This is a genomic window from Streptomyces sp. NPDC030840 (genome assembly GCF_055572015.1).
Genome location: NZ_JBVIEE010000030.1, coordinates 55,761 through 111,059 on the forward strand (window position 1 = coordinate 55,761; position 55,299 = coordinate 111,059).

The following is a 55,299-nucleotide window of genomic DNA, read 5'->3' on the forward strand; positions in this document are numbered from 1 at the left end:
CGACACGTTTCGCTGACGTCCCCTCGTCAGCCCTGTACCAGGGGATCGCTCGACCACTCTGGCCAATGGCTGCTACTCGTGGGTAACATCCGCGGGTATGAGCGCAGACCAGATGTCGATCGGCGAGATGCTCGCCGCCACGGTGCCGATGGCCAGGACGCTGAACCTGGAGTTCCTGGAGACGACGCCGGAGAAGGCCGTGGTGGTCCTGCCGGACCAGAGCGAGTACCACAACCACGTCGGGGGGCCGCACGCCGGCGCGATGTTCACGCTGGGTGAGACGGCCAGCGGCACGATCGTGCTCGCCGCCTTCGGGGAGCAGCTCTCGCGTGCCGTACCGCTCGCGGTCAGCGCCGAGATCGCCTACAAGAAGCTCGCCATGGGCCCGGTCACGGCCACGGCGACGCTGGGCCGCCCCGCCGCCGAGGTCGTCGCCGAGCTCGACGCGGGGGAGCGCCCCGAGTTCCCCGTGTCCATCGTCATCCGGCGTGGCGACGGTGCCGTGACCGGCGAGATGACGGTTGTCTGGACGCTCCGCCCCAACGGCTGAACGGGCCGCGGGTCTGCGACCGATGCCGCGCGAGGCTGCCGGGAGGACCGTCCCGGCAGCCTCGCGCGTGCTGCCGCCGGGGCGCACCGCCGGGCTCGTCCGCCCCTTCGGTTCCTGGTGTGGCGCCAGCCATTCCTGTTCACTTCATTGACACGAGTCATCTCCCGTCCTAGTTTTCGCGCCGGAAAACCTTGGTTTCTGACGGCATGTCAACAACCTGTGTCGCATGAGGTGTTCAAGAGACGAACACCGAAGGGGCGGCACACTGTGGAGGTGACCGAGTGTTACGTCGGCTGATCACCGGGCTCACGGCCCTCGCGGCCGCCCTCGTGGCCCCGCTGCCGGCCCAGGCCGCCCAGGACCCCGTGGTCGTGCGTACCGACGCCGGCTGGGTCCGGGGCGAGACGACCGCCGAGGGACGGCAGTTCCTCGGGATCCCCTACGCGCAGCCGCCCGTGGGGAAGCTCCGCTGGAAGGACCCGCGTCCGGTCCGGCCGTGGCAGGGAGTGCGCGCAGCCAAGGACTTCGGCAACAGATGTGTGCAAGGCGCGAGTTGGGACCCTGGTTACGAGCAGCCCACCCACACCGAGGACTGCCTCGACCTCAACGTGTACGTCCCCGAGGGCTCCGTGCGCCGGCCGGTCATGGTCTGGCTGCACGGCGGCGGGCTCACCGCGGGCGCGGGCGAGGACGTCGTGCCGGACACCTTCGCCCGGCGCACCGGCAGCATCGTCGTGACCATCAACTACCGCCTGGGTGCCATGGGGTACCTCGCCACGGCCGGACTCGACGACGAGGCCCGCGACGGCGTCTCGGGCAACTTCGGGATGCTCGACCAGCAGGCCGCGCTGCGCTGGGTGCGCGCCAACATCGGCCGCTTCGGCGGTGACCCGGGCCGCGTCACCATCGCGGGCGAGTCGGCGGGCGGACGCTCGGTCTGCACCCAGCTGGCCTCCCCGACCGGCAGGGGCCTGTTCCGCGCGGGCATCGTCCAGAGCGGCGCCTATGGCGACTGCGCGGCCCGCACCCACGACACCGCGGTCGACCAGGGCGCGGCCTTCATGGACAAGCTCGGGTGCGCGGACCTGGCGTGCCTGCGCGGCAAGTCCGCCGAGGAGGTCCTGGCCGCCCAGGCGGGCTTCGACTGGGGTCCCGTGACCGGCGGCGCCTTCCTGCCCGTCCAGCCCGCCGAGGCGTTCGGGAAGGGCGCGGCCGCCCGTGTCCCCGTCCTCAACGGCGCCAACTCGGACGAGGGGCGGATGTTCGCCTTCGCGCAGTTCGACAACAACGGCACCCCGCTCACCGCCGAGCAGTACCCGCGCGTCATGCGGGCGGTCTTCGGCGAGCGTGCCCTGGAGCGCTACCCGCTGTCGGCGTACCCCTCGCCGAGCATCGCCTACGGCACCGCGATGGGTGACGCGCGGTTCGCCTGCCCCGCACTGCGCCTCGACGACGTGCTCGCCGCCCGCGGGCCGGTCTACGCGTACGAGTTCGCCGACCGCACCTCGCCGCCGTTCGCCTCGCTGCGGAACCTCGGCAAGGACTTCGACTTCGGGGCGACCCACGTCAACGAGGTCCAGTACCTCTTCAAGCACTTCGGCCTCGACAGCCCGCTGAACGCCGAGCAGCGGGTGCTGGCCCGGCAGATGATCCAGTACTGGGGCTCGTTCATCCGCGACGGCGTGCCGCGTGCCGCGGGGCAGCCCGCGCTGCCGGACGGGCGCGACGCCGTGCTCTCCCTGCGGACGGCCTCGGCGGGTGGCAATGTGGTGAGCACCACTGTGTCCGACGAGCACCAGTGCAACCTCTGGGACGCATCCCCCGTCACAGTCAGCAGGTAGGCTGCTCCGGCGTGCGCCCAGGCCGGGTGCACGCCGGAACGCAGGGTCCAGTGACAGGGGAGGAGCGGCGTTGCACGTCCAGGAATGGCTCGAGACGGTGCCCGCGGTCAGCATCTATCTGCTGGTGGGGCTGGTCATCGGCCTGGAAAGCCTGGGCATCCCGCTGCCCGGCGAGATCATCCTGGTCTCCTCGGCGCTGCTCGCCTCGCAGCACGGCGAGATCGACCCGTTCGTCCTCGGCGCCTGCGCCAGCGCGGGCGCGATCATCGGTGACTCCATCGGCTACGCCATCGGCCGCAGGGGTGGGCGCCCGCTGCTGGCCTGGCTCGGCGGCAAGTTCCCCAAGCACTTCAGCGAGGGCCACATCGCGACCGCCGAGCGGTCCTTCGAGAAGTGGGGCATGTGGGCCGTCTTCTTCGGGCGCTTCGTGGCCCTGCTGCGCATCTTCGCCGGTCCGCTCGCGGGCGTGCTCCGGATGCCGTACTGGAAGTTCCTGACCGCCAACGTCCTCGGCGGCATCCTGTGGGCGGGCGGCACGACCGCGGTCATCTACTACGTGGGTGTCGTCGCCGAGGCCTGGCTCAAGCGCTTCTCGTGGCTGGGGCTGGTGGCGGCCGTGCTGTTCGGGGTGGGGTCGATGCTGATCCTGAAGCGCAAGGCCAAGAAGGCGCAGGCGCAGGCGCCCGCGGCGGCCGAGCCCGAGGCGGTCCCGGCCGCCGACTGACCTGCCGGTCGTTCGTGGCCGGTCGCGCCCCCGCGGCGGAGCCGCATCAGGTGACGGCCCCGTGTCCCTTACCGGGCGCCTGCCTGCCGGTGCGTCTCAGCCAGCTCCACGTACACGGCCGCGTTGAGCGCGATCCCCTCCCGCTCCTCGCTCGTCAACTCCCGCTTGACCTTCGCCGGCACCCCCGCGACGAGCGATCCCGGCGGCACCCGCATCCCCTGCGGCACCAGGGCCTGCGCGGCCACGAGGGACCCCGCACCGATCACCGCTCCGTTCAGCACGGTCGCCCCCATCCCGATCAGGCAGTCGTCCTCGACGGTCGCCCCGTGCACCACCGCGTTGTGCCCGATCGAGACGCGCTCGCCGATGGAGATCGGGAACCCGGGGTCGACGTGGAGCGTGCAGTTGTCCTGCACGTTGCTCCCGGCCCCCACCACGATCGGCTCGAACTCGGCGCGCAGGACCGCGCCGTACCAGACGCTCGCCCCCTGGTGCAGCGTCACGTCGCCGAGCACCACGGACGTCCGCGCGGCGAACGCCCCCTGGTCCACCTTCGGGTCCTTGCCGCCCACGCCCGCGATCAGGGCCTCGTGCGTCATCGCTCACTCACTCCTCGTTCAGACGGCTCGTCGGTAGGGGCACCGTAAGGCATCGGCGTGCCTGCCGTGGGGCGAAGATCACAGCCGTACGGGCTCATGAGGACGGCCTCCGCTGAGTACGGTGAGCGGGTGCCCGAGCGCAAGAACACGTTCTCATCCTGGCGTCGCCGCCTGACCCAGCGCGCCGTCCACGCGGGCTGGGCCTGGGTGCAGCGCACGGGTTCCGTGACCGCCGACCACCCAGGGCGCTTCCGCTTCGGTGCGATAGGAACCGGTACCAGACTGGCCTTCCCGCTCGGCACGGTCTTCGGCGAGCCCTGGATCCACCTCGGCTCGCACTGCATCGTCGGCGAGCAGGTCACGCTGACCGCCGGGCTGATGCCGGACCTCGACCTCGGCCCCGAGCCGATCCTGCGCGTCGGCGACGGCGTCGTCCTCGGCCGAGGCAGCCACGTCATCGCCGACACCACGGTCACCATCGGCAGCGACTGCTACTTCGGTCCGTACGTCTACGTCACGTCCACGAACCACTCGTACGACGACCCGCACGAGCCCATCGGCAAGCAGTGGCCGCGTATGGAGCCGGTGTCGATCGGCGCCGGCTGCTGGATCGGGACGGGGGCGGTGATCCTTCCGGGAGCGCGGATCGGGCGGAACGTGGTCGTGGCCGCGGGGGCGGTCGTGCGAGGCGTCGTGCCCGATCGCTCGGTGGTGGCAGGGGCGCCCGCCAGGGTCGTACGGAGCTGGGACCCGGTGGCGGGCTGGCAGCCGCCGCTGCGGACTCCGCCGCCGGTGCCGATCCCGGACGGGGTGACCCCCGAGCAGTTGCTGGCGCTGGCGGAGCTGGGCGAGGACACCGTGAACGCGCTCGCGGAGCGGACCTCGAAGGGCGAGTCGTAGCCCGGCGGCGTTCAGCCCGTGGCCAGCAGGACGGTGCCCACGAGGGCGAGGCCCGCGCCCGCCGCCTGGACGCCGCGCAGCCGTTCCCCGAGGACACCGCGTGCGGCCAGGGCCGTCACCACGGGGTAGAGCGAGGCGAGGACGGCGGCGACCGTGACCGGGCCCTGCTGTGCGGCCACCGAGTAGGTGCCGTTGGCGCCGACGTCCGCGAGGCCCACGAAGGCGAGCGCCGGGAGCGAGCGCCAGGGGAAGCCTTCCGCGGGGAGGGCCGGGGTGCCGCGCCGCACCGAGACGTACAGGGCGGCGCCGCCGGCGACGACGTTCGTGACGCGCTGCACGAACAGCGCGAGGAACAGGCCGGTGAGCGTCGTCGAGGCCTCGGCGATCAGGGCCATGACCCCACCGAAGCCGAACGCCGCGAGCAGGGTCAGCAGGACGGCCTGCCGCTCGACCGGGGCGCCCCGGAGCTGGGGCCCGCCCGCGAGCACCACACCGGCGACGGCCACGACGATGCCCGCGAGGTGCAGCAGCCCGGGACGCTCACCGAGGGCCAGCCCCACGCCGATGGGCACCGCCACTCCCAGGGAGCCCAGCGGGGAGACGACACCCATGGGGCCCAGGGCGAGCGCCTTGTAGAAGGCGAGCATCGCGATCGGCCCGACGAGGCCCGCGGCCACCGCGAACCACAGCTGGGGGCCGGCCTCGCGCCAGCCGCCGGTCGCGGCCACGATCGCGCCGAGCACGACGACGGCGATGGTCTGCGAGACGACCACCACCGTGAGCGCGGGCGTCCGCCGTGTCAGCATTCCGCCGCCGAAGTCGGCCAGGCCCCACAGGAGGCTGGTGGCCAGGGCGAACAGTGCTGTCATGGGGCCTCGCAGTACAGTGCGGTGAACGAAGGGTGCACCACACCGTAGTTCATTGCATTGGACTATGTCATTCAGAATATTGGACGGAATGTGTCGGACCTCGACCTGCTGACCCAGTCCCTGGCGCGGAACGTCAAGCGCTGGCGCACCGAGCGCGGCTTCACGCTGGACGCGCTCGCCGCCCGGGCCGGAGTCAGCCGCGGCATGCTCATCCAGATCGAGCAGGCCCGCACCAACCCCAGCCTCGGCACCGTCGTCAAGATCGGCGACGCCCTCGGCATCAGCATCACCACGCTGCTCGACTACGAGCAGGGACCCAAGGTCCGCGTCGTGCCGGCCGACCAGGTGGTACGGCTGTGGCACACCGACGCGGGCAGCTACAGCAGGCTCCTCGCCGGTACGGAGGCGCCGGGCCCGCTGGAGATGTGGGACTGGCGGCTGATGCCCGGCGAGAGCAGCCGGTCGGACCCGCACCCCGCCGGCACGGTCGAGATCGTCCATGTCACGGCGGGCGAACTCACGCTCACCGTCGAGGGCGTGGAGTACCGCGTCCCGGCCGGCGACAGCGCCACCTTCGAGGCCAACGCCACGCACACGTACGGCAATCAGGGCGACGTCCCGACGGAGATGGTGCTCACGGTGTCGGTGCCGCCCGTGCGCTGAGACACCGACTCACCTGCTCCCGCGGCCTGTTAACGTGCGGCCATGCAGGCACCCATCGGACACTTCGACCACGCCAGACCGGCCCCCGACAGCCTCGACGACCTCACCGCCCCGGTCGCCGACGCCGTACGGAACTGGAGCGGCAGCGTCCCCGCCGGCCAGATCGTGTACGTCGACACGGACCCGGAGTGGGCCGACACCGCGGTGTTCGTCCAGCACTACGGGCAGGAGCTGCTTCAACAGTCCGCGAACTGCGTGGTCGTCGCCGGCAAGCGGGGCGGTGGGACGACGCTGGCCGCGTGTGTCGTCCTGTCCACGACGCGGGTCGACGTCAACGGCGTGGTCCGGCGCCAACTGGGCGCCCGCAAGGCCTCGTTCGCCGCGATGGACACGGCGACCGGCGAGACCGGCATGGAGTACGGGGGCATCACGCCGATCGGGCTGCCCGGCCAGTGGCCCGTGCTGGTGGACTCCGCGGTCGTCGATCTGCCGTACGTGCTCGTGGGCAGCGGACGGCGGCGCGGGAAGCTGCTGGTGCCCGGCAAGGCGTTCGCGGAGCTGCCGGGCGCGGTGGTGCTGGAGGGGCTCGGGGTCGCCTGACCGCGGTCGTCGCCGGTCTACGCCGCCGTGTGGTGGGCCAGGGCGAGGTGCGGGTCCGCCTCGCCCGGCGCCGGTGCCGGGTCCGCGTGCACCAGGGCCGCGGTGAGCCTCGGGACCGCGTGGAGCAGGGCGTGCTCGGCCTCGACGGCCGTGCGGTGCGCCTGACGTACGGTCAGGTCCCCGTCGACGACGACCGCGACCTCCGCCCGCAGCCGATGCCCGATCCAGCGCAGCCTCAGCTCGCCCACCTCCCGCACGCCCGGCACGTCCCGCAGGGCCCGTTCGGCGTGGTCCACCAGGGCCGGGTCGACGGCGTCCAGGACGCGCCCGAACACCTCCCGCGCGGCGTCGCGCAGCACGAGCAGGATGGCGGCCGTGATCGCCAGCCCGACCAGTGGGTCGGCGAGCCGCCAGCCGATCGCGGCGCCGCCCGCTCCCACCAGCACCGCCAGTGACGTGTAGCCGTCCGTCCGCGCGTGCAGTCCGTCCGCGACCAGCGCCGCCGAGCCGATCGCGCGGCCGACGCGGATGCGGTAGCGGGCCACCCACTCGTTGCCCAGGAAGCCGATGACCGCGGCCGCGGCGACGACCGGGACGTGGTGGACGGGGCGCGGGTCGATCAGCCGGTCGATGGCCGTCCAGGCCGCGAAGGCCGCGGAGGCGGCGATGGTCAGCACGATCGCGATGCCCGCCAGGTCCTCGGCGCGCCCGTAGCCGTACGTGAAGCGGCGTGTCGCCGCGCGGCGGCCCAGCACGAAGGCGATGCCCAGCGGAACGGCGGTCAGGGCGTCGGCCGCGTTGTGCACGGTGTCGCCGAGGAGCGCGACCGAGCCCGACAGCACGACCACGACCGCCTGCGCCGCCGCCGTCACGCCGAGCACGGCCAGCGAGACCCACAGCGCTCTCACGCCGCGCGCGGAGGACTCCAGCGCGGGGTCGAGCTTGTCGGCGGTCTCGTGGGAGTGAGGGGTGAGGAGGTGGCGCAGGCGGGACAGCGGTGCGGGACGGGGGCGGTCGTGGTAGTGCCCGTGCTCGTGGGTGTGGTCATGGGGGTGGCGATGGTGGCCGTGGTGGGGGCCGTTCCCGTGCTCGTGGTGGCGGTCGCTCACGTCGTTCCCCTTCCGGTGCGCGGAGTGGACGTGCTCGCGCCCACAGGGACATTATGTGCGTATGAGCGCACGCATGCACCTGTCACCTGCGCATGATGCGCAGCCGCACACCGGCAGCGCGTCGGGCGGCCACCCGGGCGAGCCTGGTGAGGAGCAGTTCGCGCTGGCCGCGGAGCTCCTCGGGCTGCTCGGCGACCGTACGCGGCTCGCCCTGCTGCACGCGCTGTCCAAGGGCGAGTCCGACGTCACGACGCTCACGGAGGCGTGTGGCGCGGCGCGTCCGGCGGTCAGCCAGCATCTGGCGCGGCTCCGGCTCGCGGGCCTGGTGGGCACGCGGAAGGAGGGGCGGCGGGTGATCTACTCGCTCCGCGACGGGCATCTGCGGCGCGTGGTGGACGAGGCGCTGAGCCTGGCCGACCACCGGCTCACGGACCGGCCCGCGCACGACTGAGCGCAGGGGCGGGTGCGGAGAGTCGGGTACGAAGAGGCGGGCACGAAGAACGGCTCCGGGCGGTGGCCGTGTGCCTCCGCCCGGAGCCGTGGGGGTGCTGTGTGCCGCAGGAATCAGGCGGCGGCCGCGCCCGCGGAAGCGGTGAGCTGCTCCAGGACCTGGGTCAGGCCGGTGACGACCTCGGCGTCGTCGGCCGGGTGGGTCTCGGCGAAGCGGACCACGGAGCCGGGGATGGAGAGCTTGGCGTCCTCGAGGACCGTGGAGCCCGCGACGCCGAGGGACTTGCGGGTCTCGTCCTGGGCCCACACGCCACCGAACTGGCCGAACGCGGTGCCCACCACGGCGGCGGGCTTGCCGGACAGCGCGCCCGCGCCGTACGGGCGGGAGAGCCAGTCGATCGCGTTCTTCAGGACGGCGGGGATCGTGCCGTTGTACTCGGGGGAGAAGAGCAGGAGGCCGTCGGCCCGTCCGGTGGCCTCGCGCAGGCGGACCGCGGCGGGCGGCACGCTGCCCTCGACGTCGATGTCCTCGTTGTAGAACGGCACCTCGGCGAGGCCCTCGAACAGCTCGATCTCGACGCCCTCGGGGGCGTGCTTGACGGCGGCCTCGGCGAGCTGGCGGTTGTGCGAACCGGCGCGGAGGCTACCGACGAGCGCGAGGATGCGAACGGACATGAGCTGACTCCTAGCAAAGAGCGATGAGAACTGGGCGGACCGGGACTGGTTAACCGGACCGGGGTCCGTTGAAATGTGTACCACTTATCCGGACCGTGGTCCACTTGTCTGTGGTGAGCGTTACTCTCGTTGCCATGACCGAGCCGCTGCCTCTTGTCCCCGTGTCCCAGGAGCACGACCCCCTCGAGGGACTGATGGACCTCATGCCGACCCCCGCTGACCAGCCGCGACTGCGGGCGGACGCGGCGCGCAACCGCACCAGGCTGCTGGAGGTCGCCGCCCGGCTGGCGGGGGAGTGCGGGGCCGCCAACCTGACCATGGAGGCCGTCGCCACTGCCGCGCAGGTCGGCAAGGGCACCGTGTTCCGCCGGTTCGGCGACCGCACCGGGCTGCTGATGGCCCTGCTCGACCACCACGAGCGGGAACTGCAGAGCGCGTTCCTGACCGGCCCCCCGCCTCTGGGCCCGGACGCGCCCCCGGTCGAGCGGCTGAAGGCCTTCGGCTCGGCTGTGATCCGGCACGAGTACGCCCATCGAGACCTGTACCTGGCCTCCCGCGCGGACGTCTCCCGCCGTCACACCAGCGGGGCGTCCCTCCTCCGGCTGAGCCACATCTGTCTGCTCCTGCGCCAGGCCGGGGTCAAGGGCGACACCGAGCTCCTGGCGCAGACCCTGCTGGGCTATCTGGACATCACCCTGGTCGACCACCTGATATCGCGCCGCCGGATGACGCTGGAACGGCTGGAGGCCGGGTGGGGCGACCTCGTCGGTCGTCTCGTGGCGGGGGAGTCACCGCTGCAGTGACCGCTTTCCAGCCGGCGGGAGCGCGCGCGAAGCGACCGCTTGGTAACTTGCCTGGGTACCGTACGCAGGGCTGGACGACGCGCCGCGCGCCGGGGCGAGGGGGAGTTGTGGACATGGCCGAGCAGCAGGACTGTCCCAGGGCCGACGGGACCGGGTTCTTCTCCACCGTGGACGACGTCGTCGTGCGCCTGGCGGAGGCGGGGTACCTCGCCTCGACCGCCGTCGCCACCACGGTGTTCCTGGCCGACCGGCTCGGCAAGCCCCTGCTCGTCGAGGGCCCGGCGGGCGTCGGCAAGACCGAGCTGGCCAAGGCGGTCGCCCGCGTCGGCGGCGCCCGGCTGGTCCGGCTCCAGTGCTACGAGGGCATCGACGAGTCCCGCGCCCTGTACGAGTGGAACCACGCCAAGCAGCTCCTGCGCATCACCGCCGGCCGCGACGAGACCTGGGACGAGACCCGCACCGACATCTTCAGCGACGAGTTCCTGCTCACCAGGCCGCTGCTGTCCGCCATCCGCGGGGACGAGCCGACCGTGCTGCTCATCGACGAGACCGACAAGGCGGACGTCGAGGTGGAGGGCCTGCTCCTGGAGGTGCTCAGCGACTTCCAGGTCACCGTCCCCGAGCTGGGGACGATCACCGCGACCCAGCGGCCCTTCACGGTTCTCACCTCGAACGCCACCCGCGAACTCTCCGAGGCCCTGCGCCGCCGCTGTCTGTTCCTCCACCTCGACTTCCCCGACGCCGAGCTGGAGCAGCGGATCGTGCGGCTGAAGGTGCCCGGCCTGGACCAGGTGCTCGCCGACTCGCTGGTCCGGGTGATCGGCGCCCTGCGCGCCATGGAGCTGCGCAAGGCGCCCTCGGTCGCCGAGACGATCGACTGGGCGCGCACCCTGCTGGCGCTCGGCGCGGACACCCTCGACGAGTCGGTCGTACGCGACAGCCTGGGCGTCGTCCTCAAGCACCAGGACGACATCGCCAAGGCCACCCAGGGGCTGACCCTGGTATGAGCGCGCGTGACGTGCCGGTGAGCACGGTGCTGCCCGAGCGGCTCACCGCCTTCGTACGGGCGCTGCGCGGCCACGGGATACGGGTCGGTCCGGCCGAGACCGTGGACGCGGCAGCCGTCCTCCAGGTGCTGGGCCTGACCGACCGGGAGCGGATCCGTGAGGGCCTCGCGGCGGCGCTGCTGCGGGCCGACCGGCAGCGCGCCGTGTTCGACGCCACCTTCGATCTGTACTTCCCGCTCGGCGTCGGCGAGCTGGCGGCCACCCGCGCCGCACCCGCCGCCGACGTGGCCGAGCTGCGCGACCGCCTCGCCGAAGCCCTCGCCGCGAACGACACGTCCGGCCTGACCCAGCTCGCCGGCGAGGCCGTGGACATGCTCGGCGCCTACGGCTCGGCCGGCACGGGCGGCTCGACGGGCACGGGCGGCTGGTCGGCCCACCAGACCCTCGACCGGCTCCGGCCCCAGACGCTGCTGGCCCGCATCCTGGCGGCGGGCCGCGCCGGTGGCTCCGGTGGCTCCCGTGGCTCCGGTGGATCCGCCGACTTCACGGAGCGGCTCGAAGCGGACGAGATCCGGCGCCGCATCGAGGACTTCCGCCGCCGGGTGGGCGCCGAGGCGCGCCGGCGGGTCGCCGAACGCCGGGGCACCGACGAGATCGCCCGGCGAGCTGTCCGCCCCAGCGCGGACCAGGTCGACTTCCTCATCGCGAACCGCGAACAGCTCACCGAACTGCGCCGCACTCTCCAGCCGCTGGCCCGCAAGCTCGCCACGCGGCTCGCCGCCCGCCGGCGCAGGGCGGCTCGCGGCCAGATCGACATACGCCGTACGCTGCGCCGCTCCCTGTCCACCGGGGGAGTGCCCCTGCGCCCCGCTTACCGCAGGCACCGGCCCGCACGCCCGGACATCGTGCTCCTGTGCGATGTGTCCGGCTCGGTCGCCGGATTCGCGAACTTCACGATGCTGCTCGTCCAGGCCATGCGCGACCAGTTCAGCCGGGTCCGCGTGTACGCGTTCGTCAACCGCGTCGACGAGGTCACCCACCTCATCACCACGGGTGCCGCCGACCCGGCCGCCCTGGGCCGGAGGATCGCCACCGAGGCCGCCGTGACCGGCTGGCACGGCAGCAGCGACTACGGCTCCGCGCTGGGCGAGTTCGCCGAGCGCCACCTCGACGCGGTCGGCCCGCGCACCTCCGTGATCGTCCTGGGCGACGCCCGCACCAACGGCTTCGATCCGAACGTACCCGCGCTCCGGCGCATCGCCGCCCGAGCCCGCCGCGTCCACTGGTTCAACCCCGAGGCTCCCGCCTACTGGTCGACCGGCGACTCGGCGGCCCACGCCTACGCCGAGGTCGTCGACATGCACGCGTGCCGCAACGCCCGGCGTCTCGGGGAACTGGTGACCCGTTTGCTGCCGGTCTGACCGAGGGCGGAGCGGGCTTCGCGGCCCCTGCGGTCTCCCCGGTCTCCGCGGCCTCCGTGGCCTTCGCGGTCAGTAGGCCTCGGGGGTGCGGTGCGGGCCCGTCAGATCGCACTCGACGTCCACCACGCCCTCGACCGCGCGGACCATCCGGGCCGCGACCGGGATCAGCGCCACATCCCTGACGCGGCCCGAGACCTTGACGACGCCGTCGTGGACGGCCACGTGGACCGGCGACAGCGGGGCGGGGAAGAGGTACGAGACCACCTCGTGCCGCACCTCCTCGGCGATGTCCTCGTCATCCCGGAGGAACACCTTGAGCAGGTCCGCACGGCTGACGATGCCCTGCAGCATGCCGTGGTCGTCGACGACGGGAAGCCGTTTGATCCTGGCGTGCGCCATGGTGCGGGCCGCCGTCGCGAGTGTGGCGTCCGCGTGGACGGTGACAGCCGGGCTGGTCATCAGCTCCCCGGCCGTGACCGCCCGGGCCTTGGCCAGGTCCGTGAGCCGTCCGAACCGCACGGGCCGGTCCGGCTCACTGGCGCGGAACTCCTCCTTGGGCAGCAGGTCCGCCTCGGAGACGACTCCGACGACGCGGCCCTCGCCCTCCAGGACGGGCAGCGCGCTGACCCCCCACTGCTCCAGCAGCCGGACGATCTCCTTGAAGCCCGCCCCACGGCCGACGGCCGCGACCGTGGTGGTCATCACGTCGCTCACGATGCGGGGTGTGCTGTGCACGGTGACTCCAAGTCCGCGTTCGTGGTGGAAGCTGTCGGGGTCAGCGGCCGCCGCTGCCGTACGGGGCGTAAAGGTCCAGCAGCCGGGTCCGTGCCGACCGCAGCCGGTGGGCGAGGATGCCGCCGATCCACTCGGCGATGGCAAGTCCGAACTCGGGATCCTCCTGGCACAGGGCGCGCACGTTCACAGCGTCGAACTCGTACGCCCGGACCGGGCTCGTCGCCTCGGCGCCCAGATGCCAGGTGTGCGGGGCGAACAGCCAGGACCAGCCGACCAGGTCGTTGATGCCCAGGGTCTCGATCACCACCGCGCGACGGCCCGGCACCCGCATGTCGAGGTCGACCGTGCCGGTGCGGATGACCCAGAACCGGTCCGCGCGGCCCTCCTCCTCGAAGAGCCGGGTGCCCTGCGGGAACGACACCTGATGGGCCATGCCGATCAGGCGTTGGCGGTGCTCGGCGGCGAGCGCGCGGAACAGGGGGGTGGCGGGGGGAGCGTTCATGGCGGTGCCTCCACGAGGGCGTACGGACCTGCCATCTCCAGCGTCGCTCCGTGCGTCTGTGCTCGCCATGGGCGATCCGGCCCTTTCAGGGGTAAATGCGGTTGTTCGTTGACTGCAGGTGACTCGTGGCTTGTCGCGCCCACGCGGCGGAGCCGCACATTGATACAGCCCCGCGCCCCTTTCGGGGCGCACCCCGGCACCGCGGGTACTCGGCCCACGCCCATGCTCGACCCCTCCGACCCAGGAGGTGCCCACCATGTCCCGCACTGTCACCGTCGGGCTCGACGGGTCGCCCGAGAGTCTGGCCGCTGCCGAGTGGGCGGCGCGCGAGGCCGGGCTAAGGGGGCTGCCGCTGCGGCTGGTCAACGTCTGGGAGCCGGTTCCGGAGGTCATGGGGCAGGCTCCGTTGCTGGGCGCGGACGTCGAGCACGAGTGGCGGGAAGGAGCCCCTCGCAAGGCGGCGGACGGCATCCGGCTGCGTCACCCCGGTGTCGAGGTGATCGCCGGGCAGCTCTCCGGCGCCGCCGCCGAGGTGCTGACCCAGGAGACGGAGGACGCCGAGCTGCTCGTCCTCGGCTCCCGCGGGCTGAGCGGCATCGGCGGCTTCCTGGTCGGTTCGGTCGGTCAGTCCGTCGTGGCGCACGCGAAGGTGCCCGTCGTGCTCGTACGGGCCGGGGAGCAGGCGTCCGACGAACACCTGACGGACCCGGCGGGCGTCCCGTCCGCCACGACCCCGTACAAGCCCGTCGTCCTCGGACTCGACACCGACCGGCCGAACGACACCCTGATCTCCTTCGCCTTCGACGCGGCGGCCCGGCGCGGGACGGCCCTGAGGGTCGTCCACGGCTGGAGGCCGCCGCCCCACTTCGCACACGGCATCCCCGAGCACCGGGAGCTGGAGGCCGAGCTGGGCCGGTGGGACGGTGCCGTGCTGGCCGAGGTGCTGGGCCCCTGGAAGCGGAAGGTGCCCTCCGTCGAGGTCGTCGAGGAGGCCCGGCCCGGCAAACCGGCCCACCACCTGGTGGACGTGTCCCCGGAGGCGTCTCTCGTGGTCGTGGGCCGTCGCATCCGGCGTGTCCCGTTCGGCCCTCACATCGGACCCGTCACCCACGCCGTCCTGCACCACGCCACCGCCCCCGTCGCCGTGGTCGCACACGACTGACCCGTCCGGCCCGGTGACGGGCTGCGTGTCACCCGCGCCAGCTGTACCGCCGCTCCGGGCGGCCGGCCGCGCCGTAGCGCAGGGACACGTCGGCGCTGCCGGCCGAGTGGAAGTACTCCAGGTAGCGGCGGGCGCTGACACGGGAGATGCCCGTGGCGGTCGCGCACTCGGTAGCGGAGAGGGTGCCGTCGGCGGTGCGGAGGGCGCGCTCGATGAGGTCGGCCGTCTCCACGCTGAGGCCCTTGGGCAGGGTGTTGCCGGAGCCGGAAACGAGGGACCCCGCGAGGACGCGGTCCACGTCGGCCTGGCCCCGGACCACCGCGGTGAGCAGCCGGCCGCGCTGCGCGGCGTACCGTTCGAGGCGGACGCGCAGGTCGTCGAACTCGAACGGCTTGAGGAGGTAGTCCACGACGCCGTGCCGGACGGCGCCGCGCACCGCTTCGGCCTCGCGGGCGGCGCTGATGACCATGACGTCGCAGTCGTGCCCGGCGGTGCGCAGCCGGGGGATGACGTCAAGGCCGAAGATGTCCGGCAGGTACAGGTCGAGCAGGACCAGGTCGGGCCGGAGGTCGTCGACCGCGGCGATCGCCTGCTCACCGGTGCCGGCCGTGCCGACCACGCGGAACGGCTCGACACGTTCGACGAAGGTGCGGTGGACCCGGGTCACCATGAAGTCGTCGTCGACGACCAGCACGTCGATGGCGTCGTTCATCGGGGCGCTCCTTCCGCCACCGCGCCGGCGGGGTGGCTCACGGACATGCGGGCGGTGAACATGGCACCGTCGGGAGTGTTGGCCACGGCGATCTCCCCGCCCCGGCGTTCGCAGACGAGCCGTGTGAGGGCCAGGCCGATACCGCGCTCGCCCTCCTCGGCGGCCTTGGTGGTGAAACCGTGGGCGAAGACCTCGTGGGCGAGTTCGGGCGCGATGCCCGGGCCGGAGTCGCGTACGACGATCTCCACACTGGAGGCGTCCTGCCGCAGTTCGACCTCCACCCAGGCCGGCTCCCCCTCGGCTCTCTCGCCGGCGGTGGCCGCGTCGATGGCGTTGTCGACGAGGTTGCCGACCACGGTCGCCACGTCGGCGGCGTCCTCCGGCGGAAGCCTGTCCAGGGCGGTGTCGTCCGAGATGCGCAGGGTGACCTTCCGCTCGGCCGCGAGCGACGTCTTCGCCATCAGCAGGGCGGCGACCGCGGTGTCCCGCACCCGGCGGGTCAGCGTCATGTCGAGGGACTGGCGGCGCTGGTTCAGCGCGCGGATGTAGCGCACCACCTCGTCCTGCTCACCGATCTGGATCAGCCCGGAGATGGTGTGCAGCTGGTTGGCGAACTCGTGGGCCTGGGCGCGCAGCAGTTCCGAGGAGCTGCGGAAGGAGCCGATCTCGCGTTCCAGGCGGGCCAGTTCGGTGCGGTCCCGCAGCGTGGTGACCGAGCCGAGCGAGCGGCCGTCCTTGGTGACCGTCATCCGGTTCATCACGAGCACCCGCCCGTGCCGTATGACGACGGCGTCCCGCGGATCCGCCGACTTCCGGTGGGCGCCGACCAGGACGTCCCGCAGACGCCCGTCGATACCGAGGTCGGACAGGCTCTTGCCCACGCAGTCCTCGGGCAGCTCCAGCAGCCGTCGGCCCATGTCGTTCACCAGGGTGAGCCGGTGCTGCGGGTCCAGCGCGATCACGCCCTCCGCGATGCCGTACAGCATCGCTTCCCGGTGCTCGGCAAGCCCGGCGATCTCGCGCGGTTCCAGGCCCAGGGTCTGCCGCTTGACCCGCCGTGACAGCAGCCAGGAGCCGGCGAGGCCCAGACCGCTGGCGATGCCGAGGTAGGCCAGCAGGTACGAGGACGCCCCGCTGAGCCGCTGCCACACCGTCGGGGACGCCTCGCCGATCATGACGGTGCCGAGGTTCTGCCCCAGGTCGTCCTTCGTCGCGCCGAGCACCGGCACCTGCGCCACCAGTTCGTGGCTGCCGTCCCAGGTGAGCGAGCCGGACCAGCCCCGGCCACCGGAGACTCCCGCACCCAGCGGAAGCCGGTCGCCGACCACGGTGGGGTTCGTCGAGCTGACGATCCGGCCGTCGGCGACGGCAACGGTGACGGAGGTGACCCCGGACTGCACCCGGGTGGACTGCACCAGCGCGGCCAGCGCCTCCCGCGGCCCCGGCTGGGTGAGCTGGCTCCGCACGAGAGGGTTGGCGGCCAGTTGCTCGGCCAGGGCGCCGACCCGGCGGCCCTCGACCCGGTTGAAGGTGGCCTCCGACTGCGCGAGCGAGACAGCGGCGATGGCCAGCAGCACCACCACGACGATGGCGAGCTGGAGCACCAGCATCTGACCCGCGAGGGTATGGCGACGGAACGTGGCGACCACGGTTGACTCAATCTCCACCACTGACACGACCCGGGCGGCTCCTGTGCCGAGTCGCCCCATCATGGCGCCCGCCTGCGGCGGAGGAAAGAGACCAGGAGGGACTGTTCCGGCAGGTACGGTCCCGGTTAGCCTGCCCGCCGGCCGCCGCGCGGGCCGACCACAAAGACCACAACCTCCGTTGGTTCCACAAGAGAGACAGGTGGCCGGCCGACAGGCAGCATGTGACGCACATCACCCTCCCCCCATGGGGTTCCCCACGCCCGCGACGACTTTTCAGACAGGTGGTGGCATTCGTGCGCCTGCGCGCCCCCCTCGCCCTGGCCGGGGCCGCCGTGCTCGTGCTCGTGGGCCCGCCGCTGCTGACCACCGGCAGCGGCGCCGAGACCGGCACACAGATCCCCGGCCTGCGCTTCATGGTCCCCAACACGCCCGGCGGCGGATACGACATCACCGCCCGTACGGCCGCGAAGAACGCCGAGGACGCCGGGCTCACCCACAACATCGAGGTGTTCAACCTGCCCGGCGCAGGTGGAACCGTGGGGCTGAGCCGGCTGGTCAGCGAGCACGGCAACGGCAAGCTCGCCATGTCCATGGGCCTCGGGGTCGTCGGCGCCGTTCGCTCCAACGACGCGCCGAAGACCCTCGCCGACACCACCCCGATCGCCCGGCTCACCGAGGAGCAGGACGTCGTCGTGGTCGCCAAGGACTCGCCGTACAAGACCATCGACGACCTCATCGGCGCCTGGAAGGAGAACCCCGGCAAGCTCCCGGTCGGCGGCGGCTCCTCGCCCGGCGGCCCCGACCACCTCGCCCCGATGCTGATGGCGAGGGCCGCCGGCATCGCGCCGAAGAAGGTCAACTACATCCCCTTCGACGGCGGCGGCGAACTCCTCGCCTCCATCCTCGGCAACAAGGTCGCCTTCGGCGTCTCGGGCGTCGGCGAGTACCTCGACCAGATCAAGGCGGGCGAGCTGCGCCTCCTCGCGGTCACCGGCCCCGAACGCGTCGGCGGCCTCGACGCGCCCACCCTCCAAGAGGCGGGCTACGACGTGGACTTCACCAACTGGCGCGGCATCGTCGCCCCGCCCGGCCTCACCGACGGCGAGCGCGACAAGCTCACCCGGCTGATCGAGGAACTCCACGACTCGCCCGAGTGGCAGAAGTCCATGAAGCAGAACGGCTGGGACGACGCGTTCCTCACCGGCGACAGGTTCGGCGACTTCCTGGACGCCGAGGACAGGCGCGTGGTTTCGGTGCTGAAGGAGCTGGGGCTGTGACGACGCGGACGACCGACACCACCACCGCGCCCACGACGGGGCGCCGTTCCTGGCTGCGCGACCACTCCGAACTCGGCGTCTGCGTCCTGCTGGCGGTCCTCGGCGTGCTCGTCCTCACCGACGCGCTCACCATGGACGTCGAGATCACCCAGCGCGGACCGGTCGGCCCGCGGACCGTGCCCCTCGTGGTCGGTGCCGGGCTCCTGCTCATCGCCGCCCTGCTCGCCGTGGACGTGCTGCGCGGCGGCCACGGCCAGGCCGAGACCGGCGAGGACATCGACCTGTCCGAACCCGCCGACTGGCGCACCGTGGCGCTGCTCGCCGGGGTCTTCCTCGGCGCGGCCGTCCTCATCGACCCCCTCGGCTTCCCCATAGCGGGCGCGCTCCTGTTCTGGGGAGCGGCCTTCGCTCTCGGCAGCCGCCGCTTCGACCGCGACCCGCTGATCGCGGCCGTCCTCTCCGTGGCCACCTACGCCGTCTTCAACAACCTGCTCGGAGTGCCGCTGCCCGGCGGTCCCCTGATGGGAGTGCTGTGACATGGACGCCCTGAGCTCCCTCCTGGACGGCTTCGGCACGGCGCTCACCCCGGTCAACCTGCTGTGGGCGGCCCTCGGTGTGCTGCTCGGCACCGCGATCGGCGTCCTGCCCGGCATCGGCCCCGCCATGGCGGTCGCGCTGCTGCTGCCGGTGACCTACGGGCTGAATCCGGTCGCCGCGTTCATCATGTTCGCGGGCATCTATTACGGCGCGATGTTCGGCGGCTCGACCACGTCCATCCTCCTCAACACCCCCGGCGAGAGCGCGGCCGTGGTCGCGGCCATGGAGGGCAACCCGATGGCCAGGTCGGGGCGCGGCGCACAGGCGCTCGCGGCCGCCGCCATCGGCCACTTCGCCGGCGGCATGGTCGGCACGATCCTGCTGGTCGCGCTCGCCCCCACGGTCGCCGAGCTGGCGGTGGACATCGGCGCGCCCGACTACTTCGCCATCATGGTGCTGGCGTTCATCGCCGTGACGTCCGTGCTCGGCTCCTCCCGTGTCCGGGGACTGGCCTCGCTGCTGATCGGCCTGACCATCGGCCTCGTGGGCCTGGACCAGATGACCGGCCAGCAGCGCCTGACCTTCGGCTCGCTCCAACTCGCCGACGGCATCGACGTGGTGATCGTCGCGGTCGGTCTCTTCGCGATCGGCGAGGCCCTGTGGGTGGCCGCCCACCTGCGGCGCACATCGGGCGAGCCGATCCCGGTGGGCCGCCCGTGGCTCGGGCGCGGCGATGTGAGGCGGACCTGGAAGTCATGGGTGCGCGGCCCGTTCATCGGCTTCCCGTTCGGCGCGATCCCGGCCGGTGGCGCGGAGATCCCCACGTTCCTCTCCTACGTCACGGAGAAGCGCCTGTCCAAGCACAAGGACGAGTGGGGCAAGGGCGCCATCGAGGGCGTGGCGGGACCGGAGTCCGCGGCGTCGGCCTCGGCGGCGGGCACGCTCGTGTCCATGCTGACCCTGGGCCTGCCCACCACGGCGGTCGCGGCCGTCATGCTGGCCGCCTTCCAGCAGTACGGCATCCAGCCGGGCCCGCTCCTCTTCGAGCGCGAACCCGAGCTGGTGTGGGGCCTGATCGCCTCCCTGTTCGTCGGCATGGTGCTGCTGCTCGCGCTCAACCTGCCGCTGGCGCCGCTGTGGGCGAAGCTGCTGCGCATCCCGCGGCCGTACCTGTACGCCGGAATCCTGTTCTTCGCGGCTGTCGGCGCGTACGCGGTCGGCGGCGAGGTGATCGACCTGGTCATCCTGCTGGTCATCGGCCTGATCGGCTTCGGCATGCGGCGCTACGGGCTGCCCGTCCTGCCCGCCGTCATCGGTGTGATCCTCGGCCCCGGCGCCGAGCAGCAGCTGCGGCGCGCCCTGCAGATCAGCGACGGCAGCGTCACCGGACTGGTCAACACGCCCTTCGCGGTGACCGTGTACGCGGTGATCGTGGTGCTGCTGGCCTGGCCCCTGCTGAGGAAGCTGGTGACCCGGAACCGCGTCGCCGGTCCCTGAGGCCCGTGTGGTGCTTCACCCGCCCTCGCGGTGCGCGGCCCGGAAGTCCCCCGGTGTCGTGCCCGCGAGACGGGTGAAGAACTTCCCGAAGTTGGTGGGCTCCTTGAAGCCCAGCCGGCGGCCGATGACGGCCACGGGCTCGTCGGTGTGGGCGAGCAGGCGCTGCGCCTCCAGGGCCACCCGGGTGTCGATGACGTGCTTCGCCGACTGCCCGGTGGCCGCGAGACAGGCCCTGGTCAGGGTCTTGACGGTGTAGCCGAGGCGGCGGGCGTAGTCCTCGGCCCGGCGTGTGGTGGCGTAACCGCGTTCCAGCTCCGCGATGAGGCGGGCGTACACCTCGCTGCCGCCCGCGCCGGACTCCGCCCCCGGGTGCGGCAGCCGGTCGATCTGCAGCAGCGCGGCCGCCAGCAGGAACCGCAGGATCTCGGCGGAGACCGTGCCGGCCGGGTGGGAGTACTCGGCGGTCAGCTGGGCCAGCAGCGAGGAGATCGCGGCGTACTCGCGGCCCGCTCCGAGTTGCCGGCACGTCGGCCCGTGCCAGCTGGTGAGCAGGCGGTCGGCGCCCGTGAAGCGGGGCGGGAAGGCGGGGGTGAAGAGCAGGTGGACGCCGTTCACCGCGCCGACGGGGCCGAAGCGCTGCACCTGGCCCGGCCGCACCCACAGCAGCGTGCCGGGCCGGCAGGGATGGGCCACGAAGTCGACGACGTGCTCGCCGCTGCCCTCGGTGATCAGGGTCAGCGTGTGGAAATCCACCCGGTGGAAGCGCTCCAGCACACCCTCGCCCGCCCGGCGGCGCAGCGTGGCCAGTTCCACTATCTCGAAGCCGGTGACGGGCGCCTCCGGCGGGGCGAAGCCGAACCCGGGGATCGGCCCGTCGTGTCCGAGGCCGGTGTCGGCGGGCTCGCGCACGATCTCCATGGGCACCTCGATGATGTCCGCGTTGACCGTCACAGGCTACGCCGACGACACCGTGGGCCACGCCCGGGGGCCCGGGCGCGGGGCTCAACTCCCGTACCGGGCAATCAGACCAGGCGAACCGGGTGTCAGCCCAGCCGCGGGATCTCGATGGCGGGGCAGCGGTCCATGACCATCTCCAGGCCGGCCGCGCGGGTGCGCTCGTACGCGGCTTCGTCGATGACGCCCAGCTGGAACCAGACGGCCCGGGCGCCCTTGGCGACCGCTTCGTCGGCGACGGGGCCCGCGAGTTCGCTGTTGACGAACACGTCGACGACGTCGACGTCGAAGGGGATCGCCTCCAGGGAGGGGTAACCCCGCTCCCCGTGGACCGTCTCCGCCTTCGGGTGCACAGGCACGACGCGCTTGCCGAATCGCTGGAGGACGTCGGCGACGCCGTAGGCCGCACGCCGTTGGTTCGTCGACAGGCCCACGATCGCCCAGGTGTCGCCGAGTTCGGTGAGGATCTTGCGGACTGTCGCCGGGTCGCCGTACACGCTCGGCCTCCTTGGTTTCGTGCAAGGGCTGCTGTTCCTGCGACAACAGTGGACCGAGCGTGGTGATTCCTCCAGGTGGTCGCAGGGGGTGCTGTCGCGTGGGTGCTGCCGGGCACCCACCCGCGCCCGTGGATTGTCCTGTACATTTTCAGATGGACTGTCGTCGCGCTCCACGGGGGAAGCGCGCACGGGCAGCCGAGGAGGCAGCATGAGCGAGCCCGTTGATCCGAGGGCGGCGTACGCGATGACCGCGGAGCCTTCGCCGGGCCCCACCACCGGTCCCACTCCCGGCCCGACCCCGAGCCCGTCGCCGCCCGGACAGGGGACGGACGACAGGGACCCGGGCCCTGAACCATCGCCCTCGCCGAACCCCAGCCCCACCCCTCCGGCGCCGTGGGGCACCGATCCGGACGTCGGCGTCACCTCGTCGTTCCTGCGCAGGCGGGCCGATCACTGCGAGACGGCGTCCGAGATCATCCGCAAGACGCTGGGCGTGGCCGAGGACGCGAGCACGGGTCTGGCCCGAGCGGCCGACGGCTGGGAGTTCGTCAGCAGTCTCGACGAGCTCCAGGGACGCTGGGAGGCGCTGAACAAGTTCGTCGTGCAGCGGCTCGACCAGGCGGCGGACAACTTCCGCCTCAGCGCGGACGCGTACGACGCCAACGAGGTCCGCACCGCCTCCCAGTTCTCCTGAGGACCGATCCACCGCACCGGCACACGGGGACAGGACATGCCCGGCTTCACCGCACTGCTGCGACTCGACGTCGCGGGACTGGAGACCTTCGCCGACGAGTGGGTGACAGTCCACCGGAAGCTCAAGGAGGCCCGGACGGGGTTCCACGACGACGTGGTGAAACCCCTCCATGACGATCACTGGCGCGGCAAGGGCGGCCGCGCCGCGCAGGACTACTGCGACCGGGTCCAGATGGACATCGACGCGCTGGACAAGGAGGTCAGAGCGCTGCGGAAGTTCCTGGACACGGAGGCCGACGGCGCCACCGGCCGCGGCGGCGTGAAGGGCCTCGCGGGGCTGAAGCTGCGCGCGGAGAACCTCCAGCGCGAGGCACTGGGCGAAGGAATGACGATCACCGATTCCGGCTCGGTCGAGTGGTCGGTGATGTACGACCTGAACGACCCGGACTCCGCGAAGATGCTCGACGAGCGCAGGGCGACCGCCAACTCCCTCGAGGTGCGCGTGCGGAAGCTGCTCGACGACGCCGCCGAGGACGACGACTGGCTGACGAAGAGCCTCAAGGTGATCTTCGGCACGGTCGGCAACTTCGAGTCCGAGAACCGGAAGTTCAACATCGTGGAGCCCACCGCCAAGGACCGCCAGGTCCACAACCAGCTCAACAACGTCGCCGCCTACTTCGCCACCGTGAAGGGCTGGCCGACGGCCGCCGGCCTGGTCCAGCACTATCTGGACGGCAGCGGGAAGCCCGTCGAGGTCGAACCGCAGCAGATGATGGACGAGATCCCCGCCTTCCGGAAGGACGTCGACGGCACCCTGGAGAACGACGTCCGCACACGCGGGGACGGGCCGTTCACCACCGAGTGGTCGTCCACCGCGCCCGATCCCGCGGACGGTGACCGCAGTATGGAGTGGTACTACGCGCTCAACCACTTCCAGTACCGTCTCGTCGGGGAGAAGGAGGGCGGCGAGATCACCTACCACGTCGAGGTCAGGAAGCGTTACGACTGGGGCATCCCCAGTGAGCACCGCGCCACGGTGTCCGGCGGCGGGCCGGGGCCGTTCGGCATGGACCTGGAGCAGGCCGACATCGCCCACCTCCACAGCTCCGGAATGGCCCAGGACTTCGACGTGTCCGGCTCCTCCGACCAGATGACGGCCCGCTCGTGAAGGGCCGGCACATGGCGACCGGAGGCCCGCGGCCGAAGCCGTCCGCGACCACCCCTGCGGCGCACCCGGACGACGTGCGCGACGGGGACGGCGGGGACGGGCCCCGTACTCCGGAGGACGCCGCGGGGCACGGCGGCGTGCTGAAGAAGCTGGCCCTGTGGGCCGGACTCGCCCTCTGCCTCGCCTTCATCGCCTGGGTGGCCTGGGGACTCCTCCAGTTCGACCACGACATCGACCATCCCCGCGAAGGCGGCTTCTCCGGCTGGCAGTGCGACGCCGGCCGCGACTGCGGTTCCTGACGACGCCCCCATCGCGTGAGGGACGCCTGGCCGACCGGGTGCCTCCGGAGCCTCCGCGTGCGGGCTCCCGCGGGGCCTCCGGGTGCCCCGGGGCGCCCTTCAGGCCTACGCTCACCCCGTGCTGCGCATCACCGACGCCCGCACCGGCGCACTCACCGAGGTCCGCCGGACCCTCACCCGTGTCCAGGTCCACGTGACCGGGGCCGACGCCTCGGCCCTGCGTGTGCTGCTGGTCGCCGACGTGCTCGCCCGGGTCCTGGAACTGAACCGTGTCCCCGCACTCACGATCGCCGACCCACCACCTGACCTGCGGCAGCGAGCCGACGCCCTCGGTATCCGCCCGGCCGGGACCACCGCCCCCGCCACCGGCCGCACCGTGCACGTGGCGGGACCGGACACCCCCGTGCCGGAGGACGGCATCCACGTCCAGGTCGCCCCGGTGGCGGGCACGGCGGACGACGCCGTCCTGCGCCTCGCCCTGCTGTCGGTCCCCCGGACCGTGCCCGCCGACCCCGGCGCCACCGCCGACGAGGCCCGTACGACCCTCACGCGCTGGCGCAAGGCCGTCGCCACCTGGGCCACCCGCCCGTCGCGCCCCGTCCCCGAGGCCGTACGTCAGGACCTGCGCACCGCATGGGAGGACGACCTGGACGTACCCGCCGTCCTCGACGTCCTGCGGCGCGTCGAGCAGGACGCGGACCTGCCCGACGGCGCCCGCTTCGAGACGTACGCCTACGCCGACCGCCTCCTCGGCCTCGACCTCACCCGCGACATCGGAGCCGCGCCATGACCGACACGACCGGACCGCACACCGGAGGGGGCACACCCCGCAGACTCGTCGTCCTGCGGCACGCCAAGTCCGCCTGGCCCGTGGGCGTGCCCGACCACGACCGCCCCCTCGGGCCGCGCGGCCACCGCGACGCCCCCGCCGCCGGGCGCGCCCTCGCCGCGGCGGACTGCCTGCCCGACCTGGCCCTGTGCTCCACCGCCCTGCGCGCCCGCGAGACCTGGGAGCTCGCCGCGGCGCAGTGGGCAGCCCCACCGCCCGTACGACACGAGCCGCGGCTGTACGCGGCCGACGTACGGGACCTGCTGGAGGTCGTGCGCGAAGCACCCGACGAGGTGGGGACGCTGCTGCTCATCGGGCACAACCCGGGCCTGGAGGAACTCGTCCTCGAACTGGCCGGCGAGGGCCTCGACGACGCGCTGAACGCCGTCCACACCAAGTTCCCGACCTCCGCCATCGCGGTCCTCGACTGGCACGGCCACTCCTGGAAGGACCTCGCGCCCCGCGCGGCACTGCTGACGGCGATGACCGTGCCGAGGGGACACAAGGCACCCTGACGCGTGCGCATAGGCTGGCCGGATGCAGGACGAGTACCGCACCGTCGCCCGCGCGGGCGTGCACGAGACCGGAGTCAACCGCTCCCGCTTCCTGTGCGCGCTCGGCCCGGCCGCCACCGAGCAGGAGGCCCAGGACTTCGTCGCGCGCGTCCGCAAGGAGCACGCCGACGCCACGCACAACTGCTACGCGTACGTCATCGGCGCGGACGCGGCCGTCCAGAAGGCGAGTGACGACGGGGAACCCGGCGGCACCGCGGGCGTCCCCATGCTCCAGATGCTGCTGCGGCGGGACATGCGGTACGTCGTCGCCGTCGTCACCCGCTACTACGGTGGCGTCAAACTGGGCGCGGGCGGACTCATCAGGGCCTACGGGGGCGCGGTGGGCGAGGCCCTGGACACCGTCGGGACCATCACCCGCAGACGGTTCCGCCTGGCTACCGTCACCGTGGACCACCAGCGCGCCGGCAAGGTGCAGAACGATCTGCGGGCGACCGGGCGCGAGGTACGGGACGTGCGCTACGGAGAGGCCGTCACCATCGAGATCGGTCTGCCCGACGCCGACGTAGATTCCTTCCGAGCGTGGCTCGCCGACGCCACGGCGGGCACGGCGGCGTTCGAGCTCGGGGGAGAGGCGTACGGGGACGGTTGACGCGCCGTCAGCGAGATGACCAGGACCAGGACCAGGACAGACCGTTCACCGCCGCCTCACCGGGACGGCCACAGAAGAGGGCGATACGGGAGTAGCCGCCCGTGGTGTCCGACCCGGTCGTTAGTCTCGGGGATCATGAGGCTGCTGCACACATCCGACTGGCATCTCGGCCGATCGTTCCACCGAGTGAACATGCTCGGTGCCCAGGCCGAGTTCATCGGCCACCTCGTCACGACCGTCCGTGAGCACGAGGTGGACGCGGTGGTGGTGTCGGGGGACGTGTACGACCGGGCGGTGCCGCCGCTGGCCGCGGTCGAGTTGTTCGACGACGCCCTGCACCGGCTGGCCGGACTGGGCGTGCCCACCGTGATGATCTCCGGGAACCACGACTCGGCACGCCGGCTGGGTGTCGGCGCCGGACTCATCGGTCGCGCCGGCATCCACCTGCGGACCGACGCCTCGGCGTGCGGCACGCCCGTGGTGCTCGCCGACCCCCACGGCGACGTGGCGTTCTACGGGCTGCCGTATCTGGAGCCGGCGCTGGTGAAGGACGAGTTCGGGGTCGACAAGGCGGGCCACGAGGCCGTGCTCGCCGCCGCCATGGACCGGGTCCGCGCCGATCTCGCCACCCGTGCGCCGGGCACGCGTTCCGTGGTCCTCGCCCACGCCTTCGTCACCGGCGGCGAGGCCAGCGACAGCGAACGCGACATCTCCGTGGGCGGAGTCGCCTCGGTGCCCGCCGGGGTCTTCGACGGCGTGGACTACGTGGCACTGGGCCACCTGCACGGCAGCCAGGTCATCAGCGAGCGCGTGCGGTACTCGGGCTCCCCGCTGGCGTACTCGTTCTCGGAGACCGACCACCGCAAGAGCATGTGGCTCGTCGACCTGGGCGCCGACGGCTCGGTCCGGGCCGAGCGGATCGACTGCCCGGTGCCGCGCCCGCTCGCCCGGATCCGGGGAGAGCTGCAGGACCTGCTCGCCGACCCTCAGCTCGCGCGGTACGAGGACGCGTGGATCGAGGCCACCCTCACCGACCCCGTACGTCCCTCGGACCCCATGGCGCGGCTCAGCGAGCGGTTCCCGCACACACTCAGCCTCGTCTTCGCCCCCGAGCGGTCCCCCGAGGACCCGGGCGTCTCCTACGCGAGCCGTCTCGCCGGACGCGGCGACCGGCAGATCGCGGAGGACTTCGTGGCCCATGTGCGCGGCGCCGGACCCGACGAGCACGAACAGGCCGTGCTGCAGGACGCGTTCGACGCGGTGCGTGCCGACGAGGCCGTGCGGGAGGTCGCCCGGTGAGGCTGCACCAGCTGGACATCACGGCCTTCGGGCCCTTCGGCGGCACGCAGAGGGTCGACTTCGACGACCTGTCCGCCGCCGGGCTCTTCCTGCTGCACGGCCCCACCGGCGCGGGCAAGACCTCCGTCCTCGACGCCGTCTGCTACGCCCTGTACGGCTCGGTCCCGGGCGCCCGGCAGAGCGGCCAGGGCCTGACCCTGCGCAGCGACCACGCGGCACCCGCCACCCGCACCGAGGTCCGGCTCGAACTCACCGTCGCCGGACGCCGATTGGAGATCACCCGCCAGCCGCCCTGGGAGCGCCCCAAGAAGCGCGGCACGGGCACGACCCTCGACAAGGCACAGACCTGGCTGCGCGAGTACGACGCGGGGGCGGGCACCTGGAAGGACCTCAGCCGCTCCCACCAGGAGATCGGCGAGGAGATCACCCAGCTCCTGGGCATGAGCCGCGAGCAGTTCTGCCAGGTCGTGCTGCTGCCGCAGGGGGACTTCGCGCGCTTCCTGCGGGCCGGCGCCGTGGAGCGGGGCGAACTGCTCGGGCGCCTCTTCGACACGCACCGCTTCGCCGAGGTCGAGAAGCGCCTCGCCGAGCGCAGGCGCGCCACGGAGGCCGAAGTCCGTGCGGGCGACGCAGAGTTGCTCGCCGACGCGCACCGGATGCAGCAGGCCGCGGGGGACGCGGCACCGCTGCCCGAGCTGAACCCCGGCGATCCCGGGCTCGCCGAGGAGGTCCTGGGCTGGGCGGCTGTCGCCCGCAGCACCGCGCGCGAGCGGCTCACCATCGCGCACTGCGCGCGGGCCGCCGCCGAGGAGGCACGGGCCGCCGCCGAGCGCACCCTCGACGAGGTGCGTGAACGGGCGCGGCTGCAGCGGCGGTTCGCCGAGGCCAGGCAGCGGGCCGCCCTCCTGGAGGACGGGGCGAACGCCCACCGGGAGGCACGGGCGCGGATGGAGCGCGCCCGCAAGGCCGAGGCCGTCGCGTCCGCGCTGGACCTGCGGGACGCGGCCGGGACCGAGCACCGCCGTGCGGCGGCGGACGAGACACGCGCGCGTGCCCTGCTCCCACGGGAGTACGCCGACGCCGGAGCGGCCGGGCTCGCCGCGGCCGCGCGCGACGCCGCCGAGGAACTGGGCGGCCTCGAGTCGGCCCGGCGCGCCGAGCAGCGGCTGGCCTCTCTCGTCGCCGAGCGCGCCGATCTGGACCGCCAGGAGCGAGCCGACGAGGACGCGCTGCACGAGGCCGAGAGCTGGCTCTCCGGCTGGGACACGGCCCGCGCCGGCCTGCAGAGTCGTATCGACTCCGCGCGGGAGGCCGCCACCAGGGCCGAACAACTCGACGTGCAGCGCGCCCCCGCGCGAGGGCGGCTGGACGCCGCCCGGCTGCGCGACCAGCTGGCCGGCGACACGGACGAGGCCCACCGGCGCGCACTCGCCTCCCGCGAACGGGCCGCGGACGCCCGCACCCACTGGCTCGACCTCAAGGAACAGCGCCTGCGGGGCATCGCCGCCGAGCTCGCCGTCCATCTCACGGACGGCGAGCCGTGCGCCGTCTGCGGCGCCACCGAACACCCCGAGCCCGCCCGCAAGGTGGCCGGCCACGTCGACCGCGAGGCCGAGGAGCAGGCCCTGGCGGCCTACCAACGGGCCGACGACGAGCGCGCCGAGGACGAACGGCGCCTCGGGGTCGTACGCGAGGCGCTGGCCGCCGCCACCGCCGAGGCCGGAGACACGCCCACCGAGCAACTCGTCCAGCGGTCGGCGGAGTTGGAGGAGGCGTACGCGGAGGCCCGGCGAGCCGCCTCCGGGCTGCACGCCGCGCAGGAGGAACTGCGCAGGGCCGAGCACGAGCGGGAGCTGCGACTGGCCGCCGGGCAGGAGGCGGCGGTCAGGTCCGCGTCCAGGAGCGCCCGCCGGGACACACTGGACCGCGAGAAGGCCTCCCTGGAAGCCGAGCTGGCCCAGGCCCGCGGCACCGCCGGCTCCGTGGCCGCGCGCACCGCGCAACTTCAGCGGCGGGCGGCCCTGCTCACCGACGCGGCCGAGGCGGCACGCACGGCGGAAGAGTCGGCCCGGCGGCTCAAGGACGCCGACGCCCGGCTCGCCGACGCCGCCTTCCGTGCCGGGTTCGACACCCCGCAGGCCGCGGCGGCCGCCCTCCTCGACGACGCGGCCCACCGCGAGCTGCAACGGCAACTCGACGCCTGGCAGTCGGAGGAGGCCGCCGTGCGCGCCGTCCTCGCGGAGGCCGACACCGCCGCGGCCGCCCAGCAACCGCCCGCCGACCTCCACACGGCCGAGCGGGACGCCGAAGCCGCCGTGCGGCGACTCCAGGACGCCGTCTCCGCCTGGGACGCGGCCGAGCGCCGCTGCGCCGAACTCGACCGGCTGACCACCCGCGTCGCCGCCTCCGTCCGGCGTCTCGAGCCCCTGCGCGAGGAGTACGACCGCGTGGCCCGCATGGCCGGCCTCACGGCGGGCACCTCGGCGGACAACGAGCGCAGGATGCGCCTGGAGGCGTACGTGCTCGCCGCCCGCCTGGAACAGGTGGCCGCGGCCGCGACCGTACGGCTGAGCCGCATGTCCGCCGGGCGCTACACCCTCGTCCACTCCGACGACCGCGCCGGACGCGGCCGCAGCGGACTCGGACTGCACGTCGTGGACGCCTGGACGGGCCGGGAGCGGGACACCGCGACGCTCTCCGGGGGCGAGACGTTCTTCGCGTCGCTCGCGCTGGCCCTCGGCCTCGCGGACGTCGTCACCGACGAGGCGGGCGGCGTACGCCTCGACACGCTCTTCATCGACGAGGGGTTCGGCAGCCTCGACGACCAGACCCTCGACGAGGTCCTCGACGTCCTCGACTCCCTCCGGGAGCGGGACCGCAGCGTGGGCATCGTCAGCCACGTCGCGGACCTCCGGCGGCGCGTCCACGCGCAGCTGGAGATCGTGAAGGGCAGGTCGGGGTCGGTCGTACGGCAGCGGGGTTCCACGATCCGCTGACCGCCGGTGGGTGCCAGGACCGCGGCCGCGGAAGACGCGGATGTGGACGCAGATGAAGAGGACATGGAAGATGCAGGGGACATTGATCTTCGTCCGGCGCCCCCCGTGTAGCTTCTGTCGCATGGCTCGATACGCGGATCCAGGTGTGACGGAGTGGGTGGAGTCGGGCGGGGGACCGCTCATCGCGGTACCGGAAGCGGTGCTGCCGTTCTGGACGGGAGCGGACGGCGACGACCTGTCGTCCGACTACGACCGGGCCTGCGACATCAACGGCTCCATCGGGTTGCTTCCCGTCGGTGACACCCGCGCGCTCGTCCTGGGCGACGAACCCGCCTCCACGGCCTTCCTCCCCGGCCACGGCACCTTCGTCCGCTGGTACGCGGCGAACTCCGAGGACGAACTCCTCGCGCAGGTCCCCACGGCCCTCGAGACCGCCCTGTGGGAGCCCGAGGTGGAGTGGTCGGTGCCGGGCCCGGTGGTCGTCTTCGACGCCGCCTGGCCGGGAGACGGTACGCAGCGCACGGACCACCTGCGCGTCGAACTGGAGCCGGGACGCTACGGGGTCCGCGCCGCGTACGTTTCGGCAGGGCCGGAGACCTGGCTGGGGCTCGTCCGCCTGCGACGCATCGCCTCCTGACACGCGCGCACCGTGCGGGCCGTACGAAATTGGCGTGCGCCCCACGCACCGACCCCCCACCATGGTCGACGATGCCTCGATTCCCGCACCCCACACCGGAAGAACTGCGTCGCGACCCGCTGCCCCTGCGCGGTCGCACGGCCCTCGTGACCGGAGCGAGCAGACGTGGCGGCATCGGCTACGCCGTGGCCCGCCGTCTCGCCGCGTACGGGGCGAGCGTGTACCTGCACCACCACGTTCCCCACGACGCCGCCATGCCCTGGGGCGCCGACCGCCCCGAGGAGGTGGCCGCGGGCGTGCGCGCGGCACTCGGCGACCCGGACGCGTCCGTGGCCGACGGGCCGGGCGACCTGTCCGACCCGGCCGTGCCCGCCGAACTGATCGAACGGGCCGCGGGCGCGCTCGGCGGCCGCCTCGACATCCTCGTCGCCAACCACGCCCTCTCCGGCCATGACGGCACCCTCGACACCATCGACACGGCGATGCTCGACGCCCACTGGGCGGTCGACACCCGCTCGGTGCTCCTGCTCGTCCAGGCCTACGCGAGGCTCCGGGCCTCCCTCCCGCCCCGTACCCCGGGCGGGCGCGTCATGATGATGACCTCCGGGCAGGACATCGCGAACGGCATGCCGGGCGAGATCGCGTACGCCCTCCAGAAGGGCGCCCTCGCCTCGATCACCCGCTCCCTGTCGACCACCCTCGCCGACCTCGCCGTCACCGTGAACACCGTCAACCCCGGCCCCGTGGACACGGACTACATGACCGGCGACGACTACGCGGCCGTCGCCGCGATGTTCCCGGCGGGCCGCTGGGGCATGCCCGACGACCCCGCCCGCCTCATCTCCTGGCTCGCCACGGACGAGGCGGCGTGGGTCACCGGGCAGGTCATCGACTCGGAGGGCGGGTTCCGCCGGTGAGAGGGCTCACCGGGTCACAGTCGTGACAGCTCGTCCACCAGGTCGTCCAGTCCCAGGGCTCCCTGGGACAGGGCGGCCATGTGCCAGGCCTTGAGGTCGAAGGCGTCGCCGTGGCGCCGGCTCGCGTTCTCGCGGCCCAGCAGCCAGGCGCGCTCGCCGAGCTTGTAGCCGATGGCCTGGCCCGGGATGGTCAGGTAGCGGGTCATCTCGCTCGCCACGTAGTCCGCCGGACGGCTGCAGTGGGCGCCGTAGAACTCCTCGGCCAGCTCGGGCGTCCAGCGCTCGCCCGGGTGGAAGGGGGAGTCGGCCGGGATCTCCAGCTCCGCGTGCATGCCGATGTCGACGATGACACGGAGCGCCCGCATCATCTGCGCGTCCAGGTAGCCGAGCCGCTCCTCCGGGTCCGTCAGGAAGCCCAGCTCGTCCATGAGCCGCTCCGCGTACAGGGCCCAGCCCTCCATGTTGGCGCTGACACCGCCGACGGTCGCCTGGTAGCGGGACAGGTCGTCCTTGACGTGCACCCACTGCGCGAGCTGGAGGTGGTGGCCGGGGACACCCTCGTGGTACCAGGTCGACACCAGGTCGTACACCGGGAAGCGGGTCAGCCCCATGGTGGGCAGCCAGGTGCGGCCCGGGCGTGAGAAGTCCTCGGACGGGGGCGTGTAGTACGGGGCCGCGGCGCCGCCGGGCGGGGCGATGCGGGACTCCACCTTCCGTACCCGCTCGGCGAGATCGAAGTGCGTGCCGTCCAGTTCCTCGATCGCCCGGTCCATCAGGCCCTGCAGCCAGTCGCGGACCTCGTCGACGCCCTCGATGTGCCTGCCGTGCTCGTCGAGGTGCGCGAGCGCCACCCAGGGCGTCTCGGCTCCCGGGAGGATCTTCTCCGCCTCCCGCTTCATCTCGGCGAGCAGGCGGTGGAACTCCGACCAGCCGTACGCGTACGCCTCGTCCAGGTCCAGGTCCGTGCCGTTGAAGTAGCGCGACCAGCGCGCGTACCGCTCGCGGCCCACCACGTTGGGCGCGCCCTCGACGGTGGGCGCGTACACGTCGCGCATCCAGTCCCGCAGCTCGACGACGGACGCGGTCGCCGCGCGGGCCGCCTCGTCGAGCTCGCCGCGCAGGGACCCGGGGCCCGACGACGCGAAGTCGTCGAACCAGCCGTGGCCCGAACCGTCCGTGTCCGCCCACTCGGTGAGCTGCTCGACGAACGTCGCGGTGGGGCGGGGAGCCGCGTACAGCTTGCGCTCCAGGCCGAGGGAAAGGGACTCACGGTAGCCCGCCAGCGCGGCCGGCACCGCGCGCAGCCGCTCGGCGATCGCCGCCCAGTCCTCGTCGGTGTCGGCGGGTGTCACGGTGAAGATCTCCCGCACGTGGTGCGCCGGCGTCGACATGTTGCCGACCGCGCGCAGGCCCTCCTCGGCGTCGTGCACGGCCAGTTGCGCGGTGAGCCGCTCACGCAGCAGGCGCGCGCAGCGGCGCTCGATGTCACTGTCCGCGCCCGGCTGCCGCTCCGCCTCGTCGAGCCGGGCGAGCGTCGCCCGCATCAGCTCCGCCTCGGCCTCCTGGCCTGCGGGCGAGGTGTCGGGCAGCCTGCTCGAACTCTCCTTCACACCGAGGTACGTACCGGTCACCGGGTCGAGGGCGATGAGCTCGTCGACGTAGGCGTCGGCGACCTCACGGGGCAGCGGGCTCTTGGTGTCAGACATACGGGCAATCTTGGTATGGCGCCGGGGCCGTAGTCAGCTCGATGAAGCAGGCACGTGACGTGCGGCGGCCGGATACCGCCCAAGCCGGCGAGGCGGGCGCCGCGCGGGCGGCGGCGGGCCGCGGCTCAGGGCACCACCCGGCCGGGCGCCGGGGGCAGGAGCGGGCCGCAGTCCCACTGCTGGAAGATCAACCGGGTCTCCACCCGCGCCACCTCCCGACGCGCCGTGAACTCGTCCAGGACCAGCCGCTGCAGGTCCGCCATGTCCGCGACCGCCACGTGCACGAGGTAGTCGTCCGGGCCGGTGAGGTGGAAGACGGTCCGGGACTCCGGCAGCGCCCTGATCCGGTCCACGAAGGGCGCCACCAGCTCCCGCCGGTGCGGCCTGACCTGCACCGACAGCAGCGCCTCCAGCCCCCGCCCCAGCTTGGCCGGATCGAGCCGCAGCTGATGGCCGAGGATCACGCCCGCCCGGCGCAGCCGCGCCACCCGGTCCAGACACGTCGACGGGGCGACCCCGACCTGCGCCGCGAGATCGCGGTAGGTCGTCCGGGCGTCGTTCTGCAACAGTCGCAGGAGATGCAGGTCCACCGGGTCCAGTTCGACGGATTCGGTCATATGTCGAACGTAACACGGCCAGTACCCCTGCCAGCCCGGCTGATGTTCAGGATGCGCCGTATGGACTCCGGCATACGTGACGTAGAAGTGAGCGCGGACACGAGGGCGGCGGTGGACGCGTGTGAGGCGGTCCGCTGGGCGCCGGACACCCAGGCCGTGCATGCCGGGCGCGAGGACCTGGCGCGCCAGGGTCTGCACGCCCCGCCGATCGACCTGTCGACCACCTATCCCTCGTACGACAGCCGCGGTGAGGCGGCCCGCGTCGACGCCTTCGCCGCCGACGGCGCGGTGCCCGACGGGCCGCCGGTCTACGGGCGGCTCGGCAATCCGACCGTGGCCCGGTTCGAGACCGCCCTCGCCCGGCTCGAAGGGACCGAGAGCGCCGTCGCGTTCGCGAGCGGCATGGCCGCGCTGAGCGCCGTGCTCCTCGTGCGCGCCTCGGCGGGGCTCCGTCACGTCGTGGCCGTACGGCCCCTGTACGGCTGCAGCGACCATCTGCTGACCGCCGGACTGCTCGGTTCCGAGGTGACCTGGGCCGACCCCGCCGGCATCGCGGAGGCGCTGCGCCCCGACACCGGGCTGGTGATCGTCGAGTCGCCGGCCAACCCGACGCTCGCGGAACTCGATCTGCGGGCGGTGGCCCACGCCTGCGGCTCGGTGCCGCTGCTCGCCGACAACACCTTCGCGACGCCGGTGCTGCAGCGGCCGACGGGGGAGGGCGCGCGGCTCGTCCTGCACAGCGCGACGAAGTACCTGGGCGGGCACGGTGACGTGATGGCGGGGGTGGTGGCCTGTGACGAGGAGTTCGCGGGGCGGCTGCGGCAGGTCCGCTTCGCCACGGGCGGCGTCCTTCATCCGCTCGCCGGGTATCTGCTGCTGCGCGGTCTGGCGACACTGCCGGTACGGGTGCGGGCGGCGTCGGCGACCGCCGCGGAACTCGCCCGCCGGCTCGCCGCCGATCCGAGGGTCTCGCGTGTCCGTTACCCGCGGCTCGGCGGGGCGATGGTCGCCTTCGAGGTGCACGGTGACCCGCACGACGTCATCGCCCGGGTCCGTCTCATCACTCCGGCTGTGAGCCTCGGCAGCGTCGACACGCTGATCCAGCATCCGGCGTCGATCAGCCATCGCGTCGTGGGGGAGTCCGATCGGCGGGGGGCGGGGGTGAGTGACCGGTTGCTGCGGATGTCCGTGGGGTTGGAGGACGTGGATGATCTGTGGGCGGACCTGGACGGTGCGCTGGGGTGAGCCCGGTTTCTCCTCGCCCCCGCCGCCCCTACCCTCCCCCACTCTCGGCTTCGCTCGAGCGGGGGGACCCCCACCGTCCCTGGGGGCTGCGCCCCCAGACCCCCGCTGTCGGCCTTCGGCCTCGTCCTCAAACGCCGGACGGGCTGGATGTGCCTGGTCTCGGCTGAAAACCCAAGCCGCAGCCGGGAAAGTTCCAGCGCTGCCTGGAACGATCCAGCCCTGCCGCGCACCATCCAGCCCCTCCGGCGTTTGAGGAGCAGGGGTCCGGGGGCTGGCCCCCGAACGGGGTGCGGGGCGGAGCCCCGAAAGGACGGGGGTCCGGGGGCGGCCCCGCAACCGGGTCCGGGGCGGAGCCCCGAAAAAGGATGGGGGTCCAGGGGGCGCAGCCCCCTTGGCGGGGTCGAAGTCGAAGGGGCGGAGCCCCTGGGGATGGGACGGGTAGGGGCGGCGGGGGCGAAACCCCCCGGCGCCCACGCACCCGCACCGCCTAGTCCCGCGCCACCCGCTCGCCCTCCCGCTCCCGCGCCCCCTCCAGGGACGCCACCGCCCCGTCGAGGCGGGCCGTGATGACCAGCGTGCCCTCCTCGACCTGGTAGTCGAGCGGAAGCTCCAGGCCCCGCATCGCGGCGACCATGCCGGTGTTGGAGGACGTCGTGACGGCGTACACGCTCGAGCACCCCGCCTCGATCGCCATCGCCACCAGCCGGCGAAGGAGTTCGCCGCCGATGCCGCGCCGCTGCCACGCGTCCTCGACCAGCAGCGCGACCTCCGTTTCGTCCCCGTCCCACAGCAGGTGGCCGAGGCCGACGACCTTCCCCGAGGCCGTCTGCACGGCGAGGGTCCGGCCGAAGCGGGGGCTCAGGAGGTGGTTGAGGTAGCGGTCGGCGTCGCCCAGCGGGCCGTGGTAGCGCATGCTCAGCGTCCGCGCCGAGCAGCGCGCGTGCATCGCCTTCGCCGCGTCGAGGTCGTCCGTGTCGGCGCGCCGCACGGTGATGTCGCTGCCCTCGGACAGTGTCAGCACGTCCCGGCTGCGCGGGATGCGCGGGCCCAGCCGGGTGTCCAGCTCCACCAGCGCCCGCGCCCGCGCGAACTCCGTCGGAGTGAACGGCAGATACGGCCGCTCCACCGTGATCACCCCGCCCTCCGGCGCCCGCAGACGCATCACCGTGTCCTCCAGGGCGCCCTCCACCGGGACGCCGTTCTGGGCCCGGCCCGAGCCGGGGGCGGTGGCGGGCAGCGAGCGGATGGTGCACCGGCCGAGCAACTGGCGAAGGGCGAGCGGGAGTTCCGCCGCGTCGAGTGCCGTCCGGGTGGCCAGGCCCAGCACCCGGGTGGGCGCGTCGACGAGATCGTGGGCGTCGGCCCGCTCGATCCAGGTGTCGGCACCGCCCGCCCGCGAGACCGCGCACGTGATCTCCGCCGCGGGCAGTTCCTCGGGCGCGCGCAGCAGGAACTCGTCCACCGTGCCCTCGGCCAGCGGATGCGTCTGCAGGCTCAGGATGTCCACCCGGTGGCCGGCCAGCGCCGTGCACAGCGCGGCCAGCGAGCCGGGCGCGTCCTTCACCGTCGTCCTCATCCGCCACAGCACCGACGCGCCGTCGACCGCGGCGGTCCCGGACGGCCCGGCCTGCTGCCCCTCGGGAAGCGGCCGGGCGCCGGTATCGTCCGACGGTGGGGCGTGACCGTGGCGGCGTGACCACCACGAGTGGAAGCCGGTCGTGAACAGCGCGGCGAGTCCGGCCGCCTTCCGCCGCCGGGGGTGCGCGGGGCGACCGTTGGCCGCCCGCCTCACATCAGAGAGGTCCGAAGTCATGCAACCACTGTGAAGGTAGGGTGTTGCGTGATCACGAACGCTCTGTGACTGATCGGTAAAGTGTCCTTCCTCACCTTTGTTGCGGTTTGTATAGTTGCCCGGCTTACTGCCCGGCTTACTGCCCGGCTTACTGCCCGACTCGTCCCGGCTGCAGCACCTGGCTGAACAGCACGGTCCCGTCCAGTTCCCGCAGCCGGACCGTCAGCTCCCCGCTGTCACCGTCGATGTCGACCTCGCCGAAGAACTGGTAGCCGCCGGCCGGCGAGACGTTCGCCCTGGTCGGTGCCTTCACGAACACCCGCTCGGGCCCGAAGGTGTTGTCGAGGGCGTTCGCCGGGAACGCGCCCGCGTTGAGCGGGCCGGAGACGAACTCCCAGAACGGCTCGAAGTCGGTGAAGGCGGCACGCGACGGCTGGTAGTGCTGGGCCGAGGTGTAATGGACGTCGGCGGTCAGCCACACCGTGCCCGTGATCCTGCGGTGCTTGATGAACCGGAGCAGCTCCGCGATCTGCAGCTCACGGCCCAGCGGCGCGCCCGGATCGCCCTGCGCCACCGCCTCGATGTTCGGCTTGCCGTCCCCGGTGTCCGGCACGACCAGGCCGAGCGGCATGTCGGAGGCGATCACCTTCCACACCGCGCGCGACCGGGACAGCTCCCGCTTCAGCCACTCCAACTGCTCCGCCCCGAGGATGCCCTGCGGGTCGGTGGTCTGGTCGTCCGGTGAGTTGGCGTTGCGGTACGTGCGCATGTCCAGGACGAAGACGTCCAGCAGCGGGCCGTGGCGCAGCACCCGGTGCACCCGGCCGTCCCGCGCGCCCGGCCGCAGCGTCGAGATCGGGTAGTACTCGCTGAACGCCCGCCGCGCCCGCGCGGCCAGCACGTCGACGCTCTTCTCGGTGTACCGGGCGTCGGTGAGGATCTCCCCCGGATACCAGTTGTTGGTGACCTCGTGGTCGTCCCACTGGACGATCGACGGCACGCGGGCGTTGAAGGCCCTCAGGTTCTCGTCCAGCAGGTTGTAGCGGAAGTTGCCCCGGAACTCGGCCAGGGACTCGGCGACCTTGGACTTCTCCTCGGTGGTGACGTTCCGCCACACACTTCCGTCCGGAAGCGTCGCCGTCGCCGCGATCGGCCCGTCGGCGTAGATGTTGTCGCCGCTGCACAGGAAGAAGTCCGGGTCCAGCGCCCCCATCGCGTCGAAGATGCGGTAGCCGCCGAAGTCCGGGTTGATGCCCCAGCCCTGGCCCGCCAGGTCGCCCGACCACACGAAGCGCACTCCGTCACGGCGCTTGACCGGCGACGTACGGAACGTGCCGGTGACCGGCTCGCTGGTGCGGCGCGGGTCGTCCGGGTCCGCGAGCAGGACGCGGTAGTGGATCTGCTCGCCCGGAGGCAGCCCCCGCAGCCGCGTGGTGCCGGTGAAGTCCGTGTCGGCGCCCAGCAGCGGGCCGTGCCATCTGCGCGGGTTGCGGAAGGACTCGGTGGCGGACGTCTCGACGATCATCCGGGCCGACCGGTCGGACCGTACCCACACCAGGCCGGAGTTCGCGGTCACGTCCCCTGTCTGCACCCCCCATCCGGCCGACGGCCGCCCCGACAGGGTGAACGCCGGAACCGCGCCGAGCGTGGCCGGCACGGCCAGGGCCGCGGACGCGGCGAGAGAGCCGCGCAGCACGCTGCGGCGGCCGGGCAGAGGGCTCGGCGAACGGTGTGACATGAATGCGCCTCCAGGGACGGATCCGGCCAATGAGCAACGCCACAACTACTGGTGCACCGAGGCGCACACGGAAACCACAAGTGAACAACTGACCCACGGCACAAGGGAACCGGTGCGCGACTCCCGGCGCGTCGCTCGATCGCCAGGCCCTGCCCGACCGATCGCCACGCCCTGCCCGACCGGACTTCGGGGGCGGGTGGCGGCGCCTGCGGCCGGCCGTCAGAACGGACCACTCCGCCGCGCGCGCCCGGTCCGCCCCGCGTCCGATCAGCCGTGCGCCCTCACGACGCGGCAGCCCGTGCCATCAGTCGCACACCCTCACGAATCCGTTCCGGCGGCAGATGCGCGTACCCCAGCACCAGCCGCACCCCGTCGTCCGGAACCCGCCCGTGGTCCGCGAGGGGACGCACCGCGACCCCGGCCGCCGTCACCCGCCCCACGAACCGGTCCAGCGGCCCGTACGCCTCGGGCAGGGCGGCGATGACATGAAGCCCTGCCGCGATCCCCGACACCCGGGTGCCGGGAAGGTGTTCGTCCAGGGCGGACACGAGCGTGTCGCGCCGCTCCCGGTACGCGCGCTGGCAGCGCCGCAACTGCCGGTCATAGTCGCCCCGTTCGACGAAACGGGCGAACACCGCCTGATCGACCGTCGGATGGCCGAGGTCCGAGGTCCGCTTCCGCTCCACGACCTCCTCGGTCAGCGCCCGGGGGACGAGCAGCCAGCCGAGCCGCAGCCCCGGAGCGAGGGACTTGCTGACCGACCCCGTGTACGCCACCCGCTCGGGGTCGAGGCCCTGGAGCGCGCCCACGGGGGCACGGTCGTAGCGGAAGTCCCCGTCGTAGTCGTCCTCGACGACCAGCCCGTTCACCGAACGCGCCCAGTGGAGCAGTTCGGCCCGCCGCCGAGCCGAGTACGCGATCCCGGTGGGGAACTGGTGGGCGGGCGTCGTCACGACGACCCGTACGCCGGCCTCCCGCAGCGGACCGGTGGCCAGCCCCTCCGCGTCCAGTGGCAGCGGTACGGCACCGATGCCGGCGGAGGCGTAGAGGGCGTCGTGCTGCGGGCTCCCCGGGTCCTCCACGCCGACGGCGCGCACCCCACGCGCACGGAGCACGGAGCCGAGCAGAGCCGTCGCCTGGGCCACGCCCGAGACCACCACGACCCGCTCCGGGTCCGCGACCACGCCCCGGCGCCGGGCGAGCAGTTCCGCGAGCGCCGTACGCAGCCGGGGGAGCCCGCGCGGGTCCGGGTAGCCCAGGGCGTGGTGCGGGAGTTCCGCGAGCACGCCCCGCTGCGCCGCCGCCCACGCGGTGCGGGGGAACAACGACAGGTCCGGCGTCCCGGGAAGGAAGTCGGCGCGGGCACCGGGGGAACGCGGCGCGAGATCACGCGCACGGGGGCGCGCGGACCGTACGGCGTCGCCCACCCAGGTGCCCGCACCCCGGCCGCTGCGCAGGTATCCCTCAGCCGTCAGCTGCTCGTACGCCTCCGTCACCAAGCCCCGTGACACGCCTAGATCGGCGGCCAGTTCACGGCTGGACGGCAGCCGCGTTCCCGGCGCGAGCCGCCCCGTACGCACGGCCTCGCGCAGCGCCGTCCGCAACGTACGCCCACGCGCGCGTGCCGGCGCCGAAGCGGCCGGCAGGAGCAGCTCCCACGCGGCGGCCCACGGAGCCGACCCCGCCCATGGACCGCGCGCCTCCCCCGGATTGGTCCCCGATGACGTCATGGAAGTGGACCTTAAACCGGGCCGCCCGCCTTCATAACGTCACCGCCATGAACGCCACGACCACCCGCGGAACCGTCCTCGCCGCCCTCGCCTGCGTCCTCGTCGGCGCGTCCTTCACCGCCAACAGTGTCCTCGGCGACTACCCGTACGCGGGCGGCCAGTTCGTGCGGTACGGCCTCGCCTGCCTCCTGCTCCTCCCGCTGGTCGGGCGGGGCGGCACGGCGCCCCTGCGGCGGCTGACCCCCCGCCAGTGGGTCCGTCTGGCGCTGCTCGCCGCCGTCGGCATGGTCGGGTTCAACCTCGCGGTGATCGCCGCCGAGCGCACCGCGGAACCCGCCGTACCGGGTGTGTTCGTCGGCTGCGCGCCAGTGGTGGTGGCCGTGGTCGTCCCCCTCATGGAGGGGCGCCGTCCGCGGCGGCTCGTCCTCCTCGGCGCGTCGCTCGTCGCGGCGGGCGCGTTCGCCGTCCAGGGATGGGGCCGAACCGACGGTGCCGGAATCGCCTTCTCCCTGTGCGCGCTGGTGGGGGAGGTCGGGTTCGCCGTGCTCGCGGTACCGGTGCTGCGACCGCTCGGGCCACGGCTGCTGTCGGCCACGGTGTGCGGCGTCGCCGCGGTCGAGTCGGCGACGGCCGGGCTCCTCATGGACGGCACCGCCTGGCTGCGCCCGCCGGACACGACAGAGGCGGCGGCGCTGCTGTGGCAGGCGGCGGTCGTCACCGTCATCGGCTTCGTCTGCTGGTACATGGGCATGCAGCGCATCGGCGCGGAACGTGCCACGCTCTTCTCCGGCCTCATCCCCGTCGCCGCCGCCTGCACCGCCCCACTCGCCGGCACGGGCTCGTACGGCATCGCGCAGGCCCTCGGCAGCGCTCTGGTCGGAACGGGGGTCGCCCTCGGGTCCCGGGCCGCCGCCCACTCCACGCCGCACGCCGTGAAATCGCCTGGACAGGCCCGGAGCCGTCGGCTGGGATGGAGAGCGTGACCACCGACACCGCGACCGAGGTCTTCGAGGAACACCGTCCCGTCATGATGGGCGTCGCCTACCGCATGCTCGGGCGGGTCGCCGACGCGGAGGACGTGGTCCAGGAGGCCTGGCTGCGCTGGTCCGGCGCCGACCGCGCCGAGGTGCGCGAACCACGCGGCTATCTCGTCCGGATCACCACGCGGCTCGCCATCGACCGGCTGCGCCACGTGAAGTCCCGCAACGAGGCCTACGTCGGTCCCTGGCTGCCCGAGCCGTACGTCACCGACTACGCGGACACCGTCCCGGACGCCGCCGAACGGGCCGTGCTCGCCGACTCCGTGTCACTGGCCGTCCTCGTGGTCCTGGAATCCCTGTCCCCACTGGAGCGAGCGGTCTTCGTCCTCCGCGAGGCCTTCGGTTACCCGTACGCCGACATCGCGGCCACCCTCGACCGCAGCGAGGCCGCCGTGCGCCAGCTCGCCGGGCGGGCCCGTAAGCACGTGGACGAGCGGCGGCCGCGCTACGAGGTGGACCCGGCCGAGCGCCGCGAGATGACCGAGCGGTTCCTCGCCGCCGCGGCCGGGGGAGACCTGGACGGCCTCATGTCGCTGCTGGCCCCCGACGTCCGCCTGGTGGGCGACAGCGGTGGCCTCGCCAAGGCGCCCGTGCGCATCCTGGAGTCGGCCGACAAGGTGGGGCGCTTCCTGCACGGCGCGGCCCGGAAGGGTGTACCGGACGTGTCGTTCCGCTTGATGGAGATCAACGGCGGCGTCGCGGCGGTCGTCCTGTCCGGCGACAAGGCCGACAGCGTGTTCCAGCTCGACATCGTGGACGGCCGCATCCAGTGCGTCTACATCCTGCGCAACCCGGAGAAACTGCTGTCCCTGCCGCTCGGCCGGTAGCCGCCGTCGGGCCGCCGGTGCACGGACTTCGTCTCCCCGTCACCGGGGCTTCGTCCCCATGTCCGGCACGCAGGCCACCGCGAACAGCCTGTGAACGCTCCGCCGCGGAGGACCTGTCCGTCGCCTGCTGGTTGGAGGATTGGTCTTGACCAAGGGTGGGGCCCGCCTTATGGTCGCAGAGAAAGTGCAACAACCTTTAATAAACAAGGGCGTTAAAACGCCGCCGGGCCACGGCGAAACGCGGAGGACAGGGTGGGGACCACGCAGCTTGAAACAGCGCCGGAGCCGAAGTACTGGCACCTCAAGACCGTGCTCAGTGAGGCGCTGGACTCCGAGTTCTCGGTGGGCGAGATCCTGCCCAACGAGCGTGATCTCGCCGCCCGCTTCGGCGTGGCCCGCGCCACGCTCCGCCAGGCCCTGGAGCAGCTCGAACTGGAGGGCCGGCTGCAGCGCCGCCGCGGTGTCGGCACCACGGTCGCACCGCCGCGCATGGGCGTGGCCGTCGGAACCGAGGAGCACGCCTGGCCGGGCGCGGCCGGTGACGCCTGGCAGCCCGCCGACTGCACGATGACGACCCCGCCCCAGACGGTCGCCCACATCCTGGAGTCCGTCCACGGCGAGCAGGTGCACGTGGTCCGCCGCTCCCGGGTGAGCCGCGGCCAGCCCGTCGCCGCCGAGCTGCTCTACGTCCCGGCGTCCTCCGTGCCCGCCCTCTCCGCCATTGACACGCCCTCCGCCACGGCCCGGGCCCGTGCCGTGCTGCGCGAGCTCCAGCACCTGGAGCTGGAGGGCCAGGACCGCGCGGTGGAGCTCGGCTCCGCCAGCGCGGAGGACGCCAAGGAGCTCGACCGGCTGCCCGGCGCCCCCGTCCTCGTCGTCACGACCCGCTACTTCGCCCAGGGGCGCACCGCGGCGGTCTCCGTGGCCACCTACCGCGCCGACACCTGCCGGCTGACGTTCGGCGCCTCCGGCGGCGTCGAGATCCACCACGGCCCGGAGCGCCGCGCCTCCTGACCGGCCAGAGAAGCCGCACCAGTCGCGCCCCGGGAAAACCGGGGCGCGACTTCTTGTGCGGGCCGCTCGGTTCGCGCCCAAAAGGGGCGCGGGGATGTGTCGATATGCGGCTCCGCCGCGTGGGCGCGCTCAGCCACACACGGCCTGCAGCCGCCGTACCACGGTCACGCAGACGGCGCTCCACGCGGCCTCGGGCAGGCGCACGTGCCGGCGCCGCCCGTCACTCTGCTCTCAGCGGAGCGCCCCCGTGCTGTCCACCGCGAACAGCTCCTCCTCCACGTGGTCCAGCGCCAGCCGCAGCGCCCCCGTGGCCACGGCAGCCTCACCCAGCTTCGACAGCGTCACCCTGGGCGGGCGCAGACAGCAGCGCGCCAACTCGTGGCGCAGCGGGTCGAGCACGTCGTCCAGACCGGGCGCCCAGCCGCCGATGACCACCAGCTCGGGATCGAGGGCGAGGACGAGCGCCGCCACGTCGTGGACGAGCCGCTCGGTGAAGCGTTCGAAAGCGGCGCGGGCCCGCTCGTCGCCCTCACGCGCGTGGGCGAGGACCTCGGCGACCGCCTTCTCGTCCAGCGGGTGCAGGGGCTCGTCCGTGGTCGACAGCAGCGCCTCGGGCTTGGCCCCGCGCCCCATCAGATGGAGGGCGCCGATCTCCCCGGCCGCGCCCCCGTACCCCCGGTGCAGCCGCCCGCCGATCAGCGAACCGGCTCCGGGGCTCAGCCCCGCCAGAACGAACACCACGTCGTCGGAGTCGGTGGCCGCGCCCTTCCAGTGCTCGGCGACCGCCGCCGCGTTGGCGTCGTTCTCGACCAGCACCGGGCATTTGAAGGAACGGCTGAGCCGATCGCCCAGATCCAGGCCCGTCCACCCCGGAAGGGCCGTGCACAGCCGCACCGTGCCGCCGCTCTCGACGATGCCGGGGCTGCCCACGCCGACCGCGCGCAGCGAGCCGCGGGAGACGCCCACGCGACGCAGCAGTTCCGCGACCGTCGTGCGCAGCCGCTCCAGCCGTTCCTCCGCCGGTGCCTTCTCGGCGACATCCTTGGACAGCGTGCCCAGCACTCGGCCGTCCAGGTCCGCGAGGAGCGCCGTCGCCCGGTGGGCGCCGATGTCCAGGCCCAGCAGATGGCCGGCCTCCGCCCGGAAGCGGAACCGTCGCGCGGGCCGCCCCTGCCGCCGCGCGGCGCCCTCCTCGGCGGCTTGCTCGACGACGAGCCCTGTCTCGACCAGTCCCTCGACCACGCCCTCCACCGTCGGCCGGGACAGCCCGGTCACCCGGGTGATCTCGGTCAGTGTCGCGTGGTCGGTGGCACGCAGCGCGTGCAGCACCACCGCCGAATTGATTCTCCGCAGCAGTGAAGGATCCCCGCCGGTCAGCCGCCCCACGGTCCGTCCTCCCAGGTCGCGCGCGTGTGGGGCGGATGGTACTCGTCCTGGCCGAACGCGGCGAGAGCCTCGCGGCACGGACCGGTTACGGACCCGCGGGCGGAACCCCGTCCGGGCCCGAACCGGCCGGGAACCCGCGCTCCCGTCAGCCCGGAGCCACGAACCCCGACTCGTACGCCGCGATCACGGCCTGCGTACGATCGCGCGCGCCGAGCTTCGCGAGGACGGAGCTCACATGCGACTTCACCGTCTCCGTGCCGACGACGAGCCGCCGGGCGATCTCCGCGTTGGACAGTCCGCGCGCCATCAGCCGCAGCACCTCCGCCTCCCGCCCCGTCAGCGCGGCCCGCTCCAGGGCTTCCCGCGCCCGCGGGTTCCCGCCGACGCCCCCGTACTCGGCGGCCAGCTGCCGTACCGACGCCGGGAACAGCAGCGACTCGCCCTCGGCCACCAGCCGCACCGCGTGCACGATCTCGGCCGGCCGCGCCCGCTTCAGCAAGAACCCGTCGGCGCCCGCCCGCAGCGCCTCGTACACGTACTCGTCGTTCTCGAACGTCGTCACCACGAGGATCTTCGGCGGCTCCGGCACGGTCCTGAGCACCGCGCGCGTGGCCTCGATACCGTCCAGCAGCGGCATACGGACGTCCATCGCCACGACGTCCGGCCGCAGCTGCCGGACGAGGGGGATCACCGCGGCACCGTCGGCCGCCTCCCCGACGACCTCAATGTCGGGCTGCGCCTCCAGGACGGCGCGCAGCCCCGCGCGGACGAGGGGCTCGTCGTCGACGAGCAGGACGGTCACCGGCACCTGGCCAGACTAGATCAACAGTGCGACACGGGGGTCGGCTTCCAGCCTGTGGGGGCCGCCACCGGCCCCTGGGAGGCCGCCACCGGCGTGCGGGCACCGTCACCGCTCGGCCCTCAGCCCAGCGGCAGCTCGACCCGCACCTGCCAGTCGCCCTGGTCCGGACCCGTGTGCGCCCGGCCGCCGAGCAGCGCGGCACGCTCCCGTATGCCCCGCAGTCCGCTGCCCCGCCCCGGCCCGGGTATCCGTGCCGTCAGCGGGTTGCGGACCTCCAGACCGAGGGAGCCGTCCGTGACCGCGACGCGGACCTGGACGGGCACTGAGCCCGCGTGCCGCAGCACGTTGGTGAGCGATTCCTGGAGGATGCGGTAGCCCTCGCGCGAGACCGGTCCGGGCACGGTCTCCAGGGGCCCGGAGAGCTCGGCGTCGACCTTGGCGCCGGAGGCCCGCGCCGACTCCAGCAGCCGGTCGGCCTCGGCCAGGGTCGGGCGGCCGCTCACCGGACGGTCCGCCTCGCGCAGGATGCCGAGCACCCGCTCCAGGTCCTCCAGCGCGGCCCGGCCGGTGTCCTCGATGGCGCCCAGGGCCCGGTCGGTGAACTCCGGATCGCCCGCCGCACGCGCCGCGCCCGCCTGCACCACCGCCACGGTCAGGGCGTGCCCGATGGAGTCGTGCAGCTCCCGGGCGATGCGGTTGCGCTCCAAAAGCTGCTCGGTGCGCTCCTCCAGGGCGGCGAGCCGCTCCGCCGCGGACGGCCCGAGAAGACGGCGGGCCAGGGCGGTGACCAGCTCGCCCAGGCCGACGACCAGGCCGTACAGGGCGAGCAGGGGGAGTGGCGCGAGGAGGGCGTACGCCCAGTGCGGCTGCGTGATGCCGAGGAGCGGGTCGTCGTACGGCACCCGCCCGAACGCCGCCCCGAACAGGTCGAAGGCGAGCAACGGCCCCCAGACGGTGCTGCCCATGGCCACCGCGCCCAGGAGCATACGGATCTCCAGCCACAGCACCGTACGCAGCCGGTCCCGCCACGTCACCGACGCCGCCGTGGAGATCCCCGAGTCCCGCTCACCCGGCACCAGCAGCAACCGCGCCTGCACTCCCTCGCCGTGCCGCACGGCCGGGATCAACCCGACCGGGATCAGCACCAGCGCGGGCACCCACGGCTTCGACATGTCGATGAACAGCCACACGCTCTCGAAGAGCATCGGCACCCACAGGTGCAACCAGCGCGTGTACGTCGTCCCCCGGAAAAGCGGGCGCAGGAAGCGGACCATCCCGTCATCGTGCCAGCCACCACCGACAACGGACCTCCCCCGAGCGGGGGAGACGATCTCCGCGCGCGGGGGAGGCACCGACCCGTCTCCCGCAGCCAGGCTGGATGCCATGACCAGCATCGACGTCAAGGCCCTCACCAAGGAGTACGGCGGCAAACGCGCCGTGGACCGCCTCACCTTCAGCGTGCGCCCCGGCCGGGTCACCGGCTTCCTCGGCCCGAACGGCGCCGGGAAGTCCACCACCCTGCGCCTCGTCCTCGGGCTCGACCGCCCCACCTCCGGCACCGCCACGGTCGGCGGCCGCGCCTGCACCGCCCTCACCGAACCCCTGCGCCACGTCGGAGCCCTGCTCGACGCCCAGGCCCCGCACGGGTCACGGACCGCCCGCGACCATCTGCGGGCGCTCGCGGTCAGCAACCGCATCGGGCCCGGCCGCGTGGACGAGGTCCTGGAGGAGACCGGTCTGGCGTCGGTGGCGCGCCGCCGCGTGAAGACGTACTCCCTGGGGATGCGCCAGCGGCTCGGCATCGCGGCCGCCCTGCTCGGCGACCCGCCCGTGGTGCTGCTCGACGAGCCGGCCAACGGTCTGGACCCCGAAGGCATCATCTGGATCCGCGAGTTGTTGCGCCGCCTCGCCCGCGAGGGCCGCACCGTCCTCGTCTCCAGCCACCTCATGAACGAGACCGCGTCCTTCGCCGACCACCTGGTGGTCCTCGGACGTGGCCGACTGCTCGCCGACACCCCCATGCGCGACTTCATCGACGCTCGCGTGGAGCCACGCGTCCGGATGCGCACCACGGACAGTCCGGCCCTGGGCGCGCTGCTCGCGCGGCACGGCTACGAGGCGAGCGAGGAGGACGGCGGGCGGTGGACGGTGCACCACGCGCGCGTGGAGGACATCGGCCGCCTCGCGTCCGGCGCGGGCCTGCCCCTCCTCGAACTGTCCGCCGAGGAGGGCACATTGGAGCAGGCCTACCTCGATCTGACGGCATCCGAAGCCGAGTTCACCGCGTCCCCCGCCCAGCCGCAGGAGGCCTGACCATGGCGTTCACACCCGTACTCCACTCCGAATGGATCAAGATCCGGACCCTGCGGTCCCTGCTCTGGGCCCTCGGCACGATCCTTCTCGCCACCGCCGCCTTCTCCGCGCTCTTCGCACTCGACGCCGGCGGCGAGGACTTCGACCCGCTGTACTCCGCCTTCTTCGGGGTCAGCTTCGGGCAGGTCGCCGCTGTCGCCTTCGGCGCGACGGCCCTCTCCTCGGAGTTCCAGAGCGGCGCCCTGCGCGTGACGCTGTCCGCCGTGCCCCAGCGAGGGCGGTGGTTCGCGGCCAAGGCGGTTGCGGTCGGCGTACCCGCCCTGGCCGTCGGCCTGCTCACGGGCTTCGTCAGCCTGGCTGTGGGCCGGGCGGTCATGGGCGACCGGGCGAACGGGCTCACCTGGACCGAGGAACTGCGCGGAGCCGTCGGCTGCGGCGTCTACCTCGCGCTGATGGCCCTGCTCGCGACCGGACTCGCGGCCCTGTTGCGCAGCGGCGCCGCCACACTCGGCATCCTGATCCCGTTCCTGCTCCTTGTGTCCTTCGTCGTCGGGGACGCGTCGGGCAGCGTCGCCGACTTCCTGCCCGACAAGGCGGGGCAGGTGGCCCTCCACCAGACCGCCGAGGGATCGCTCGGGCCCTGGAGCGGGCTGGCGGTCACCGCGTGCTGGACGGCGGCGGCACTGCTGGCGGGGGCGTGGAGCGTACGGCGCCGGGACGCGTGACCCGCTGCCCCACTGGGCGAGCGACCGGCCCCGGACCGCTAGGCGAGCTCGGCGGCCTCCCGCAACCGCCCGAACTCCTCCGCCATCGTCGCCGCCGTCCAGTGGGCGTTCAGCCCACTGGGATTGGGCAGCACCCACACCCGCGTATCGCCGATCCGCCGTTCCTGCGGCCCTATGACGGCCTTGCGGTCGCCGAAAGCGGCCCGGTACGCGGTCACGCCCACCACGGCCAGCCACCGCGGCCGCAGCCGCTCGACCTTGGCGGTGAGCAGGCGTCCGCCCTCCGCGTACTCCTCGGCGGTCAGCTCGTCCGCACGGGCGGTCGCCCGCGCCACCACGTTCGTGATCCCGAGACCGTACGACGGCAACTCGCCCTGCTCGGACGGCTTCATCAGCCGTGGAGTGAAGCCGGACAGGTGCAGCACCGGCCAGAAACGGTTGCCGGGACGGGCGAAGTGGTGGCCCGTCGCGGCGGTCATCAGCCCCGGGTTGATGCCGCAGAACAGCACACGGAGACCGTCCGCGACGACGTCCGGTACGAGACGGTCGCGGGCGGCCTCCAGCTCGGCGGCGGTGAACCGCGTCAGAGGATCGCCCCCGGCGCGTAGCCCGCGGCCTCCGGGCGCTGCTTCACGATCTCCTCGATCCGGCCCACGATCACGCCGACCTGGCCGGCGGCGGCGCCCGTGAACGACAGCTTGTCGGCCATCAGCGCGTCGAGCTGCTCCCGGTCGAGCGGGATGCGCTCGTCGGCGGCCAGCTTGTCGAGCAGTTCGTTGCGCTCGGCGCCCTGCTCGCGCATCGCGAGGGCCGAGGCGACGGCGTTCTCCTTGATGGCCTCGTGCGCGAGCTCGCGGCCCACGCCCGCGCGCACCGCGCCCATCAGCACCTTGGTGGTGGCGAGGAACGGCAGGTAGCGGTCCAGCTCCCGGGCCACGACCGCGGGGAACGCGCCGAACTCGTCGAGCACCGTCAGGAACGTCTCCAGCAGCCCGTCCAGCGCGAAGAACGCGTCCGGCAGCGCCACCCGGCGCACCACCGAGCAGGACACGTCGCCCTCGTTCCACTGGTCGCCCGCCAGCTCACCGGTCATCGAGGCGTAACCGCGCAGGATCACCATCAGGCCGTTGACGCGCTCGCAGGAGCGGGTGTTCATCTTGTGCGGCATGGCGGACGAACCCACCTGGCCCGGCTTGAAGCCCTCGGTCACCAGCTCGTGCCCGGCCATCAGCCGGATCGTCTTGGCCAGCGAGGAGGGCGCGCCCGCCAGCTGCACCAGCGCGGTCACGACCTCGTAGTCCAGCGAGCGCGGGTAGACCTGGCCGACCGACGTGAAGGCCTGGCTGAAGCCGAGGTGCTCGGCGATGCGCTGTTCCAGCTCCGCGAGCTTGCCGGCGTCCCCGCCCAGCAGGTCCAGCATGTCCTGCGCGGTGCCCACCGGGCCCTTGATGCCCCGCAGCGGGTAGCGGCCGAGCAGCTCCTCGACCCGGCCGTACGCGACGAGGAGTTCGTCGGCGGCGGTCGCGAAACGCTTGCCGAGTGTGGTGGCCTGCGCGGCCACGTTGTGCGAACGGCCCGCCATGACGAGCTCGCCGTACTCGCCCGCCAGCTTCCCGAGCCGCGCCAGCACCGCCACCGTGCGGTCGCGCATCAGCTCCAGGGAGAGCCGGATCTGCAGCTGCTCCACGTTCTCGGTGAGGTCGCGGGACGTCATGCCCTTGTGGACGTGCTCGTGCCCGGCGAGGTCGTTGAACTCCTCGATCCGCGCCTTCACGTCGTGCCGCGTGACCTTCTCACGCTCGGCGATCGACGCCAGGTCGACCTGGTCGAGCACCCGCTCGTAGTCGGCGAGGGCCGCGTCCGGCACCTCGATCCCCAGGTCCTTCTGGGCCCGCAGCACGGCCAGCCAGAGCTGCCGCTCCAGCCTCACCTTCTGCTCGGGCGACCAGAGCGTGGCGAGCTCGGCGGAGGCGTACCGTCCGGCGAGGACGTTCGGGATGCGGGGCTTGGCTGGCGCAGAAGTCACGTGTCGTGATTCTACTGGCGATACGTGCAGGCCGGCGCCGCGGGGTTCTTCGGAGGAAGCTACGAACCCAGGCGGGCGGAGCCGGGCCCTACTCCCGCTTCCCGGAGGCGTCCGCCAGTTCCGCCAGGATGTCCGCGTGGCACAGCTCCGGCGCGCACCAGCACGCCAGCGTCCTGCCGCGCAGCTCCGGCACCAGGGCGAGGAGGTCGGGCCGGTCCATGAGGTACTGGCGGTACTTCACCATGATCTCGGCACGCGTCCCGTCCCGCTTCTTCTTGGGGGTGTCGTACTGGAACGGGTTGTAGAGCGGGTGCTGGGGCAGGTCCCAGTGGCCCATGGTCCAGCGACGGCCGACGTAGACCAGGTCGTCCGGGGCGTTCTCCAGCCGGGGGCCGAACTCCTGGATGTGGCCCTTGAGGTTGATCACGGTGGTGGCCACGGTTGCTCCCTCCGACGCGGGCCGCTACCGGCCCCTTCCCCAGGCTGCCTAACCCTCGTACGGCAGCAACTCGGGACGCTTCGCCGGGCGGCCGTCCCCGGACGACCGTCCCGTCAGCCGGCGCCCGAACCACGGCAGCAGATGCTGCCGGGCGAAGCGGACGTCGGCCACCCGGCGCGCGGCCCACGCGGGCGGCGCCGTCGCCGCCGGCGGCGTACGCCAGTCCGTGTCCTCCGGCTCGTGGCCGAGGGCCTGCCAGACCGCTTCGGCGACACGCCGGTGCCCCTCGGCCGTGAGGTGCAGCCGGTCCACGTCCCACAGCCGGGGATCACTCAGCGAGGGTGCCCCGTACAGGTCGACGACCACCGCTCCGTGCCGGGACGCCAGCTCGTCGACGCAGGCGAACAGCTCCTCCATTCGCGGCCGGAACCGCTCCAGAACCGGGCCCTGACGGCCGGGGCTGCGCATCAGGACGAGCTGTTCGCACGACGGGGCGAGCTTCTCGACGGCTTCCTCGAGGAGCCCGCGCACCCGTCCCATGTCGCACTTGGGCCGCAGCGTGTCGTTGAGGCCGCCGACCAGCGTGACCACGTCCGCCCGCATCGCGGCCGCCGTGTCCACCTGCTCGTCGACGATCTGCTGGATGAGCTTCCCGCGCACGGCCAGGTTGGCGTACCGGAAGCCGGGCGTCCGCGCGGCCATACGGGCCGCGAGGAGATCCGCCCAGCCGCGGTACGAACCGTCGGGCAACAGGTCCGACATGCCCTCGGTGAAGGAGTCGCCGACCGCGACAAGGCTGGTGTAGGTGGGGTTCTTCTGCATGGCGACAGAGATGGTATCCCGCGGCACATACCCGACGGTCGGTCGGCCCCCCAGGAGGGCCCTCAGGAGGGCCCCAGGAGGAGGGGAAAGGAGGTACTCAGACCGCCCGCTGCCCGAACAGCTCCCGCAGCACGTCCTCCATGGTCACCAGGCCCGCGAGCCGTCCGTCCGAGCCCAGCACCGCCGCCAGGTGCGTACGGCTGCGCCGCATGGCCGTGAGCACGTCGTCGAGGGGCGTGGACTCCCGGACCCGGGCGATCGGCCGCATGTCCCGCACCGGGAAGGGCACGTCCCGCGGCGCCGCGTCCAGCGCGTCCTTCACATGCAGGTAGCCGACGATGCGGCGGCCCTCGTCCACCACGGGGAAGCGGGAGAACCCGGTCTCGGCGGACAGCCGCTCCAGCTCCTCCGGAGTGACCCCGACACGCGCGTACACCACGCGTTCCAGGGGCAGGGCGGCGTCCAGGACGGCGGTACGGCCGAGCTCCAGCGCGTCGTGAAGCCGCTCCTGGGCGCGGTCGTCGATCAGTCCCGCCTCGCTGGAGTCCCGCACGAGCCGGGCGAGCTCGGCGTCCGAGAAGGTCGCGGTGACCTCGTCCTTCGTCTCGATCCGCATCAGTTTCAGCAGCGCGTTCGCGAAGGCGTTGATCGTGAAGATCACCGGGCGCAACGCCCTGGCCAGCGTCACCAGAGGTGGCCCCAGCAGCAGCGCGCTGCGCACCGGTTCCGCGAGCGCGACGTTCTTCGGAACCATCTCGCCGAGCAGCATGTGCAGATACGTGGCCAGGGTCAGCGCGATCACGAACGACACCGCGTGCCCGGCGCCCTCCGAGACGCCGGCCGCGTGGAACACCGGCTCCAGCAGATGCGCGATGGCGGGCTCCGCGACCACACCGAGGACCAGGGTGCACAGGGTGATGCCGAGCTGCGCGGCCGCCATCAGCGCGGACACGTGCCTGAGGCCCCACAGCACGCTGTGGGCCCGCCGGTCGCCCTCGTCGGCGTACGGCTCGATCTGGCTGCGGCGCACGGAGATCAGCGCGAACTCGGCGCCCACGAAGAAGGCGTTGACGACCAGCGTCGCGAAACCGATCAGCAACTGGACGACGGTCATCGCTGCCCCTCCTCGCCGGTCGGGTCGACGGAGTGGTCGTCACGGGAGGGGGCGTCACGGGAGGTGCCGCCAAGCGGGTGGTCGGCGTGCCCGGAGCCGTCGGACAGGACCGGTGCGCGCAACAGCACCCGGGCGGCCCGGCGTCCCGAGGCGTCCACCACGTCGAGGCACCACCCGGCCACCTTCACGGAGTCGCCGACGTCCGGTATGCGGCCCAGCTCGGTCGCCACAAGACCCGCGAGCGTCTCGTACGGCCCGTCCGGGACCCGCAGCCCCACGTCCGCGAGCTGGTCGACACGGGCGGAGCCGTCGGCCGAGTACAGGACGCGGCCGACCTCGTCGGTGCCCGCCGGGGCCAGGTCGGGCGCCTCGTGGGGGTCGTGCTCGTCACGGACCTGGCCGACGACCTCCTCGACGATGTCCTCCAGGGTGACGACGCCGGCCGTGCCTCCGTACTCGTCGATGACGACCGCCATCGTGCGCTTGCCGCCCAGCCGGTCCAGGAGCCGGTCCACGGTCAGCGACTCCGGGACGAAGAGCGGCTCGCGCAGCAGCTCGGCCACCGAAGTCTGCAGACGGCGCTCGGCCGGTACGGCCACGCAGTCCTTGATGTGGACCGTGCCGACGACCGAGTCGAGGGTGTCGCGATAGACCGGGAAGCGGGACAGGCCGGTGGCCCGGGTCGCGTTCGCCACGTCCTCGCAGGTCGCCTGGGCCTCCAGCGCGATGACCTGGACGCGCGGGGTCATCACGTTCTCCGCGGTCAGGTCGGCGAGGTTGAGGGTGCGTACGAACAGCTCGGCGGTGTCCGCCTCCAGGGCGCCCTCGCGGGCGGAGTGCCGGGCGAGTGCGGCCAGCTCCTGCCGGCCGCGCGCGGAGGCGAGTTCCTCGGCGGGTTCGATGCCGAAACGGCGCACGAGACGGTTCGCCGTGTTGTTGAGGTGCGTGATGAAGGGGCGGAACGCGGCACTGAACCAGCGCTGCGGGTTCGCCACGTTCTTCGCCACGGCGAGCGGCGACGAGATCGCCCAGTTCTTGGGCACCAGCTCGCCGACCACCATCAGGAACACGGTCGACAGCCCTGTGCCGATGACCAGAGCGATCGAGCTCGACGCGGAACCCGGCACGCCGGCGGCCTCCAACGGGCCCGAGATCATCCGGGCGATGGACGGCTCGGCGAGCATGCCGACCACCAGGTTGGTGACGGTGATGCCGAGCTGGGCCCCGGAGAGCTGGAACGTCAGGTTCCGAGCGGCCTTGAGGGCGCCCGCGGCGCCCCGCTCACCGCGTTCGGCGGCCCGCTCCAGCTCACTGCGCTCGACGGTGGTCAGCGAGAACTCCGCGGCGACGAAGGCGCCGCAGACGAGGCACAGCAGCACCGCCACCAGAAGGAGGAGCACTTCGGTCATCGGTTCACCCCCATCCCATGATCCGGCAGGCGCGGGCGGCTCGCGCGACAACGCGGGTCACGCGGCCTGAGGGCCGGCCGCTGGGAGGCTCGCCCCATGGGTGGACGCTCACAACCTTTCCATACGGGTCGGTGCGGGCCGGGATGGTCCACCCAGGGGAAAGGACCGGCGAAGTCACTCACGCCGGTCACTCACCGATGTCACTCCCCGAGGGGCTTCACCCACCTCCGCCACTTCTCCTCGGGCGCGTACCCCGCAGCACGCCAGGCATGATGCGCGATCTCGTTCCGCTGGAGAAGGATCGCGTCCCCGCGCCGCCCGCCGAGCCGTACGAATCGCTCCTCCGCGGCGGCGGCAGTACCGAGCCGGTGCCGAGGCGGCGACGGTCGGGGTGCACCGAGAGCCGGTACGGGTGCCTACAGGGGCTTGACCCAGCGTCGCCAGTGATCCTCGCGACGGTAGCCGGCCGCGGCCCATGTGTGGTGTGCCCGTTCGTTGGCTTCCAGGACCATGGCGTCGACGCGCCGCCCGCCCAGGGTGGCGAAGCGTTGTTCTGCGGCTTCCAGCAGGGCGGTGGCGATGCCTTGCCGGCGGTGGTCGGGGTGTACGGCCAGTCGGTAGGCGGAGCATCGCCATCCGTCGAAGCCGGCTATCACGGTCCCGACGAGGACGCCGTCGCGCTCTGCGAGGAGCAGGGCTTCCGGGTCTCGTGTGACGAGCCGGGCCACTCCGTCGTGGTCGTCGCTGATGCTCGTTCCTTCCGCGGCCTCGTGCCAGAACCGCAGCACGGTATCGATGTCCGAGAGGGTGGCGCAGCGG

55 protein-coding genes (1 of these 55 cut by a window edge) are annotated in these 55,299 nt (G+C 72.9%); 30 read left to right on the forward strand and 25 right to left on the reverse strand.

All coding sequences use genetic code 11. The annotated features are described in order from the left end of the window. The first annotated feature begins 112 nt into the window (after positions 1–112). From ACZ49J_RS40315 to ACZ49J_RS40325, 3 genes are all read left to right on the forward strand, one after another. On the forward strand, positions 113–550 hold the full coding sequence (locus ACZ49J_RS40315; RefSeq protein ID WP_467456154.1) for a DUF4442 domain-containing protein: 438 nt from the start codon (positions 113–115) through the stop codon (positions 548–550). 281 nt (positions 551–831) lie between these two features. Beyond that, positions 832–2,391 carry a carboxylesterase/lipase family protein gene (locus tag ACZ49J_RS40320; RefSeq protein ID WP_467456067.1) on the forward strand — a complete coding sequence of 520 codons (1,560 nt, stop codon included), beginning with the start codon at positions 832–834 and terminating at the stop codon, positions 2,389–2,391. 70 nt (positions 2,392–2,461) lie between these two features. Then, positions 2,462–3,115 (forward strand): DedA family protein, encoded by a 654-nt coding sequence (locus tag ACZ49J_RS40325; protein ID WP_467456069.1) that lies wholly within the window; start codon positions 2,462–2,464, stop codon positions 3,113–3,115. 68 nt (positions 3,116–3,183) lie between these two features. Here ACZ49J_RS40325 and ACZ49J_RS40330 read toward each other — a convergent pair whose 3' ends face one another. After that, a complete protein-coding gene (locus tag ACZ49J_RS40330) occupies positions 3,184–3,714 on the reverse strand; it encodes a gamma carbonic anhydrase family protein (protein ID WP_467456071.1) in 531 nt (176 codons plus the stop codon). A 96-nt stretch (positions 3,715–3,810) separates the two neighbouring features. On the opposite strand from ACZ49J_RS40330, the gene ACZ49J_RS40335 reads away from it, so the two are divergent. Then, complete coding sequence (locus tag ACZ49J_RS40335) at positions 3,811–4,614, forward strand: acyltransferase (RefSeq protein ID WP_467456073.1); 804 nt, start codon at positions 3,811–3,813, stop codon at positions 4,612–4,614. An 11-nt stretch (positions 4,615–4,625) separates the two neighbouring features. Here ACZ49J_RS40335 and ACZ49J_RS40340 read toward each other — a convergent pair whose 3' ends face one another. Then, positions 4,626–5,483, reverse strand: a complete 858-nt coding sequence (locus ACZ49J_RS40340) for an EamA family transporter (protein WP_467456075.1) — start codon at positions 5,481–5,483, stop codon at positions 4,626–4,628. 90 nt (positions 5,484–5,573) lie between these two features. Here ACZ49J_RS40340 and ACZ49J_RS40345 point away from each other — a divergent pair, with 90 nt between their 5' ends. Next, entirely contained in the window at positions 5,574–6,146 is a 573-nt protein-coding gene (locus tag ACZ49J_RS40345) for a helix-turn-helix domain-containing protein (RefSeq protein ID WP_467456076.1), read from the forward strand. Between the two features lie 42 nt (positions 6,147–6,188). Further along, positions 6,189–6,746, forward strand: coding sequence for a YbaK/EbsC family protein (locus tag ACZ49J_RS40350; RefSeq protein ID WP_467456078.1), 558 nt, complete (start codon positions 6,189–6,191; stop codon positions 6,744–6,746). A gap of 17 nt (positions 6,747–6,763) precedes the next feature. On the opposite strand, the gene ACZ49J_RS40355 is transcribed toward ACZ49J_RS40350, so the two are convergent. Then, positions 6,764–7,855 (reverse strand): cation diffusion facilitator family transporter, encoded by a 1,092-nt coding sequence (locus ACZ49J_RS40355; RefSeq protein WP_467456080.1) that lies wholly within the window; start codon positions 7,853–7,855, stop codon positions 6,764–6,766. A 61-nt stretch (positions 7,856–7,916) separates the two neighbouring features. On the opposite strand from ACZ49J_RS40355, the gene ACZ49J_RS40360 reads away from it, so the two are divergent. Continuing rightward, entirely contained in the window at positions 7,917–8,306 is a 390-nt protein-coding gene (locus ACZ49J_RS40360) for an ArsR/SmtB family transcription factor (RefSeq protein ID WP_467456081.1), read from the forward strand. Positions 8,307–8,419: 113 nt separating this feature from the next. Here the strand turns inward: ACZ49J_RS40360 and ACZ49J_RS40365 are convergent, their stop codons facing one another. Next, positions 8,420–8,980, reverse strand: coding sequence for an NAD(P)H-dependent oxidoreductase (locus ACZ49J_RS40365; RefSeq protein ID WP_467456082.1), 561 nt, complete (start codon positions 8,978–8,980; stop codon positions 8,420–8,422). Between the two features lie 134 nt (positions 8,981–9,114). Here ACZ49J_RS40365 and ACZ49J_RS40370 point away from each other — a divergent pair, with 134 nt between their 5' ends. The 3 genes from ACZ49J_RS40370 to ACZ49J_RS40380 all read left to right on the forward strand — a co-directional run bounded on the left by ACZ49J_RS40370 (position 9,115) and on the right by ACZ49J_RS40380 (position 12,211). After that, a complete protein-coding gene (locus tag ACZ49J_RS40370) occupies positions 9,115–9,783 on the forward strand; it encodes a TetR/AcrR family transcriptional regulator (protein WP_467456083.1) in 669 nt (222 codons plus the stop codon). Positions 9,784–9,896: 113 nt separating this feature from the next. Beyond that, complete coding sequence (locus ACZ49J_RS40375) at positions 9,897–10,790, forward strand: AAA family ATPase (protein WP_467456085.1); 894 nt, start codon at positions 9,897–9,899, stop codon at positions 10,788–10,790. Continuing rightward, positions 10,787–12,211 carry a VWA domain-containing protein gene (locus ACZ49J_RS40380; RefSeq protein ID WP_467456087.1) on the forward strand — a complete coding sequence of 475 codons (1,425 nt, stop codon included), beginning with the start codon at positions 10,787–10,789 and terminating at the stop codon, positions 12,209–12,211. Before ACZ49J_RS40375 ends, ACZ49J_RS40380 begins: the two co-directional genes overlap by 4 nt. A gap of 69 nt (positions 12,212–12,280) precedes the next feature. Here ACZ49J_RS40380 and ACZ49J_RS40385 read toward each other — a convergent pair whose 3' ends face one another. Then, positions 12,281–12,946, reverse strand: a complete 666-nt coding sequence (locus tag ACZ49J_RS40385) for a CBS domain-containing protein (RefSeq protein ID WP_467456088.1) — start codon at positions 12,944–12,946, stop codon at positions 12,281–12,283. A gap of 40 nt (positions 12,947–12,986) precedes the next feature. Beyond that, positions 12,987–13,448 carry a cyclic nucleotide-binding domain-containing protein gene (locus tag ACZ49J_RS40390; RefSeq protein WP_467456090.1) on the reverse strand — a complete coding sequence of 154 codons (462 nt, stop codon included), beginning with the start codon at positions 13,446–13,448 and terminating at the stop codon, positions 12,987–12,989. Between the two features lie 256 nt (positions 13,449–13,704). Here ACZ49J_RS40390 and ACZ49J_RS40395 point away from each other — a divergent pair, with 256 nt between their 5' ends. Continuing rightward, positions 13,705–14,610 (forward strand): universal stress protein, encoded by a 906-nt coding sequence (locus tag ACZ49J_RS40395; RefSeq protein WP_467456091.1) that lies wholly within the window; start codon positions 13,705–13,707, stop codon positions 14,608–14,610. A gap of 28 nt (positions 14,611–14,638) precedes the next feature. Here ACZ49J_RS40395 and ACZ49J_RS40400 read toward each other — a convergent pair whose 3' ends face one another. After that, the gene (locus tag ACZ49J_RS40400; RefSeq protein WP_467456093.1) at positions 14,639–15,322 is read right to left on the reverse strand and encodes a response regulator; all 684 of its coding nucleotides are present in this window, start codon (positions 15,320–15,322) and stop codon (positions 14,639–14,641) included. Continuing rightward, positions 15,319–16,971: a sensor histidine kinase gene (locus ACZ49J_RS40405; protein WP_467456155.1), complete on the reverse strand. Its 1,653-nt coding sequence runs from the start codon at positions 16,969–16,971 to the stop codon at positions 15,319–15,321. The genes ACZ49J_RS40400 and ACZ49J_RS40405 overlap by 4 nt, the downstream gene beginning before the upstream one ends. Positions 16,972–17,264: 293 nt before the next feature. Between ACZ49J_RS40405 and ACZ49J_RS40410 the strand changes: the two genes are divergently transcribed. The 3 genes from ACZ49J_RS40410 to ACZ49J_RS40420 are packed head-to-tail and all read left to right on the forward strand — an operon-like array spanning position 17,265 to position 20,282. Beyond that, positions 17,265–18,248, forward strand: coding sequence for a Bug family tripartite tricarboxylate transporter substrate binding protein (locus tag ACZ49J_RS40410; protein ID WP_467456157.1), 984 nt, complete (start codon positions 17,265–17,267; stop codon positions 18,246–18,248). After that, positions 18,245–18,784, forward strand: a complete 540-nt coding sequence (locus ACZ49J_RS40415; protein ID WP_467456094.1) for a tripartite tricarboxylate transporter TctB family protein — start codon at positions 18,245–18,247, stop codon at positions 18,782–18,784. The genes ACZ49J_RS40410 and ACZ49J_RS40415 overlap by 4 nt, the downstream gene beginning before the upstream one ends. A 1-nt stretch (position 18,785) precedes the next feature. Beyond that, on the forward strand, positions 18,786–20,282 hold the full coding sequence (locus ACZ49J_RS40420) for a tripartite tricarboxylate transporter permease (protein ID WP_467456095.1): 1,497 nt from the start codon (positions 18,786–18,788) through the stop codon (positions 20,280–20,282). Between the two features lie 15 nt (positions 20,283–20,297). On the opposite strand, the gene ACZ49J_RS40425 is transcribed toward ACZ49J_RS40420, so the two are convergent. Further along, complete coding sequence (locus ACZ49J_RS40425) at positions 20,298–21,200, reverse strand: helix-turn-helix domain-containing protein (protein ID WP_467456158.1); 903 nt, start codon at positions 21,198–21,200, stop codon at positions 20,298–20,300. A 125-nt stretch (positions 21,201–21,325) separates the two neighbouring features. Continuing rightward, the gene (locus ACZ49J_RS40430) at positions 21,326–21,733 is read right to left on the reverse strand and encodes a CoA-binding protein (RefSeq protein ID WP_467456096.1); all 408 of its coding nucleotides are present in this window, start codon (positions 21,731–21,733) and stop codon (positions 21,326–21,328) included. Positions 21,734–21,941: 208 nt separating this feature from the next. Here ACZ49J_RS40430 and ACZ49J_RS40435 point away from each other — a divergent pair, with 208 nt between their 5' ends. From ACZ49J_RS40435 to ACZ49J_RS40480, 10 genes are all read left to right on the forward strand, one after another. After that, complete coding sequence (locus ACZ49J_RS40435) at positions 21,942–22,427, forward strand: hypothetical protein (protein WP_467456097.1); 486 nt, start codon at positions 21,942–21,944, stop codon at positions 22,425–22,427. Between the two features lie 36 nt (positions 22,428–22,463). Next, positions 22,464–23,594 carry a hypothetical protein gene (locus ACZ49J_RS40440; protein ID WP_467456099.1) on the forward strand — a complete coding sequence of 377 codons (1,131 nt, stop codon included), beginning with the start codon at positions 22,464–22,466 and terminating at the stop codon, positions 23,592–23,594. Between the two features lie 11 nt (positions 23,595–23,605). Then, a complete protein-coding gene (locus ACZ49J_RS40445; protein ID WP_467456100.1) occupies positions 23,606–23,893 on the forward strand; it encodes a hypothetical protein in 288 nt (95 codons plus the stop codon). A gap of 118 nt (positions 23,894–24,011) precedes the next feature. Next, positions 24,012–24,683 (forward strand): hypothetical protein, encoded by a 672-nt coding sequence (locus tag ACZ49J_RS40450; RefSeq protein WP_467456102.1) that lies wholly within the window; start codon positions 24,012–24,014, stop codon positions 24,681–24,683. Further along, positions 24,680–25,237: a SixA phosphatase family protein gene (locus ACZ49J_RS40455; RefSeq protein WP_467456103.1), complete on the forward strand. Its 558-nt coding sequence runs from the start codon at positions 24,680–24,682 to the stop codon at positions 25,235–25,237. Before ACZ49J_RS40450 ends, ACZ49J_RS40455 begins: the two co-directional genes overlap by 4 nt. Before the next feature lie 22 nt (positions 25,238–25,259). Then, positions 25,260–25,886, forward strand: a complete 627-nt coding sequence (locus ACZ49J_RS40460) for a YigZ family protein (protein WP_467456105.1) — start codon at positions 25,260–25,262, stop codon at positions 25,884–25,886. A 135-nt stretch (positions 25,887–26,021) separates the two neighbouring features. Continuing rightward, complete coding sequence (locus ACZ49J_RS40465) at positions 26,022–27,185, forward strand: exonuclease SbcCD subunit D (RefSeq protein WP_467456107.1); 1,164 nt, start codon at positions 26,022–26,024, stop codon at positions 27,183–27,185. After that, a complete protein-coding gene (locus tag ACZ49J_RS40470; protein ID WP_467456108.1) occupies positions 27,182–30,181 on the forward strand; it encodes an AAA family ATPase in 3,000 nt (999 codons plus the stop codon). The genes ACZ49J_RS40465 and ACZ49J_RS40470 overlap by 4 nt, the downstream gene beginning before the upstream one ends. A 121-nt stretch (positions 30,182–30,302) precedes the next feature. Then, the gene (locus ACZ49J_RS40475; RefSeq protein WP_467456109.1) at positions 30,303–30,818 is read left to right on the forward strand and encodes an immunity 21 family protein; all 516 of its coding nucleotides are present in this window, start codon (positions 30,303–30,305) and stop codon (positions 30,816–30,818) included. 71 nt (positions 30,819–30,889) lie between these two features. Then, positions 30,890–31,735 (forward strand): SDR family oxidoreductase, encoded by an 846-nt coding sequence (locus tag ACZ49J_RS40480; protein WP_467456110.1) that lies wholly within the window; start codon positions 30,890–30,892, stop codon positions 31,733–31,735. 14 nt (positions 31,736–31,749) lie between these two features. Here the strand turns inward: ACZ49J_RS40480 and ACZ49J_RS40485 are convergent, their stop codons facing one another. Further along, complete coding sequence (locus ACZ49J_RS40485; RefSeq protein ID WP_467456111.1) at positions 31,750–33,441, reverse strand: DUF885 domain-containing protein; 1,692 nt, start codon at positions 33,439–33,441, stop codon at positions 31,750–31,752. A gap of 125 nt (positions 33,442–33,566) precedes the next feature. Further along, positions 33,567–34,058 (reverse strand): Lrp/AsnC family transcriptional regulator, encoded by a 492-nt coding sequence (locus tag ACZ49J_RS40490; protein ID WP_467456112.1) that lies wholly within the window; start codon positions 34,056–34,058, stop codon positions 33,567–33,569. A gap of 42 nt (positions 34,059–34,100) precedes the next feature. Between ACZ49J_RS40490 and ACZ49J_RS40495 the strand changes: the two genes are divergently transcribed. Continuing rightward, positions 34,101–35,303: a trans-sulfuration enzyme family protein gene (locus ACZ49J_RS40495; RefSeq protein ID WP_467456113.1), complete on the forward strand. Its 1,203-nt coding sequence runs from the start codon at positions 34,101–34,103 to the stop codon at positions 35,301–35,303. Positions 35,304–35,790: 487 nt separating this feature from the next. On the opposite strand, the gene ACZ49J_RS40500 is transcribed toward ACZ49J_RS40495, so the two are convergent. The 3 genes from ACZ49J_RS40500 to pdxR form a co-directional block, all read right to left on the reverse strand. Beyond that, positions 35,791–37,116 carry a GNAT family N-acetyltransferase gene (locus ACZ49J_RS40500; RefSeq protein ID WP_467456114.1) on the reverse strand — a complete coding sequence of 442 codons (1,326 nt, stop codon included), beginning with the start codon at positions 37,114–37,116 and terminating at the stop codon, positions 35,791–35,793. Positions 37,117–37,243: 127 nt separating this feature from the next. Continuing rightward, positions 37,244–38,833, reverse strand: a complete 1,590-nt coding sequence (locus tag ACZ49J_RS40505; protein ID WP_467456115.1) for an alkaline phosphatase D family protein — start codon at positions 38,831–38,833, stop codon at positions 37,244–37,246. Positions 38,834–39,114: 281 nt separating this feature from the next. Then, entirely contained in the window at positions 39,115–40,563 is a 1,449-nt protein-coding gene (gene pdxR, locus ACZ49J_RS40510; RefSeq protein WP_467456116.1) for a MocR-like pyridoxine biosynthesis transcription factor PdxR, read from the reverse strand. 47 nt (positions 40,564–40,610) lie between these two features. On the opposite strand from pdxR, the gene ACZ49J_RS40515 reads away from it, so the two are divergent. The 3 genes from ACZ49J_RS40515 to ACZ49J_RS40525 all read left to right on the forward strand — a co-directional run bounded on the left by ACZ49J_RS40515 (position 40,611) and on the right by ACZ49J_RS40525 (position 43,444). Continuing rightward, the gene (locus ACZ49J_RS40515; protein ID WP_467456117.1) at positions 40,611–41,546 is read left to right on the forward strand and encodes a DMT family transporter; all 936 of its coding nucleotides are present in this window, start codon (positions 40,611–40,613) and stop codon (positions 41,544–41,546) included. After that, positions 41,543–42,430, forward strand: coding sequence for an RNA polymerase sigma-70 factor (locus ACZ49J_RS40520; protein ID WP_467456119.1), 888 nt, complete (start codon positions 41,543–41,545; stop codon positions 42,428–42,430). Before ACZ49J_RS40515 ends, ACZ49J_RS40520 begins: the two co-directional genes overlap by 4 nt. A 252-nt stretch (positions 42,431–42,682) precedes the next feature. Continuing rightward, entirely contained in the window at positions 42,683–43,444 is a 762-nt protein-coding gene (locus tag ACZ49J_RS40525) for a GntR family transcriptional regulator (RefSeq protein WP_467456121.1), read from the forward strand. Between the two features lie 231 nt (positions 43,445–43,675). On the opposite strand, the gene ACZ49J_RS40530 is transcribed toward ACZ49J_RS40525, so the two are convergent. From ACZ49J_RS40530 to ACZ49J_RS40540, 3 genes are all read right to left on the reverse strand, one after another. After that, positions 43,676–44,830 (reverse strand): ROK family transcriptional regulator, encoded by a 1,155-nt coding sequence (locus ACZ49J_RS40530; protein WP_467456123.1) that lies wholly within the window; start codon positions 44,828–44,830, stop codon positions 43,676–43,678. Positions 44,831–44,975: 145 nt separating this feature from the next. Further along, the gene (locus tag ACZ49J_RS40535; RefSeq protein ID WP_467456125.1) at positions 44,976–45,638 is read right to left on the reverse strand and encodes a response regulator transcription factor; all 663 of its coding nucleotides are present in this window, start codon (positions 45,636–45,638) and stop codon (positions 44,976–44,978) included. 113 nt (positions 45,639–45,751) lie between these two features. Next, positions 45,752–46,906 (reverse strand): sensor histidine kinase, encoded by a 1,155-nt coding sequence (locus tag ACZ49J_RS40540; RefSeq protein ID WP_467456127.1) that lies wholly within the window; start codon positions 46,904–46,906, stop codon positions 45,752–45,754. 109 nt (positions 46,907–47,015) lie between these two features. Here ACZ49J_RS40540 and ACZ49J_RS40545 point away from each other — a divergent pair, with 109 nt between their 5' ends. Both ACZ49J_RS40545 and ACZ49J_RS40550 read left to right on the forward strand, forming a co-directional pair. Next, the gene (locus tag ACZ49J_RS40545) at positions 47,016–47,945 is read left to right on the forward strand and encodes an ABC transporter ATP-binding protein (RefSeq protein ID WP_467456129.1); all 930 of its coding nucleotides are present in this window, start codon (positions 47,016–47,018) and stop codon (positions 47,943–47,945) included. A gap of 2 nt (positions 47,946–47,947) precedes the next feature. Further along, complete coding sequence (locus tag ACZ49J_RS40550; protein WP_467456131.1) at positions 47,948–48,670, forward strand: ABC transporter permease; 723 nt, start codon at positions 47,948–47,950, stop codon at positions 48,668–48,670. A 38-nt stretch (positions 48,671–48,708) separates the two neighbouring features. On the opposite strand, the gene mug is transcribed toward ACZ49J_RS40550, so the two are convergent. The 7 genes from mug to ACZ49J_RS40585 form a co-directional block, all read right to left on the reverse strand. Beyond that, the gene (mug, locus tag ACZ49J_RS40555) at positions 48,709–49,257 is read right to left on the reverse strand and encodes a G/U mismatch-specific DNA glycosylase (protein ID WP_467456160.1); all 549 of its coding nucleotides are present in this window, start codon (positions 49,255–49,257) and stop codon (positions 48,709–48,711) included. After that, positions 49,254–50,696 (reverse strand): adenylosuccinate lyase, encoded by a 1,443-nt coding sequence (gene purB, locus ACZ49J_RS40560; protein WP_467456133.1) that lies wholly within the window; start codon positions 50,694–50,696, stop codon positions 49,254–49,256. Before purB ends, mug begins: the two co-directional genes overlap by 4 nt. 88 nt (positions 50,697–50,784) lie before the next feature. After that, positions 50,785–51,135: a DUF4326 domain-containing protein gene (locus tag ACZ49J_RS40565; protein ID WP_467456135.1), complete on the reverse strand. Its 351-nt coding sequence runs from the start codon at positions 51,133–51,135 to the stop codon at positions 50,785–50,787. A 48-nt stretch (positions 51,136–51,183) separates the two neighbouring features. Next, on the reverse strand, positions 51,184–51,957 hold the full coding sequence (locus ACZ49J_RS40570) for an SGNH/GDSL hydrolase family protein (protein ID WP_467456137.1): 774 nt from the start codon (positions 51,955–51,957) through the stop codon (positions 51,184–51,186). Between the two features lie 97 nt (positions 51,958–52,054). Next, complete coding sequence (locus ACZ49J_RS40575; protein ID WP_467456139.1) at positions 52,055–53,071, reverse strand: hemolysin family protein; 1,017 nt, start codon at positions 53,069–53,071, stop codon at positions 52,055–52,057. Further along, on the reverse strand, positions 53,068–54,480 hold the full coding sequence (locus ACZ49J_RS40580; protein ID WP_467456141.1) for a hemolysin family protein: 1,413 nt from the start codon (positions 54,478–54,480) through the stop codon (positions 53,068–53,070). Before ACZ49J_RS40580 ends, ACZ49J_RS40575 begins: the two co-directional genes overlap by 4 nt. 416 nt (positions 54,481–54,896) lie before the next feature. Continuing rightward, on the reverse strand, positions 54,897–55,299 hold the 3' portion of the coding sequence (locus tag ACZ49J_RS40585; protein WP_467456143.1) for a GNAT family N-acetyltransferase. It continues 17 nt past the right edge of the window; only the last 403 of its 420 coding nucleotides appear in the window; the start codon falls outside the window, past its right edge; its stop codon occupies positions 54,897–54,899.

Coding starts and splice junctions, on each gene's coding strand:
- ACZ49J_RS40315 (WP_467456154.1), top strand. CDS start 113: ATGTCGATCGGCGAGATGCTCGCCGCCACGGTGCCGATGGCCAGGACG.
- ACZ49J_RS40330 (WP_467456071.1), bottom strand. CDS start 3,714: ATGACGCACGAGGCCCTGATCGCGGGCGTGGGCGGCAAGGACCCGAAG.
- ACZ49J_RS40335 (WP_467456073.1), top strand. CDS start 3,811: ATGAGGACGGCCTCCGCTGAGTACGGTGAGCGGGTGCCCGAGCGCAAG.
- ACZ49J_RS40340 (WP_467456075.1), bottom strand. CDS start 5,483: ATGACAGCACTGTTCGCCCTGGCCACCAGCCTCCTGTGGGGCCTGGCC.
- ACZ49J_RS40350 (WP_467456078.1), top strand. CDS start 6,189: ATGCAGGCACCCATCGGACACTTCGACCACGCCAGACCGGCCCCCGAC.
- ACZ49J_RS40360 (WP_467456081.1), top strand. CDS start 7,917: ATGAGCGCACGCATGCACCTGTCACCTGCGCATGATGCGCAGCCGCAC.
- ACZ49J_RS40365 (WP_467456082.1), bottom strand. CDS start 8,980: ATGTCCGTTCGCATCCTCGCGCTCGTCGGTAGCCTCCGCGCCGGTTCG.
- ACZ49J_RS40370 (WP_467456083.1), top strand. CDS start 9,115: ATGACCGAGCCGCTGCCTCTTGTCCCCGTGTCCCAGGAGCACGACCCC.
- ACZ49J_RS40375 (WP_467456085.1), top strand. CDS start 9,897: ATGGCCGAGCAGCAGGACTGTCCCAGGGCCGACGGGACCGGGTTCTTC.
- ACZ49J_RS40380 (WP_467456087.1), top strand. CDS start 10,787: ATGAGCGCGCGTGACGTGCCGGTGAGCACGGTGCTGCCCGAGCGGCTC.
- ACZ49J_RS40390 (WP_467456090.1), bottom strand. CDS start 13,448: ATGAACGCTCCCCCCGCCACCCCCCTGTTCCGCGCGCTCGCCGCCGAG.
- ACZ49J_RS40395 (WP_467456091.1), top strand. CDS start 13,705: ATGTCCCGCACTGTCACCGTCGGGCTCGACGGGTCGCCCGAGAGTCTG.
- ACZ49J_RS40400 (WP_467456093.1), bottom strand. CDS start 15,322: ATGAACGACGCCATCGACGTGCTGGTCGTCGACGACGACTTCATGGTG.
- ACZ49J_RS40420 (WP_467456095.1), top strand. CDS start 18,786: ATGGACGCCCTGAGCTCCCTCCTGGACGGCTTCGGCACGGCGCTCACC.
- ACZ49J_RS40425 (WP_467456158.1), bottom strand. CDS start 21,200: ATGGAGATCGTGCGCGAGCCCGCCGACACCGGCCTCGGACACGACGGG.
- ACZ49J_RS40435 (WP_467456097.1), top strand. CDS start 21,942: ATGAGCGAGCCCGTTGATCCGAGGGCGGCGTACGCGATGACCGCGGAG.
- ACZ49J_RS40440 (WP_467456099.1), top strand. CDS start 22,464: ATGCCCGGCTTCACCGCACTGCTGCGACTCGACGTCGCGGGACTGGAG.
- ACZ49J_RS40445 (WP_467456100.1), top strand. CDS start 23,606: ATGGCGACCGGAGGCCCGCGGCCGAAGCCGTCCGCGACCACCCCTGCG.
- ACZ49J_RS40455 (WP_467456103.1), top strand. CDS start 24,680: ATGACCGACACGACCGGACCGCACACCGGAGGGGGCACACCCCGCAGA.
- ACZ49J_RS40460 (WP_467456105.1), top strand. CDS start 25,260: ATGCAGGACGAGTACCGCACCGTCGCCCGCGCGGGCGTGCACGAGACC.
- ACZ49J_RS40465 (WP_467456107.1), top strand. CDS start 26,022: ATGAGGCTGCTGCACACATCCGACTGGCATCTCGGCCGATCGTTCCAC.
- ACZ49J_RS40475 (WP_467456109.1), top strand. CDS start 30,303: ATGGCTCGATACGCGGATCCAGGTGTGACGGAGTGGGTGGAGTCGGGC.
- ACZ49J_RS40480 (WP_467456110.1), top strand. CDS start 30,890: ATGCCTCGATTCCCGCACCCCACACCGGAAGAACTGCGTCGCGACCCG.
- ACZ49J_RS40485 (WP_467456111.1), bottom strand. CDS start 33,441: ATGTCTGACACCAAGAGCCCGCTGCCCCGTGAGGTCGCCGACGCCTAC.
- ACZ49J_RS40490 (WP_467456112.1), bottom strand. CDS start 34,058: ATGACCGAATCCGTCGAACTGGACCCGGTGGACCTGCATCTCCTGCGA.
- ACZ49J_RS40495 (WP_467456113.1), top strand. CDS start 34,101: ATGTTCAGGATGCGCCGTATGGACTCCGGCATACGTGACGTAGAAGTG.
- ACZ49J_RS40500 (WP_467456114.1), bottom strand. CDS start 37,116: ATGACTTCGGACCTCTCTGATGTGAGGCGGGCGGCCAACGGTCGCCCC.
- ACZ49J_RS40505 (WP_467456115.1), bottom strand. CDS start 38,833: ATGTCACACCGTTCGCCGAGCCCTCTGCCCGGCCGCCGCAGCGTGCTG.
- pdxR (WP_467456116.1), bottom strand. CDS start 40,563: ATGACGTCATCGGGGACCAATCCGGGGGAGGCGCGCGGTCCATGGGCG.
- ACZ49J_RS40515 (WP_467456117.1), top strand. CDS start 40,611: ATGAACGCCACGACCACCCGCGGAACCGTCCTCGCCGCCCTCGCCTGC.
- ACZ49J_RS40540 (WP_467456127.1), bottom strand. CDS start 46,906: ATGGTCCGCTTCCTGCGCCCGCTTTTCCGGGGGACGACGTACACGCGC.
- ACZ49J_RS40545 (WP_467456129.1), top strand. CDS start 47,016: ATGACCAGCATCGACGTCAAGGCCCTCACCAAGGAGTACGGCGGCAAA.
- ACZ49J_RS40550 (WP_467456131.1), top strand. CDS start 47,948: ATGGCGTTCACACCCGTACTCCACTCCGAATGGATCAAGATCCGGACC.
- ACZ49J_RS40570 (WP_467456137.1), bottom strand. CDS start 51,957: ATGCAGAAGAACCCCACCTACACCAGCCTTGTCGCGGTCGGCGACTCC.
- ACZ49J_RS40575 (WP_467456139.1), bottom strand. CDS start 53,071: ATGACCGTCGTCCAGTTGCTGATCGGTTTCGCGACGCTGGTCGTCAAC.
- ACZ49J_RS40580 (WP_467456141.1), bottom strand. CDS start 54,480: ATGACCGAAGTGCTCCTCCTTCTGGTGGCGGTGCTGCTGTGCCTCGTC.